The following is a 57,671-nucleotide window of genomic DNA, read 5'->3' as shown; positions in this document are numbered from 1 at the left end:
CAGCAAGCTGTTCGTGCGCACGGCGTTCGACGAGGACGCGTCTTGCCTCGTCGCCGGCCGGCGTCCGCGCGAATCGAAGGATAAGACGCTGTGGGCGGCGCATACGCTCGCGGCGGACGGATCGGCGATCGGGCCGGCCGAATACGAGACCGACCGGGCCGCGTTCGTCGGCCGCGGCAGCGGCTTGGCGGAGCCGCAGTCGATTCGGCGGCGGCTCGGCGGGAAGGCGGGCTCTGTGGCCGACCCGGCGTTCGTCATGCGGCGGCGCGTGCGCGTCGATGCGGGGAAGTCGGTGCAGCTGTTCGCCGTCACCGCGGTCGCGGACACCCGAGACGCCGCGACCGGCGTCGTCATGCGGCTCGCGAACGCGATCGAGGCGGAGCGCGCGTTCCAGATGGCATGGAACCGGACCCGCATCGAGCTGCGGAACTTGAACCTGTCGCATAAGGAAGCCGTTGGCTTCCAGAAGTTCGCCGGCCAAGTGCTGTATACGCCGCCGCTGCGCGGCGAGCGGGAAGCGCATATCGCGCGGAACGCGAAGGGGCAGTCGGGGCTGTGGGCGTACGGCGTCTCCGGCGACCGTCCGGTCGTCCTGACGACGATCGACAACCGGAGCCATCTGCCGTTCGTGCTGAAGCTGCTGACGGGGCACGAATATTTGCGCCGGCTCGGCCTGTCGTTCGATCTCGTGCTGCTGAACGAATCCGACGGCGGGTATTATCAGGACTTGCAGGACGCGCTGCAGCGCGCCGTCGAGCACGGCGTCGACCGGTTCGGCGCCGGCGCGGCAGGCATTCACGTCATCCCGGCGAACTCGATTCCCGACGAGGACCGCACGCTGCTGTTTTCCGTCGCGCGGGTCATTCTGAAGGCGGGCGGACCGAGCCTCGCCGCGCAGCTGCGGCTGCCGCGGCGGGACGAGCGCGGCGCTTGGCCGCCGAAGCTGGAGACGGTTGCCCTGCCGGAGGAGCGCTCCGTCGGGTCGCCGATCGACGCGAGGGAAGCGGAATGGCGGTTCGCCAACGGCTGGGGCGGCTTCTCGGCCGACGGCAAGTCGTACCGGCTGCTGCTGAAGAGCGGCAATCCCTTGCCGGCGCCGTGGATCAACGTCATCGCCAATCCGACCTTCGGCTTTCTCGTCTCCGAGCTCGGTACGGGTTATACGTGGTGGCGGAACAGCCGGGAGTGCAAGCTGACGCCGTGGTCGAACGATCCGGTGCTCGACCCGCCGACGGAGCTCGGGTATCTTCGGGACGAGGAGAGGGGAGACAGCTGGACCGTCGCGCCGGCCGGCGCCGAAGGGGAATCGTACGCCGTCGAGCACGGCCGCGGGTATACGCGGTTCGAGCACGCGCGTCATGGGGTGCGCCATGAGCTGACCCTGTTCGTGCCGCTCGAAGACCCGGTGAAGATCATGAAGCTTCGCGTCCGCAACGACGGCGCCGCGCCGCGCCGCCTGTCGCTGACGTATTACGCCGAGTGGGTGCTCGGCGTGCAGCGGCCGGCGAACGCGTCGTACATCGCGACGGCGTGGAACGCGGAGGCGCGCATCTTGACGGCGCGGAATACGTATCAGGAGACGTTCCGCGAGGCGACGGGGTTTTTGGGCATTTTCGGGAACGAAGACGATGTCTCGGAGCTCTCCTGGACGGGCGATCAACTCGAGTTTATCGGACGCAATCGGGACGCGTCGATGCCGGCGGCCATGGAACGCGAGCGGCTGTCCTGCCGAACGGGCGTGCATTACGCCTCTTGCGGGGCCGTCCGGCGGACCTTCGCGCTGGCGCCGGGCGAGGAGCGGGAGTTGTACGTCCTGCTCGGCTGCGGGGCGTCGGAGGAGGAAGCGGCGAACCTTGCGGCGAAGTACGCGGACGCCGCCGTCTGCGGACGGGCGTATGCCGAGGCGGAAGCGTTCTGGGAGCGGACGCTCGGCCAAACGCAAGTGTCTACGCCGTCCCCGGAAACCGACGTGATGATGAACGGCTGGCTGCTGTACCAGTCGCTCGCGTGCCGCATGTGGGCGCGGACCGCCTTCTACCAGGCGGGCGGGGCATACGGCTTCCGCGACCAGCTGCAGGATTCGCTCGCGATGCTGCATACGATGCCGGAGCTGACGCGCCGCCAAGTGCTCATTCACGCGGCGCATCAATACGAAGAGGGCGACGTGCAGCACTGGTGGCACGAGGAGACGGAGCGGGGCATCCGGACACTGTTTTCGGACGACCTGCTGTGGCTTCCGTACGTGACGTCCCGATACGTCGAGCATACGGGCGACGAGACGCTGTTCGAGGAGACGGCGCCGTACCTGACGAGCGATGCGCTCCGCGAGGGCGAGCATGAGCGCTACGAGGAGACGCGGCGCTCCGGCAACGTCGGCACCGTGTACGATCACTGCGTGCGCGCGATCGATAAGGCGCTGTCGCGCATCGGCGAGCATGGGCTGCCGCTCATCGGCGTCGGCGATTGGAACGACGGCATGAACCTCGTCGGCGACGAAGGCCGCGGCGAGAGCGTCTGGCTCGGCTGGTTTCTCTGCGACGTGCTGCGCCGGTTCGAGCCGATCGCCGAGGCGCGCGGGGAGCCCGACCGGGCCGCGGCGTATCGCGACGCCCGCGGCAAGTTCGCCGAGGCGCTGCACGCGCACGGCTGGGACGGGCAGTGGTACCGCCGGGCATTCACCGACGCGGGGACGTGGCTCGGCTCGATCGAGAACGCCGAGTGCCGCATCGACGCCATCGCGCAGTCGTGGTCGGTCATCTCCGGCGCCGCGCCGAAGGAGCGGGCGCTGCAGGCGATGGCGTCGTTCGACCGCGAGCTCGTCGATCGGGAGCTGTCCGTCGTGCGGCTGCTGACGCCGGCGTTCGACCGGACGGAGCCGAGCCCGGGATATATTCAAGGCTATCCGCCCGGCATCCGGGAGAACGGCGCCCAATACACGCACGGCGTTCTCTGGGGCATTATGGCGTGGGCGCAGCTCGGCCAAGGGGATAAGGCGTTCGAGCTGTTCCATATGCTTAACCCGATCAACCATACCCGCACCGAGCAGGAGGTGCGCCGATACGTCGGCGAGCCGTACGCCGTGGCGGCCGACGTCTACACCGCGGCTCCTCACGAGGGTCATGCCGGCTGGACGTGGTACACCGGCGCGGCGGGATGGATGTATCAGATCGGGCTGGAGTGGATCTTGGGCTTGCGCCGCAGAGCCGACCGGCTGTACATCGATCCGTGCCTGCCCTCCGATTGGCCGGGGTACTCGGCGACGTACCGGTTCGGCGGTACGCGGTACGCGATCGCCGTCCGCCGGCCGGACGCCTCTGGGGCGGCGCCCCGGCTGCGGATCGACGGCGCGGACGTCGATCGCGCGGACGCGGCGTACGTCGAGCTGCGGGACGACGGCGCGGAGCACTTGGTGGAAGTAACGATATAGCGGTGTGTGTTGGAGAGCCCCCGGCCGGCGACGGACGGGGGCTCTCTTCGCGTCTTGTCCGCACATGAGACAACTCCCTTCGGTAATACACTGTATGGAGCATATCGTGTGGAGGAGGAACGACGTTGGCTGCATGCGATCCATGGAAATACACGAACGTCACGGGGGAAGTGTTCCGGACGCTTCGATCGTTGGCACAGAAGGAAGGGTTCCATATCCCGAACGCGCCTTCCGGCGAATTTTCGATTCGCAAGGGCGGCATGAGCCTCAATTTTCACTATTCATGGAATCAGAATAACGGAGGATTGACAATCACCTGTTTGAAAAAGCCGTCGTTGATCGGCTGCCCGATGGTCAAGGGCATCGCCGATCAAATTTTGCGGCAGAGCGGAGGGCGTCCGGCTTGAAGCGTCGGACGACCGGTTCGGCGCGCTTCCTCCGAGCCGCCTCCGCCTCCGGACGGATTGACAACGGCCCGCCGCCCTTCCGATAATGAGGGGAGAAGGTCGGGAGGAGGAAGATCGATCGATGGATCTGTTGAAGAAGTTGAAGTCCGGCGCGTCCAAGGCGGCCGACGTCGCGCAGCAGACGGTCGAGATGACGAAGCTCGCCGCGCAAATTACGGTGCGCAAGCGCGAGATCGAGAAATATATGACGCTGATCGGTCAAGAAGTGTACGAAGCTCGCGCGGCCGGCGATCCGTCGCTCGCGGAGGCGCGGGTCGAGGAGTGGTGCAGCGCCGTCAGCGGCTTGAAGCAGGACATCGCTACGCTGGAGCGCCAGATGCGGTACGTCCGCAACGAGAAGACGTGCTCCTGCGGCAAGGCGGTGCCGGGCGACGCGAACTATTGCCCGGCCTGCGGCCGCCCGCAGGACCTCGACGCCTCCCAGGAGGTCATCAACATCGACGCGACCGGCGTCGCCGACAACCGCGAAGCGTAACGCGCGCAGCAGCCAGCCGCCCGGCCTCTTTGGCCGGACGGCTGGTTTTTTGTTGCGGCCGGCCGTAGAGGTAGCGCTGTAAGCGCAAAAATGCGCGTATCCGCAGGACTCGCCGGAGCGGTCACCCCTCCGGCGAGCCCGCAACAGAAAATAGCCTGTAGACTCCGTCCCCAACGAGCGCGCGTCTACAGGCTATGATTCAACTACCACTTGTAATACTTCTCCCATATTTTCTTAGAATCCGTGTGGCCGTCGTCGTTTCCCCAGCAATCTTCCCACCAGTCGTCCCACTTGTCGTCATCCCACCAGTCGTCGTCCTTGCCGCCGCCCCCGTGGTCCCGCCAGTCATCGTCCTTGCCGCCGCCCTTCCCGCCGCCACGGTCGTTGCCGCGATCCTTGTCCTTCCCGTCGTCGTTCTTGCCGCCGCCGCCGTTTCCGTTGTTTCCGCCGTGGCCATAGTCCTTCTTGAACAGGGAAAAGAGGTCATCGAAAAACGAGCCGAAGGTAAGAACTTTACTCGAGGGTAAGGGCTTGGAGTCGGTAGACGCAAGCGCGGCCGAAGGGGATAGAAGGCAACTGAGCAAGGCGATGAGACAGATCGTTTTTTTGACTACGCTCAAAATCACGCACCTCTCGTTCGTTATTAACTACAAATTCGTTCATTATTAAGAATAGTATGTTCTCGTAAGGAAGTAAATGATTTGTTTCCGAATGTTTTCCTGCCGAACCGACGCAGGTTCCCGGCCGCCGGGACGCCGTCCCCATGACGGCGGGACGCGGCGGTTGCTATGCTGAGAAAGCGTTCCGCCACAGTGGAACGCAACGAGAGGAGAGGACATTCGCGATGAATACGGAACAAGTGACGAAGGCGCTGGGGCTGCTCGCGCTGCTCGGCGGGGCGGCTAGAATCGGGATGGCGCCGAGCGCGGCGATTTGGGGCGTGGACAGCGGACCGGAGCTCGCGTTCGGGCTCGTCGCATGCTTGCTGATGGGGATCGGCATCTTCGGCGTGCATCTGCATCAGTCGCACCGAGCCGGAATCCTCGGCTTCGTCTCCGTCGTGCTGATCTCGATCAGCAGTACGTTGACGGCCGCGCTCGTCTGGACGACGATGCTCGGGGCGACGGCGGCGAACGGCTTCGACGTAGGCGCGATGCAAACCGTCAATTCGCTGACGGCGCTCGTCGGGATGATCGGCTTCGCCGCGGCGACGGCGCGGGCGCGCGTGTACCCGATCTGGACGCTCGCGCTCTACCTGGCGTTCCCGGCGCTGTCGTTCGTCCCGGTCGTCACGGATTGGTCGACGGTGCCGTGGGGACTCAGCTACGTCGGACTCGGGTATTACGCGTTAACCGGGAAGACGAAGAAGCAAGCGGGGCGTTTCCAAGCGGCGGCATGAGAAAATGGCGGGGGATCGCGTCCGAACCGGATACGATCCCTCGTTTTCTTGATATAATGGGTCGCAAAAGGTCCGCGAGAAGGCGGGGGGCAACACATGCAAAGATGGTGGTTGTACGGGCTTCGCTTCGCGTGGTGGGTCGTCCTCGGCATGGCGCTCGTCGTCTTCGTCTTGTCGCGCTGGGAAGGGTATTCCGCGCTTCAGACGCCGTGCGGGCCGGCGGAGGCGGAGCGCTGCGCGCATCCGCTCCTGCTGACGGAGGACGGGGCGCGCGACCTGGAGCGGTACGGATTGTCCGCGCCGTTCTACGGAGGGCTGCTCATTGCGTTCACGACGATCGCGAACATGTCGTATTTGCTGGTCGGCGCGGTCGTCTACCGGTACCGCCGCCGGGACCCGTACGGGATCGCCGTGTCGATGTTTCTGATCGTGGTCGGCACGATCTTCACTGCATACGAACCGGCGCTGGCGTCGGTGCCGGCGGCGCTGCTCTTTTTCCATATGCTCAATAACGTCGGCTCGTTCTACTTGCCCTTCCTATACGCCTTCCCGGACGGGACGTTCGCGCCGCGGTGGACGCTCGCGCCGAGCGCCGTCTGGGTCGCCGCGCAGGCTTATCGGTTCTTGGATCCGGAGACGTGGTCGCGGCTGAATTGGGATCCCGTCTTCATGACGCTGCTCGTGGCGGCGACCCATGGACCGCTGCTCTATGCCGTCGCCCGCCGGTACAAGCGCGCCGCGACCGCGGCGGAGCGGCGCCGGTGGACGTGGTTTCTGGCCGGGGTCGGCAGCTACGTCGGGTTCGGTCTGCTGACGGCGCTGCCGTACGTGCTGCAGGACGGACTGCTGCAGTTGGTCGTGCAGGTCGGCTTTTTCGCGGGGCTGTTGTTCTGGCCGTTCGCGTTCGGCGCCGGCGCGCTCGAACGCGCCGGCGAGCAGGAGCATGCGTCGCTGCAGAAGGCGGTGTTCGTGACGGTGCTCGGCTTCGTCGTCGTGCTGCTGTACGCCGTCGCCGTCGGCGCGTTCGGCGCGCTGCTGCGGGAGCGGGATCCGCTGACGTCGATGATCGCCACGGGCGTAGTCGCGGCGTCGTTCCATCCGCTCTATACGCGGCTGCGTCGAGGCGCGAACCGGCTCGTCTACGGCGAGCCGGAGAGTCCGTACGAGACGATGAGCCGGCTCGTGGAGCGGCTCGAGGGAGCGGCGTCGCGACCGTCCGCGATGTGGGCCGCCGTCGCGGAAGGCGTCGCGGCGTCGCTCCGGCTGCCGTACGCGGCGATCGCGCTGCGGCGTCCGACCGGGGAAGAGTACGAGCGGGCGGAATACGGAAGCCGCGGCCGCGAAGGGCTGCGGATCGAGGAGCTTCCGCTGACGTGGAACGGGGAGACGCTCGGCGCGTTGGAGCTCGGAGCGACCGGGCCGCGGCCGCGAATGACGCCGGAAACCGAAGCGCTGCTTCGCCATCTCGGGCGGCAGGCGAGCGCGGCCGCCTATACGGCGCGGCTGGCGGAGGAGGTGTCCGCGTCGCGGGAGCGGATCGTGACCGCGCGGGAGGAGGAGCGCCGCCGGCTCGGGCGGGATTTGCACGACGGGCTCGGCGCGGAGCTCGCCGGCGCGCTGCTGCGCATCGACGCGATCGCCGACCGGTTCGAAGGAGATCCCGACCTGCGGGATCGATTCGCGGACGCGCAGCGGGGCATCGCGGACGCGATCCGCGAGGTGCGGCGGCTCGCGTATTCGCTGCGGCCGCCGACGCTCGACGAATTCGGGCTGGCGTTCGCCGTGCGGGAGCTGGCGCTGCGCTGCGAGCAGCCGTCGCTGCGCGTCGAGGTCGAGGCGCCGGAGCTGCTGCCGCCGATGACGGCCGCCGCGGAGACGGCGGCGTACCGCATCGTGCAGGAGGCGCTCGCGAACGCGCTCCGGCACGCCGGCGCAGGCCGCGTGACGATCGCGCTTCGGTGGCGGGACGGCCTGGAATTGACGATCGAGGACGACGGGCGCGGCCTGGACGCCGCGCCGCGCGCCGCAGGGGTCGGCATCCGTTCGATGCGGGAGCGCGCGGAGGAGTTGGGCGGCGCGTTCGAGCTGACGGCGGGCCGCGGGGGCAGGGGGACGCGGGTGCGCGTCGTTTTGCCCGATCGGAAGGAGAGATACGGCGATGAGGAAAACGGAGAACGGCGCGATCGACCAAGGGAATGACAAGATCTCGATCCTGCTGGCGGACGACCATCCGGTATATCTGGAAGGATTGGCGATGATCGTGGGCGGGGTGCCCGACTTCGACATCGTCGGCGCGGCGAAGTCCGGCCGGGAGGCGGTCGAGCTCGCGGAGGCGCTGCAGCCGGACGTCGTCCTGATGGACGTGCATATGCCGGACGGGAACGGGATCGACTCGACGCGGGACATCATGAAGGCGAGCCCGCATATCGCGGTGCTCATGCTGACGATGCTGGAAGACGACGCGACCGTCTTCTCCGCGATGCGCGCGGGCGCCCGCGGATACTTGCTCAAGGGAGCTCGGGGGCGGGAGATCGTCCGGGCGATTTATGCCGCGGCGGACGGCGAATCGATTTTCGGCGCGGCGCTGGCGAGGCGGATGATGTATTATTTCGAGTCGTTCCGTCCGCCCGAGGCGGAGGCCGACGCGTTCCCGCAGCTGACGGCCCGCGAGAAGGAGGTGCTCGCCCTTATCGCGCAAGGACGCAGCAACGCCGAGATCGGCGGTCTGCTCGGCCTTGCGCCGAAGACGGTGCGCAATCACGTCTCCAACGTGTTGAACAAGCTGCAGGTGGCCGACCGGTCGCGGGCGATCGTCGTCGCGCGCGAGTCGGGCCTCGGCGGCGCGGGCAAAACGTAGAGCCGCGAAGCCCGGCGGGATGATATAATAGCGGAACTCAGCATTCGAAAGGGGAACGCCTGCCGTGCGCGGCATCTTGACGCTGCCTTGGATCATAATTCTATTGATGACGATGGCCGGACGCGCCGACGCGCCTTCGTCTCGTACGACGACGCCGGAGGCGGACGACGTCTACATCGTGCGGGTCGCGCCGCGCGCGACCGACGCCGTGTTGAACAACCCGTTCATGGGGCTCGTGCCCGGGGCGTCGTACGACGACTTCCCGGTGCCGCACAGCATGGTGTATAAGGTGCTTACGTGGCGCGAGCTGGAGCCGGAGAAGGGGGCGTTCGCCTTCGAGACGATCGAGCGGAGGTACGGCATGGACGCGTACGCGGCGCGGGAGATCCGGTTCGTGCTGCGCGTCGCGCTCGATTACGGCACGGACGAACGGCATATGGACATTCCGGACTGGTTGTACGAGGAGATCGATGGGGACGGGATCTGGTACGACGAAGACGTAGGCAAGGGCTTCAGTCCGAACTATGCGAACGCGACGTTACAGCGGTATCACGAACGGCTCATACAAGCGCTCGGAGACCGGTACGACGCCGACCCCAGAGTCGCTTTCGTCGCCTTGGGCAGCCTCGGCCATTGGGGCGAGTGGCATACGTACAGCGACGATGCGACACGCATCCCGTTCCCGCCGATGGCGGAATCGGACAGGTACGTAGCCCACTATCTAGAGGCGTTCCCGAACAAGAAGCTGCTGATGCGCCGACCTTACCCGATCGCCGAGCGGAACGGCATAGGCTTGTACAACGACGTGTTCGGTGGCGTGCGGCAGACGTACGACTTCATCGACTGGTTCGAAAACGGCTACGCCTCGGCGCTCGCCGACGCCTTCGTTCCCGCGACGCCGGATTTCTGGAAGCGGGGGCCGAGCGGCGGCGAATTCGGCAACGCCGGCATGGACGGCATGTACTTCGATCCGTCGCGCTTCGCGCAGTTGCTCGACATGGCGCGGCGCAGCCATCTCAGCTGGGTCGGGCCGAGCACCGACATCGAGGAGTTGGACGAAGCGGAGCGCCGCAATCTGGATCGATTCCTCAACACGATCGGATATCGGTTCGCGGTGCGCGCGGCGTCGTACCCGGTGGAATGGCGTCCCGGCGAGGACGTCACCGTCGGTCTCGAGGTGCGGAACCTCGGCGTCGCGCCGTTCTATTACGACTGGCCGCTCGAGCTGGCGCTCGTCGACGCCGCAGGCCGCATCGTCTTTCGCGAAGCGGCGGACGAGACGGATATTCGCGGCTGGATGCCGGGCGAGACCGTCTTCGAGGAGCGGCTGCGGCTGCCCGCTTCCTTGCCCGAAGGCGTCTATACGCTGACGATCGCGATCGTGGATCCGGCGACCGGCGCGCCCGGCGTCGACTGGGCGATGGAAGGCCGCCGGCCGGACGGCCGTTATGCGCTCGGTCCGGCGGCGGTGGCCGCGGCGGACGAGTAACGAGAGAGGACCGAACGAAACCATGGTGTTATTAGGAAGTATCGTGAACGCGGCGGCGATCGTCGCAGGCGGATTGATCGGCGCGCTGCTGCCGAATTTGAACGAACGGGTGCAGCGGACGGTCGTGCAGGGCATGGCGATCGCGTTATGCGTTCTAGGGATTTCGATGGCGATGAAGACGACGCATTACGTCTGGATGGTCGTCAGCCTCGTGGCCGGCGGCGTCATCGGCGAATGGCTGCAAATCGAACGCCGCTTCGAGCAGGTCGGCGCTTGGCTGGAGCGGCGCATGCCGTCCGGGGCCGGCGCGTCGCCGGTCGGGAAGGCGTTCGTCACGGCGTCGCTCGTCTATTGCATCGGGGCGATGGCGATCCTCGGGTCCATCGATAGCGGCGTTCGCCACAACCACGACGTTCTGTACGCGAAGTCGATCATGGACGGCTTTCTCTCGATCGTATTCGCGTCGGCGCTCGGTTTCGGGGTGTTGTTTTCGGCGGTACCTGTATTGTTGTACCAAGGCGGCATCGCGCTCGCGGCGATGGCGTTCGCAGGCTGGTTCGCGCCGGACGCGATCGAAGCGGTCACCGCGGAGGTGTCGGCCGTCGGCGGCGTGCTGATCGTCGGCATCGGCGTCAACCTGCTCGAGCTGACGAAGATCCGCGTCGCCAACCTGCTGCCGGCGGTCGTCTTCATGGGGGTCGCCATGGCGGTGCTGCGATCGCTCGGCGGAGGCGCATAAATCGGCCGCCGTCCATCCATATTAACGTTGGAAAATGTGGAAGGAGGCGGAGGCATGACTAAGCAATCGGAGAATGCGGAAGCGGAGGTTACCCCGAAGTTTCTGTTGGAAAACTTATTGTCGGCGGTCGACGAACAATCGATCGAATCCGTCGCCTACGTGGCCCGAACGAAGGACGGTCTCATTACGTCCGGGTGGACGGACATGCTGTACACGGAGGCGATCGGCCTGTTCGAGGTCGGCAAGCTGCAAGCCGTGAAGGAAATGTAATTGGAACACGAAGAAGGCCGTCTCCCGAATTCCCCGGGGACGGCCTTCCTTCATGTCAAGCGAACCTGCGTGGCGAAGTGAATCTCGACGGTCGCGGCGTCGATCCGCTCCATGGCGGCGGCCGCTTCGGGGAGGCTCATGACGACGGGGGCGAGGCGGTCGACGGCCGCTTGGTCGGCGTATCGGACCACTTCCGCCCACGTACCGCTCGACGCGTCCAGGAAGACGTCGCGCCCCAGGAAGCCTTCCAGATCGGCCGTCGCCGCCCCGAACGCGTCCAGCGTGCGCCGATAGTCGGCGTCGTCGATCCCAGGCTTCAAGCGGTACGCGATGACCTCGTACACCGGGGCGTCGCCGGCGCCGGCCGCCTTGCCGGAGACGGCGAGATCCGGCAGGCGGGACAGGCGAAGCATCGTCACGTCGACGAGCCGACACGCGAGCGGCTGCAGCGCTTCGACACGGCCGAAGTCGTCCATCGCGGCTTCAGCCGCATCGGGGGACGCCCAACGGACGAGATCGATCCATCGGTCGGACGATGCCGAGTACAGCAGTTCCCGCCCTTCGAAGCCGGCGCGGCCCGCGAGGAAGTCGTCGGCGGCGCGCAGCGCCTTGCGGAAGTCGGCGTCCGGCAGATCGGGGGCGGGGCGGCAGATGCAAAGCTCCAGCGTGGGGGAACGTAGGGATGTAGACATTCGAACATCAAGCTCCTTTTTTCGAATAGATGCAGTGGATTCAGACCTAAGCGTAAGGCATAATAGTGCCAACAACTGGCATGATTCGCGGACATACTTGAAAAAAAAGGAGGAGGTTCCCCGCATGCACAAGGCGCAACGGCTCATCCAGCTCATGATGCTGGTCAACGAGAAGAGGCGGTTCACGATTCGGGAGCTGGCGGACGAGCTCGGCGTCTCGCGCCGCACGATCATCCGCGACCTTGGGGAGCTCGGGGAGCTTGGCGTACCGCTGTACTCGGAGGTCGGGGCGGCCGGCGGCTACCGCGTCCTGCACGATAAGATGCTGCCGCCGATACATTTCACCGAACATGAGGCGGTGGCGATCTTCTTCGCGAGCCAAGCGTTGGAGCGATACTCGGCGCTGCCGTTCGAGCTCGAGACGTCGTCGGCGCTGCGGAAATTCTACGCGAAGCTGCCCGGCGACGTGCGCGCCAAGATCGACCGTCTGAAGCGCCGGTTGACGTTCTGGGTGCCGCCTCGGCGCGTCGCGGCCCCTCATCTGCGGACGCTGCTGGACGCGGCGCTCGAAGGGGCGGAGGCGGACATCGAATACGACGGCTCGTCCGGCCGCTTGCCGCGCCGCATCCGGCCGACGGGCGTCTATGCGATGAACGGGCTATGGTACGTGCAGGCGTATTGCTATCGTCGCGAGGCCGACCGCTTGTTCCGCGCCGATCGAGTGCTGTCCGCCTCGATCGTCCCGGACGGCGCCGGAGCCGGCGGCGAGCCCGAGGGACCGTTCCTGCCGTGGACGCCCCCGGCGGCGGACGACCCGGCGGCGCTGCCGCTCGAGGTCGAGCTGACGCGGGAGGGCGCGCGCCGCGCCGCCGCGGATCCGTGGCTGGCCGAGGGGCTCGAGACGCGTCCCGACGGGACGGGCGCGGTACGGACGACGATGCCCGCGTCGTACGTGCCGTGGGCGACGGCGTTCTTCCTCGGCTTCGGCGCGGACGCTCGCGTCGAGCGGCCGCCGGAGCTTCGGCGTGCGATATCTCACATCGCGGACGAAGTCCGACGCATGTATGTGTGATGTTCGTCACATCCTAAAGATTGGCACCCGGGGTACCATTGGAAAGCAGGGGAGGGGAAAACGATGGAAATGACGCCTCTGGCCGAGGTCGAGCGGCTGGCGCTGAAGAAATACAAAATCTTTAAACAGAGCTGGATTCGGTACTTGTCCCGCTCGGCGCTCGCGAGCATGTTCATCGGCTTCGGCGTCATCGTCGCGTTCCGGACGGGGAACTTTTTCTATATCGAGCATTCCCCCTTCACGTACCCGATGGCGGCGATCACGTTCGGCGCGGCGATCATTCTGATCGCGTACGGCGGCGGCGATCTGTTCACGGGGAACACGTTCTACTACACGTACGCCGCGCTGCGGAAGAAGCTGAGCTGGGGACAGGTCGCGAAGCTGTGGGGCAGCAGCTATCTGGGCAACGTGCTGGGCGCCGCCGTCTTCGCCTTGCTGATCTTCCTGACCGGTCTGTTCCGCGACCCGAACGTGCACGGCTTTCTCCTCAGCGTCGTGGAGAAGAAGATGCACGCGCCTTGGGACGAATTGTTTTTCCGCGCGGTGCTTTGCAACTGGCTCGTCTGCCTCGCCTTCTTCATTCCGATGTCGATGAAGGCCGACGGCGCGAAGATGTTCGCGATGATGCTGTTCGTCTTCTGCTTTTTCATCTCCGGCTACGAGCATAGCATCGCCAATATGTGCACGTTCGCCATCGCGCTCGTCCTCGACCACCCGTCGTCGATCTCCTTCGACGGCGTCATCTACAATTTGATTCCCGTCACGCTGGGCAATCTCATCGGCGGATCGATCTTTATGGCCACGATGTATTATTATGTCAATAAACCGTTCTTGAACGAAGAGGAAGGGGAACCCCATTGATGAAAAAAGGCGCGAAAATCGCCGTGATCGGCGTCGGCGCGGTCGGATCGACGACGGCCTACACGCTTCTCTTAAGAGAACGAGCGTCCGAGCTCGTATTAATCGACTATAACCATGCGAAGGCGGTCGGGGACGCGCTCGACATGAACCACGGCATGCCGTTCCTCGGCCGGGCGAAGGTGTGGGCCGGCACGTACGAGGATTGCCGCGACGCGGACATTATCGTCATTACGGCGGGCGCCGCGCAGAAGCCGGGCGAGACGCGCATCGATTTGCTGAAGCGCAATGTTGGCATTTTCGAAAGCATTATGGAAGAAGTCTTAAAGGTGAACGACCACGCCATTCTGCTGATCGCTTCGAACCCGGTCGACGTCATGAGCTACTTCTCGCAGAAGAAGTCCGGCTGGCCGGTGCACCGGGTCATCGGGTCCGGGACGCTGCTCGACAGCGCGCGGTTCCGCTACTTGATCGGCTCGGAGCTCGACATCGATCCGCGCAGCATTCATGCGCACATCATCGGCGAGCACGGCGATTCCGAGGTGCCGGTGTGGAGCCTCGCCAACGTCGCCGGCACGGAGGTGTCGTTAAGCGACGAAGCGAAAGAACGCGTCTTCGCGAACACGCGCGACGCCGCGTACCAGATCATCGAAGCGAAAGGCGCCACGTATTACGCGATCGCGCTCGCGATCGACCGGATTTGCGCCGCGATCGTGCGCAACGAAGGCGCGGTGCTGAACGTATCCACGCTGCTGAACGATTACCACGGCATCTCCGACGTCTACATGGGCGTGCCTTGCGTCGTCGACCGGTCGGGCGTCCGCTCGGTGCTGCCGCTCCATATCACCGAAGAAGAGAAGGCGCTGCTGCATAAGTCCGCCGACAAGCTGAAAGACATTATTCGGTCGATCTCCCTATAGCGAAAATGACACCGTGTCATGCGCGCATGACAACCGCCTCTCCTACAATGAATGGAGTTCCCATTCCATTCGCGAGGAGAGGCGGTTTTTTACGATGAAGACCCAATACGACGTGATCGTCGTCGGCGCCCGTGTCGCCGGATCGGCCCTGGCGTACGAGCTCTCGAAAGCCGGCTTCGAGGTGCTGCTGCTCGACCGGAGCACGTTCCCGAGCGACATCTTGTCAACGCATAACTTCTTCAATAACTCGATCGGCATGCTGCGGGAGATGGGCGTGCTCGACAAGCTGCTCGCCACCGGTACGCCGACGTATCGCCGCGCGAAGCTGCAGATCGGCGGCGCGGCGATCGACGGCGACTTCCCGGAGGCGAACGGCGAGACGTTCTGCATGTCCATTCGGCGAACGTACCTGGACCATATCTTGTTCGAGCACGCCGCCGCGCAGCCGGGCGTCCATGCGATGCAAGGCTTCCGCGTAACGGAGCTGCTGAAGGACGGCGACGCCGTTCGCGGGGTCGTCGGCGTGCGCCGCGACGGCGGCGTCGAACGGTTCGAGGCGCGGTTCGTCGTCGGCGCCGACGGCCGCCGGTCGGCCGTTCGCGACTTGGCGGGCAGCCGCTGCGACATTCGCGTGCCGACGGATTACGCCTCCTATGTCGGATACTTCTCCGGTTTTACGCAATCGGGCGAGCGGCACGTAGAGATGTATAAGACGGACGATACGATCGTCATCGCCTTCCCGACGAGCGATTCGCTGTACGTCATCGGCGTCATGTTCCCGTTGGCGCGCAAGGCGTGGATCGATCGGATGCGGGAGGCGCCGGAGGAAAGCTTCCGCGCCGCCGTCGACGCCGGGCTTCCCGCGACCGACTTCCCGGCGCGGCTGCGCGAAGCGGCGTTGGCGGAGCCGATCAAGGGGCTGCTCGGCTACGACAACGATTGGTACGCGGGGATGGGCGACGGGTGGGCGCTCGTCGGCGACGCCCTGATGTTCAAGGATCCGGCCGTCGGCCAAGGGCTGCATGACGCGTTATACGGCGCTCGGGCGCTCGCCGCGACGTTGTCGAGCGTCGACAAGGCCGAATGGGGCCCGCGCTGGGGCGAGATGGCGGCGCGTTACGAGGGGGCGATGAAATCGAAGCTGTCGGGGTTGTTTTATCTGGGATGCAAGTTTTCTCAGGTGGCGCCCGTCACGCCGGAGGACGAAATGGTCAACGGTTTGATCGGCTCCGACCCCCAAGCGACGCGAACGTTCTTGGGGTTATACAACTACATGTCCGGTCCCGAGGACGTCGAACGAGAGGTCGGGCGGCTGATGGCGGAACGGTCGATTTCTTGATTTTGGGGGCCGAATATGGTAATCTAATTCCATAACAGACTACCCAATAAACGTGATTCACATATCGCGATACGTCCTTCAATGCAGTTCCGAGCGGCGTTCCGGTATGTGATTTTTGTTTCTACGGAGACGAATCGCGTTCTTACAAGGAGGAGCCTATGTATTCGCGCAAACCGCAAGCCGTTGAGATCCCGGAGGAAATGACGGACGTCTGGACGTGCTCGAACGAGGGCTGCAATTGTTGGATGAGAGACAACTTCGCGTTCGACGCCGAGCCGGAATGCCCGTCGTGCCGCGTTCCTATGGCGCGCGGGACGAAGATGCTGCCCCAACTGTCGAATTACACGCTCGATAACAAATACGCGAAGAAAAGCGTCACGTGAATTTCGTTGCATGAAGCGGCGCCCCGAGGGGCGTCTTTTTTTCTGCCCTCGCGGCCTACGAGTCGATCGCTTCCCGCCATTGCTCGCCCCGGCCCGCCGTACCGAGAGGAAAATGGTCGGAGACAAAGGCTGCGGCAGGCGTTGGCGGGGAGATTGCTGCGTGGTGGTGCGAATTGTGCTGTACAGCGGTGCAAAAAATGCTGCACGGGAGTGCATTCAGGAAGTAACGAGTGTCTTACGGCAGGCGTTGGCGGGGAGATTGCTGCGTGGTGGTGCGAATTGTGCTGTACAGCGGTGCAAAGTTAGCTGCATGGCGGTGCATTCAGGAAGTAACGAGTGTCTTGCGTAGGCGTTGGCGGGGAGATTGCTGCGTGGTGGTGCGAAGTGTGCTGTACAGCGGTGCAAAAAATGCTGCACGGGAGTGCATTCAGGAAGTAACGAGTGTCGGGCGGCGCGGAATAGGTGGCGGCTTCGACGCTCCTCCGTTATAATGAACGATGCGCCGTCGAAGCGGCGCCGCGGTTCGAGACCATCCCGCGTAACCAAAACTAGGGAGGAATTAGGCATGTTTAATTTGTTATGGGGCGCGGCGTTCGCCGTCGTCAACTTCGCGTTATTTCTTGCCTGCTACCGGCTGTTCGGGCGCGGCGGACTGTACGCATGGGTCGGCGTCGCCACGGTGCTCGCCAACATTCAGGTCGTTAAGACGATCGAGATGGCGGGACTCGTCATGACGCTCGGCAACACGATTTACGCGACGATCTTCCTCGCGACCGACCTGCTGAACGAGAAGTACGGAGAGAAAGCCGCCAAGAAGGCGGTATTCGTGGGCTTCTTCGCCTTGATCGCGTCGACGATCATGATGCAGATGGCGCTCGTCTTCGAGCCGACGGACACCGACGTCGCGCAGGACTCGCTCGAGACGATCTTCGGCCTGCTCCCGCGGCTTGCGCTCGGCAGCTTGACGGCCTACTTCGTCAGCCAATGGGTCGACGTCAAAATCTTTACGTTATTGAAGAAGGCGTTCCCGAAGCCCGGTCAGCTTTGGATTCGGAATAACGGAAGCACGGCGCTCAGCCAGCTTCTGGATACGCTCCTCTTTTGCTCGATCGCCTTCCTCGGCGCGCCGGGCTTTCCGTTCGACGTCTGGGTGCAGGTCGCGCTGACGACGTACCTGATCAAGCTGGTCGTATCGGTCGCTTCGACGCCGATCATCTACTGGGCTCGCGGCATGCGAACGGCGGACGAATAATACGAATAATACGTTATAGTCACTTGCGATGCAGACGGCGGTACTCCCTGGGGGAGTGCCCCGTCTTTTTTTTGAACAACCGCTGGAAAAATTTCGCGTCCTGATACCCGACCCGTCCGGCGATGTCCTGCACCGGCCAGCGGGTGTCGGCGAGCCATTCGCAGGCGCGTTCGATGCGGCGGAGCTGCACGTAATCGGTGAACGACCGCCCGGTCGCGCCCCGGAACAGCCGGTGGAAGTGGCGGACGCTGACGTTCAGCCGCTCCGCCAGGGCGACGGCCGTCAGCGGCTCCGCGAACGACGCGTCCGCGACGCGAATCGCCTCTTGGATCGGGTCGTCGTCTCGTTCGCGCAGAAGCGCCGGCTTCGTCGCGTCCGGCTCGGAGTGCCGTTCGAGCTGCACCGCGAGCTCCGCGAAGAGCGCATACAACCGTGCGACGTACCCGACGCGGCGTTGGACGAACTCGAGATGCATCGCGCGCAGCAGCTCGCCGAATGCGCCGCTTCGGTCGCGGAGGTAGCGGGGGGCATTTTCCGAATCGTCGGTTGACGGAGTCAGCTGCAGCAGGCGCGAAGCGCGGGCGAGCGAGGCGAAGCCGGGCATCGACGCGAGCTCGGCGGCGACTTGCTCCTGTTTGTAGATACAGTTGTATACGACGAGCGGCTGTTCGGGCCGAAGGCTCTTCGGGCGGAACACGTGCGACACCCCGATCGGGAGCAGGAACAAGTCCCCCTTCGACACGGGCATCCGCTCCTCGTTCACGTAATGAAAGCCGGCCCCCTCGTCGATGTACGCGATCTCCATGAAGTCGTGCGCGTGAAATTCCAGCTCGAACGATTCCGCGACGCGGTTCAAGTAGAAGGGCAAAGACGTCTTGAAAAAGAGCGTTCCCGGCGTAATCGTCACGGGCTTCGACATGGCGCATTCCTCCTGATTCAATGTCATTATAGACCCCTGTTTATGGCGCAGACAACCCATAATCATGCGGATGGAACCGCTTAAAATAGGACTCATATGAAGCAATGATTCAAGGAGGAGCCTGTATGAGCGAGCAAGCGTGGAAGGCGGCGTGGATTTGGGGCGGCGGCGAGGAGAGCCCGCGGAACGAGTGGAGGTGCTTTCGGACGACGTTCGAGACGCCGGAGGAAGAACTGGCGGCCGCGGCGGAGCTGCGCATCAGCGCGGACTCTCGGTACGTCGCATACGTGAACGGCGTACGGGTCGGACGCGGTCCCGTCCGGTCTTGGCCGGAAGAGCAGTTCTACGACACTCATCGGATCGGCCATCTGCTGAAGCCCGGCGCGCGGAATACGATCGCGGTGCTGGTGCTTCACTTCGGCGTGACGAACTTTTATTACTTGCGGGGCAAAGGCGGACTGCTCGCCGAGGTGACGGCGAACGGGACGGCGCTCGCGGCGACGGACGCCTCGTGGCGGACGGAGAAGCTGGCCGGGCAGGATGCGTCGTCGCCGCGCATGTCGTGCCAGCAGGGCTTCGCCGAGGTGTACGACGCGAGGGCATGGGACGGCGAGTGGACGGAGCCGGGCTTCGAAGATGCGGCCTGGGCCGAGGCGCGCGTCGTCGCGGCGGTCGGCGAAGGCCCATGGAAGTCGCTCGTTCCGCGCGACATCCCGTTCCTGACGGAGGAGAAGCTGTACCCGTCCCGGATCGAGTCGCTGCAGCGCGTGAAGCCGCCGGCGTATACCGCCGCGATCGACTTGCGCAACGCGATGATGCCTAGCACGGTCGACCACGCGAATCCGGCGACGTTCGTCGGATACCTCGCGACGACGATCGCGCTGCCCGCGGCGGGGCGGGTGACGCTCGGCTTCCCGAGCGGAGCGCGGAAGGGCCGCGTCTGGGTCGACGGCCGTCTGGTAGAGGGCTGGACGGGCGAGCAGCCGGAGCGATACGCCGACGTCGACCTTGCGGCGGGGGAGCACTTCGTGCTCATCGACGTGACGTCCCAAGACCATGGAGGCTCGTTCCATCTCGCCGCCCATGCCGACGTCGCGTTCGACTTGCGCTGCCCGCTCGAAGGAAGCGACACCCCGTTCGCGCTCGTCGGCCCGTTCGACGAGGCGGTGCACATCGACACCGAAGCGCCGCGGACGGTCGATCTCGAAGAGCCCGGCTACGTCCGGGCGGCCGGCGCGTCATCGATGCGCGCGCTGGAGCCCGCCGGCGACCTGATCCGGCCGCTGCCTTCCGCGTACTACACCGAGCAGGACGTCTTCGGCGCGAACGTCTGGCGGCCGGTCGCGGAAGCGTACGCGATCCCGCAAGGGCTCGAGCGGGGGCTCCTTCCGACGCCGGAGCCGGCCGAGCTGCCTCGCTTCGGGGACGGCGATACGGAGCTGATCGTCGACTTCGGCAAGCAGCGCTCCGGCTTCCACGGCTTCGAGATCGAAGCGCCGGAGGGCGCCGTCATCGACTTCTACGGCTTGGAGTACTTAAAGGCCGACTACCGGCAGCACACGTACGGACTCGACAATACGTTCCGGTACATCAGCCGCGGGGGACGGCAGCGGTACGAATCGCCGGTGCGCCGGGGCTGCCGGTACGCGGCGATCACGGTGCGCGGCGCGGCCGGACCGGTGCGGCTGCACGAGGTATACGTCGTGCAGAGCACGTACCCGGTCGTCGACGCGGGCGCGTTCCAGTGCTCCGATCCGCTGCTGAACGACATCTGGGACATCAGCCGCCATACGACGCGGCTGTGCATGGAGGATACGTTCGTCGACTGCCCGGCGTACGAGCAGGTGTTTTGGGTCGGCGACAGCCGCAACGAAGCGCTCGTCAACTACTACGTCTTCGGCGCCCTCGATATCGTGAAGCGATGCCTTCGACTCGTGCCCGGCTCGAAGGACGAGTCCCCGTTGTACCTCGATCAAGTGCCGAGCGGTTGGAAGAGCGTCATCCCGAACTGGACGTTCTTCTGGGCGATCGCTTGCATGGAGTACGTCGAGCATTCGGGCGACCGCGCGTTCGCGGCGGAGATGTGGCCGCATGTTCGCTTCACGCTGGAGCATTACCTAGAGCATATCAACGACGAGGGCCTGCTGGAAATACGGGGGTGGAACCTGCTCGACTGGGCGCCGATCGATCAGCCGAGAGAGGGCGTCGTGACGCATCAGAATTTGTTCCTCGTACAGACGCTGCGCAAGGCGTCGTCGCTCGCCGCCGCGGCCGGGCGTCCGGCCGGCGAGGCCGACCCGTTCGTGCGGGCGGCGTCGTCGCTCGCCTCCGCCGTCAACGAGAAGCTCTGGGACGAGGAGCGAGGGGCGTATCTCGACTGCATCCATGCGGACGGCCGCCGCTCGACCGTCTACAGCATGCAGACGCAAGTCGTCGCGTTGCTGTGCGGCGTCGCCGAAGGCGAGCGGAAGGAGAGGCTCGAGCGGTATTTGGTCGAGCCGCCGGCCCGGTTCGTGCAGATCGGCAGTCCGTTCATGTCGTTCTTCTATTATGAAGCGCTGGAGGCGACCGGGCGCGAAGCGCTCATGCTCGAAGACATTCGCCGCAACTTCGGTCAGATGATCGATAACGGCGCGACCACCTGTTGGGAGATGTACCCGAACTTCGCGGAAAACCGCGCGAATCCGGACCAGCTGACGCGCAGCCACTGTCATGCGTGGTCCGCGGGCCCCGCTTACTTCCTGGGCCGGAGCGTGCTTGGGGTCAGACGAGAACAACTCGGTTGGAAAAAGGTTCGCATCGAGCCGACCCCATGCGGCCTGACATGGGCGCGCGGCGCCGTACCGCTGCCGAACGGGGGCGCCGTCGAAGTGCAATGGCGGATAGACGGGAACGAGATGACATTGCGCGTCTCGGCGCCGGAGGATATCGAGCTCGACGTGCGGCTGCCGGAAGGCGTGACGGGACGCGTGACGACCGTTGCGACGAAGCCGGTTCCGGAATAAAATCAGTTGCGATCCTACCCTTGCCGCGATGCGGCAAGGGTAGATACGCTGGAGGCGAGGAGTCGCGCAATGTCGGCTTTTTTGTGAACAGTGTTGACGAAACGGGGGGATTGCGCTTACCTTGGGAGTAGCATGAAATCGTTGCCAAGAAGGAGGGGGCGGAGCTGAAGTCGATTACGGTCAAAGAACTGGTGGATCGATTCTCTCTGGAGGTGCTGGCCGGCGGCGAGCAGCTGCACCGCGAGATCACCAAAACCCGGGTTCACCGGCCCGGCTTGGAATTCGTCGGGTACTTCGAGTATTTCCCGCAGGCCGAGGTGCAGCTGCTCGGGCGGCGCGAAATTACATACCTGCACCGATTGTCCGAGGACGAACGGAATCATCATATCGGCAATATCGTCAAGTATCATCCGCCTTGCTTCATCGTCAGCCGAAACCAAGAGGGACTGAAATATTTAATCAAATATTGCGAGGAAGAAAACATTCCGCTTCTCCGGACGCCGCTCGCGACGACGAAGTTCTTGGATTTGGTCAACGGCTACTTGTCGAAGACGCTTGCCGAGGAGATCGCCATTCACGGCGTCTGCGTGAACGTCTCGGGCATCGGGGTGCTGCTGCGCGGCAAGTCCGGCGTCGGCAAGAGCGAAACCGCGCATACGCTCATCCGGCGCGGCCATCGGCTCGTCGCGGACGACCTGGTCGTGCTCAAGCGGATCAACCCGGAGACGCTGCTCGGCACGCATAACGGGAAGACGAAGGAATTCCTCGCGCTGCGCAGCATCGGCCTGATCAACGTCTCGCGGCTGTACGGCCGCAGCGCCTTCCAGGACGAAACCCGCATCGTGCTCGACATCGAGCTGAAGAAGTGGGAGCAGGACGCGTTGAACAACGAACTGGAGCTGGAGCCGAAATTCACGGAGTATCTCGACGTGAAGATCCCGCATATCGAAATTCAGCTGCAGCCGGGACGCGACGTGGCGGGGCTGGTGGAGGCGGCCGCCAACAGCTGGTACTTGCGACAGCAGGGGTACAGCGCCGCGGAGGAGTTCATGAAGCGGCTCGAGAACGGGTAAACGGGCCAAGAAGCCGCTTACAAAACATGGTTGCAATTCGTTCGATGATATGATACATTGAAAATGTCAAACATGAGACCTTAATACACATTCTGTAAGGGGATCATTTTTGCTGCACTCGTCCCTTTTCGGAATGTGTTTTTTTCTTTCTGATAAGGAATGGAGTATTAAGGGTAAACCAATTTTGGAGGTACGTTACATGCAAACAGGTACAGTTAAGTGGTTCAACGCAGAGAAGGGCTACGGTTTCATCGAAGTTGAAGGCGGCAATGACGTATTCGTTCACTTCAGCGCAATCGTCGGCGACGGCTACAAGTCTTTGGACGAAGGCCAACGCGTTGAGTTCAACGTCGTTCAAGGCAACCGCGGTCCGCAAGCTGAGAACGTTGTAAAATTGTAATCATCAAAGACCGCTCCCAGCGAACGTTGGGGGCGGTTTTTTTTTGTGCCCGGAATGCTGTATGAAACTTGTCTGCCCTATTGTAAAATAAGGGAAACCCCTTTCCGGGGGATAGGCTTGGAGGCGAAGACTACATGATGGGAATCCGAAGCATTTCGCTGACAAGTACACTGACCGTCCCGGCGGGAGCGCATATCTTGTACTTCCACAGCGACCAGGAAAGTTACGTGAACAATGCGGCATCGTTCATTCGCAAAGGGATCGAGTTGGAGCAGGTCGTCATCTTCATCGAGACGGCCGCGAATTACGAAAAAATCCGTTCGCGGCTTGTTCGGGAATGGAACGAACGGCTGCTGAACGCGTACGTGCATCATATCGATCGGGACGAATTTTATCGAACGTACGAGGACTTCGAGTATGATCGCGTGCTCGATAATCTGGACGATATCGTAATGCCTCATTTCTTGCGGCACCAAGACGTTCGGTTGTGGGGACATGTGGATTGGAAGGACGGCCGCGATATCGTGGGGAAGCTGCACGAATACGAATGCAAGGCCGACTTGGCGCTCGACGAGCTCGGCTATTTGACGGTGTGCGCGTACGACGCGATGAAGGTGCCCGCCGCCATTCAGAACGAGCTGCTGAAATCCCATGAATATTTGATGACCGACGAATCGCTCGTCCATTCGAGCTTGTACCGCCACAAGCGCAATGCCGGCATGATCTTCCCGACGTTGTCCGCCCAGGTCGAGTTGGAGACGGAGATGGATTTGTACCGACAGAAGCTCGATTTCGTCCACGTGGTGTCCCATGAGGTCCGCAATCCGCTGACGGTGATCAAGGCGTACGCGAGGCTGGTGGGGGATCGCGCGACGGAGGCGCGCGACCGCGAGCGGCTGCAGGCGATCGTGGACTACGTCGATCTCATCGATAACGAAATATCGCATATTATTAACACGGAAGAGATGTTGTCCACGGAGACGTTGTGGCATCGGAGGCTCATCTCGCCCGCGCCGCTCGTTCGGGAGACGATCGGCATGATGGAGATCAAGGCGCGCACGCAGAACGTCGGCTTCGCCTCCGTCGTAGAGCTGACGGGGAACGAGACGATGCTGGCGAACGCGATCGGCTTTAAGCTGATCGTCTCCAACCTGGCGAGCAACGCGATCAAGTACAGCGACGAAGGCGGGAAGGTCGAATGCCTTGTTCGCCGCGACAAGGACCGCTTGGTGGTCTGCGTTCGCGACGAGGGCGTGGGGATGACGGAGGAGCAGGTGTCGAGACTGTTTCGCAAATACGAGAAGATGAACGACGAGCGCGGCGGACAAGGCATCGGCTTGTTCATGGTCAAGAAGCTCGCGGACCACTTCGAAGCGGAGATCGAGGTCGTCAGCGAACCGGGCGCGGGTACGACCGTTACCGCGTCGTTCCCGCTGCGGAGCTACTAATACGGGAAGGCGAGCCGGCGGCTCGCCTTTTTGCGCGTTGTAGACGAATTTATCCCCCTATGATACAAATGTGAACCTGCCGGGCTCCCGGGGACGGATTCTATAATGAAGATGCAACGCGAAGTTGCGATACGTTACGGGGAGGTCTGGAAGAGAATGACGAAACAGCTGAAATCAGTAAGCATTCTTGTTCTCGGCATTGCGTTGGCGCTTGCGGGATGCGCGGGAGGGAACGGAGCGGAACCGGCCGGGGAGACGCCGGCGGCGCCGGAACCGGCCGCGGAGCAACCGGCGGAGAAGCCGGCCGAAGAGCCGAAGGAGGAGACGGTCGAACCGTTCACGGTATCGCTCCGGCATATTCAGATCGGCGAAGCGCAGAAGTTCCGCAAGGCGATTCTCGACGACGTCGTCGCCGCGACCGAGGCGGAAATTCCGGGGCTGACGTTCGAGCTCGACGGCGTCGAGGACCAGGTCAACCGGTTCACGAAGCTGCCCGCGGAGATGGCGGCGGGCAATCCGCCGAAAATCTTCGACTTGTTCGGCGGGACGGGCGATGCGCTGAAATATGCGGCAGCGGGCCGTCTCCTCGATCTGACGCCGATTCTCGCGGAGCTCGGCATCGGGGATAAGTTCTTGAACCTGAGCCAATTTACGCTGGACGGCAAGGTGTACGGCCTGCCGATCGGCGGGAACACGGAAGGCTTCTACTATAACCAAGCGATGTTCGAGCAATACGGCATCGCGCCGCCGAAGACGTGGGAGGAGCTCGAAGCGGCCGCGGAGACGCTGAAGTCGAACGGCGTCACGCCGTTCGCGATGGGCTCGAAGGGCGCATGGGTGCCGCTTATGATGGTCAATACGATGATCGGCCGGTACGCGGGTCCGGAGTCCATCAACGGCTTCCTGTCCGGCTCGGCGAAGTGGAACTCGCCGGAGGTCGTGGCGGCGTTCGCGAAGTACAAGGAATGGGTGGATAAGGGGTATTTCACGAAGGGCGAGCTCGGTCTCGAGTACGCGGATATGTTGAACCAGTTCGTCACGGGCAAGGCGGGCATGATGTTCGACGGCAGCTGGCGCTCCTCCGTATTCAAGGATCCGGAGCAAGCGTTCGACCTGACGGGCAAAGTCGGGTACTTCAACATGCCGGCCGTGCCGAACGGCGTCGGCGACCAAAGCTTCGTGAACGGCAACTACGGCAACGGATACGGGTTCTCCGCCAATCTAAACGAGAACGAGCTGAAGGCGGTCAAGGCGTTCATCAAGAACCTGTACAACGACGAGATGCAGCTGCGCGGCTTGCTCGAGGACGGCGTATTGCCTTCGATGAAGCTGTCCGACGACGCGCTCTCCAAGGTCGAGGACCCGATCGTGAAAGAGGTCATGAATCTCATGAAGACGGCCGGCGGCGCGTTCTCGCACTTCGACTCCGTCGTTCAATCCGACGTCTATAAAGAATCCGAAGCGCAAATCCAGAAGCTGATCGCGGGCCAAGCGTCGCCGGAGCAAGTCGGCGAAGCGATGCAGAAGGTGCAGGATACGGCGAACGCCAGCCAGCAGTAAATAACGAGGAACGGTAACGGAGGCGCCGCCCGGACGGAAGAGACGGGCGGCGCCTTCGTATCCAGAGAGGGGAATCGCGCCAATGAAGGACACGATGCGGCATCCGGGCGTTTATGCGCTGTTCGTCGTTCCGACGTTATTTTTGTACGTGCTGTTCTTCGTCTATCCGATGATCACGTCGCTCGTCTACGGCTTCACGGATTGGAACGGGCTGAACGATCCGAGATACATCGGCTTCGGCAACTTCGCGGAGGCGTTCGGCGACGACGACTTCATCAATGCGATCTATAACAATATCGTCTTCATCTTGTTCGCGGCGTTCGTGCAGGTGCCGTTGATCGTCTTTTTCGCGATATTGATCAGCGGGGTCAAGAGGTTCCAAGGCTTCTACAAGACGACGGTATTCGTGCCTTCGATCTTGTCGACCTCGGTCATCGGCATTCTATGGGGCTTTATTTATCAACCCGAGGTCGGTCCGCTCAATCGGGCGCTCGGCTGGTTCGGCATCGAACCGATCTACTGGCTGGCCGATATGAAGTGGGCGATGTTCGCCGTGCTCGCGACGAACGCTTGGCAGTGGATGGGCTTCTTCATCGTGCTGGTGCTGGCGGCAATACTCGCCATTCCGAAGGAGCTGAACGAAGCGGCCGACATCGACGGCGCCTCCGGCTGGCATAAGGCGATTCACATTACGGTGCCCCTCATTAACCCGATCGTTTCGGTCGTAATCATGCTGTCGATCGCCGGCGCCATGAAGGTCGTCGATATCGTGCTCGTCATGACGAACGGCGGCCCGGTCGGCTCGACCGAGGTCATGGCGTCTTACATGGTGACGAAGGCGATCAATTACGGGGAGTACGGGTACGGCACGGCGCTGTCGATCGTCATCTTCGTCTTCGCGCTGCTGCTCACCGCGATCTATCAGCTGCTGGTCGTCAGACGACAGGAAAGGGTGGAATTGTAATGCCGACCGTATGGAAGCGTGCCCTTCCGCATGTCGTCTTGATGGGTTACGTGGTCGCCGTGTTGTTCCCGTTCGTCTTCGTCGTGTTCTCGTCGTTCAAGGACAACCTGCAGATCGCGGAGCGTCCGTTCGGTCTGCCGACCCGCTGGATGTTCGAGAACTACGTCGAAGCGTGGGTGAAGGCGAAGATCAACGTGTACTTCTTCAATAGCTTGTATTTATCGTTCGCCTCCTCCCTCTCGGGGGTGCTTCTGGCGGCGGCGACGGCGTTCGCGCTCGCGAGGATGAAGCTGGCGCGGACGAGTCGGTGGATTTATCAATTCGTCTTGATCGGCATGCTCATTCCGGGCAACGTATTGTTCATCGCACAGTACATTCTCGTGAAAGATTTAGGTATCCTGAACACGCATTGGTCGCTATACTTGCCTTATACGGCCGGCGCGCTGCCGATCAGCGTGCTGCTGATCGCGGCGTTCATGCGGTCGATCCCGAGCGAGCTGGAGGAAGCCGCGATCGTGGACGGCCTCGGCTCGATCCGATTGTTCGCGCAGATCATCTTGCCGGTGACCGTGCCGGCGCTCGTCACCGTGTTCATCGTCAACTTCCTCGGCGTCTGGAACGAATATTTGCTGGCGAACTTCTTCATCAGCAAGGATGCGCTGCGCACGCTGCCGACCGGCATGGTCGGCTTCCGAGACGCGTATCAGACGAATTACGCTTTGATCTGCACGGGCATCGTGTACAGCGTGCTGCCGGTGCTGGTGTTATATGGATTCTTGCAGGAGAAAATTATCGAGGGCATCACGGCGGGCAGCGTGAAGGGCTGACGCCGCCGGGAGAGAGGAGCGGGAGGAAGAACGTATGTCGCTGCGAGTGAAGCTGTTTACGGCGTTCTTCGCTTTCATCATCGTCCCGCTCGTCCTGCTCGGCATTCTGGCGTACTACTTCGTCGCCGACACGATCGAGAAGAAATATTCGCAGCAGGCGGAGATTACGCTTCGGGCGCTCAGCCAGAACATCGACTTCGTCTTCCGCGAGATGGATAAAGTGACGGACAGCACGATCGCGAGCACCGCGGTGCAGGACGCCCTGAGCAGCCCCGTCTATTCGTCCGAGGACGTGGACGCGATCAAGTATTTGGAGCTGAACGAGACGCAGCGGAACTTCCGGGAGCTGCTCGTGAACCACCCGTCCGTCAGCTACGCCTTCATGTACAACCTCGACAACGGAAGGATCGTGAGAATCTACTCCAAAGAGAGCTTCTCCGCGCTGCCGTTCGAGGAGTTCCGGCTGCAGCCGATCTACGACGCGGTCGTCGACCGGGGCGGCTTGCCGAAGTGGGTCGGCCCTTATGAGCATCCGCAGCTGACGGGGTACGAGCCCGTGTTCACCCAAATCCGCGTCGTCAAGGATATCGGCACGCTGCGGAACGAGGGCATGCTGCTCGTTCAAATTAAAAATTCCGCCATCGAAGGCGTATTCCGGTATTTCAGCTTTAACGAAGACGTATATGATACCCGGTATTACCTGGTCAACGCCGACGGCCTCGTGTTGTACGACAGCTCGGGCGCGCGGAACGGGAGCGCGCTGGCGGCGTTCGCCGACGACCGGCAAGGCGGCGGCGCGGCCGCGTATCGAAGCGACCGTCTCGACTTCGAGGGCGTCGACAGCGTCGTCTCCTCCATTCGGCTCAAAGACGAGGATTGGCGGCTGCTCTCGGTGACGCCCTGGACGTCGCTGTCGAGCGAAATTACGATGTACCTGCGCTGGATCGCAGGAATCATGGCGGTGTCGCTCGTATCGGCGCTGCTGTTCCTCGCCGTCTTCATCAATCGCATCGCGAAGACGATCGTGCGGATCGTCCGGTTCATGCGCTTCGTGGAGCGCGGCGATCTGGCGCTGCGCGTCGACGAGAAGGGCGACGACGAGCTGGCGCTCCTGTCCCGCGGACTCAACAGCCTGATCGCCCGCGTGAACGAGCTGCTCGGGCGCGTCAAGCGGGAGCAGGAACGCAAGACGAAGGCCGAGATGCGGGTGCTGCAGGCGCAAATCAAACCGCATTTCCTGTTTAATACGCTCGAATCGATCAATGCGCTCGCGGTCCAGAACGAAGGGCGCAAGGTCAGCCAGATGGTGCTTCGGCTCGCGAATATGCTGCGCATCAGCTTCCAGGACCGCGAAGAAATTCCGATTCGCCGGGAGATCGAGCATCTGAAAAGCTATTTGGACATTCAGCGGTATCGGTTCGCCGATCGGTTCGAATACGACATCGAAGCGCCGGAGGAGCTGATGGAGTTCCTGATCCAGAAGCTGACGCTCCAGCCGCTCGTCGAGAACTGCATCCAGCACGCGTTCGACGGGTTGGATCGCCCGGGCCGGATCCGCGTGACGATCGCCGAGGAGAACGACCGGATCGCCATTACGGTCGAGGACGACGGCGTCGGCATGGCGAACGAGACGTTGGCGCGCTTCGCTTACATGGCGGCGGAGGAAGCGGAGGCGGCCGCCGCATCGGCCGAAGAGTACGTCGTCAATCCGGAGCGGCGAGGCCTCGGCCTTCGCAGCGTCGCCGACCGGATTCGCATCCAATACGGGCGTAGATACGGGTTGTTCGTCTGCTCCGGCGTCGGGCAAGGCGCCGTCATTAAGTGTTATATTCCCAAATACGGGCCGGGCGAGGGGAGAGCATGAGACTCAAGGTAATGCTGGTGGACGACGAGCTGCCGATTTTGCAAAATTTGCGGATGGTGCTCCCGTGGGACGAGATGCGTCTCGACATCGTCGCGACGGCGCGGAACGGGGCGGAAGCGTTAGAAGCGTTGAAGACGCACCGGCCCGACATCGCGCTCTGCGACATTCGGATGCCCGTCATGGACGGGATGGCGTTCCTCGCGGAAGCGCGCGCGCTCCCCGAGGGGGCGGACTGCGACGTCTTGATGCTGACCGGTTATCAAGAGTTCGAATACGCGCGCGCGGCGCTGAAGCACGGCGCGAAGGACTACATTCTGAAGCCGATCGATTACGAGCTGCTCGAGCGAACCGTCCGGAACGTGGCGGACGACATTCGCGCCGAACGGGCCGAACAGCTGAAGCGGGAAAAGCAGTGGGGCCGCGTGGCGCATCTCGCGTACGAGAAGGCGTTATACGACGTCTTGATGGGCTTTCCGCCGGAAGGCGCGCTTCGCGTCTTGGCGGACGAGGACGGGTGGGCGGAGCATGCGTCGTACGTCGTTATGCTCGTCGACGTCGACCATTACTCCCGATTGTCGGTGCAATGGGACGAGAAAGAACGGAAGCTGTGGAACTTCGCGGTCGGGAACGTGCTGCAGGAGGCGCTGCAGCCGTTCGCGATCAAATACGTCTCGCTGCACGCCCGGGAAGGCGAGTGGTGCGTGCTCGTCGAGCGCGGCGTCGAAGCGTACGACGCGGCGGAGGCGAGCCGCTGGATGGAGGCGGCGCAGGCGGCCGTCATGGCGAACGTCAAGCTGAGCGTCAGCGTCGGCGTCTTCCCGCGCCCGGTGGCGGTCGCGGAGGTCGCCGAGACGTATAAGCGGCTGCAGCGGAGCTTCCTGCAGCATGCGGGCACGAGCCGGCTGCTCGCCGTCTCGGAGACGCTGGCCGAGCGGCCCGAGACGGAAGGCGCCTGGTGGACGACGCTCGATAGTCTCGTCTCCGGCGTGCGCCAGCAGGACCGCGCCCGGATCGATCAGGCGCTCGGCCGTCTGCAGCGGGCGGCGCTGCCGGAATCGGTGCTGCATTACGTCGTCATTCACCTGCTGCGAGAGATGCGGGAGATGGACGTCATGTCGCAGTCCGAGGAAGAGGCCGTATGGAAGAAGCTGCAACATACGGTGAGCTTGAAGGACATCATGGAATCGATCGTGCAGCTGGTCGATCATGCGATGGAGCGGGCGCTCAACAAGAAGTCGAGCGAGCTGCTCATGATGTCGGCGAAGGACTATATCGACCGGCGGTTGGCGTCCGATCTCGGCGTCGAAGAGGTCGCGGACCATCTCGGCATCAGCTGCAGCTACTTCAGCTTGCTGTTTAAGAACCATTTCGGCGAGACGTTCGTCGAATACGTCACCAAGCAGCGAATGGAGCTCGCCAAGTCGCTGCTGCTCATGACCGACAAGAGCGTCACGAAGATCGGCGCGTTAAGCGGCTATGCGGAGCGGCGGTATTTCACGAAAGTGTTTCAGCGGCATACCGGCATGACGCCGTCCGAATTCCGCGAGTCGAAGTCGTCCGGCAACGGGTGGCGGAACCACTTGTTTTGACGGTTCGGCGGGCGAGGCGGATGCGCTTCGCCTTTTTCGTTCGGCAGGTCGCAGGCGAGTTCCTCTCCCGAGGGCTCTTGTCCTCGGTTTCCCTTCGCTCAGCCCCGTTGCCCCTTATCGAGGCGATCTCGACGTAGAAAGACGTTTCGTCCGCGCGAATCCCGGCGTTTTTAAGCGCTGCGGGAGTCCCGTTTTCAAGAAAATGGTAGGTTGCGGCTGAGCCAAGGGAAGTCGAGGAGAAGGGGGCGCGGAGGGATAACTTGGCATGGCGGCTTGGCGGGCGGGCCCTTCTCCCGACGTTCAGTCTTGCTCGAGGATGAGCGTCAGTCCGCAGGACGGGCATTCGCGGGTGTCCTGGCGTACCGGCGTTTCGCAGGCGGGGCAAGCTTCGAGCGGAACGTCTTCCCAGACTTCGCTAGACTTCGGCGTCGGCGTCGGCGTCGGCGCGGGGGAAGCGGCAGGCTCGAGCATATACCGGTACCGTTCGATCGGCCGCCCGTCGTACTCGAACACCTTCAGCTCCTCCGCCGGCAGCCAATGCATCGCGCCTTCGGCGTCGCACACCGCGGCGAGTCCCGGCGTCGAAGCGCCGATCAGGAGAAACTTCCGGCTCGTCGGCAGATGAACGACAAGGATCGTCGTCATGGAAGGTCCCTCCTCCTTTTCCCTGTATTTTACTACGCCTACGTCTCTCTGTGGGAAATGTTTCATACGTATCGGTTTTCGGGTACACTGTTATGTATACTCTTAATCGAAGGAATCGAGGAATTTACGTGACGAATCGTTTTGAAGCGTTAGGCGTACGCAGCCTTATAGCGGAAGTATTGCAAAAGCAAGGCATCGTAACGCCGACCCCGGTGCAGGAGCAGGCGATTCCCGCGCTGCTGTCGGGTCACGACGCGATCGTGCAGGCGCAGACGGGGACAGGCAAGACGCTCGCCTTCGTGCTTCCGATCTTGGAAGTGATCGATCCGCGCCGGGCGTCGGTTCAAGCGCTGATCCTGACCCCGACGCGAGAGCTGGCGATCCAGATTACGGCGGAGGCGAAAAAGCTGGCGTCCGCGATGGGCGCGGGCGTATTGGCCGTCTACGGCGGTCAGGACGTCGCCGCGCAGGTGCATAAGCTCGGGGGCGACAGCCATATCGTCGTGGCGACGCCGGGCCGGCTGCTCGACCATCTGCGCCGGGAGACGCTGCATCTCGGCCATATCTCGATGCTGGTGCTCGACGAAGCGGACCAGATGCTGACGATGGGCTTCCTGAACGAGGTGGAAGACATTATTCGGCAGTGCGCCACGCAGCGGCAGACGATGCTGTTCTCGGCGACGATGCCGGGGCCGGTGAAGCAGCTGGCGGCGAATTACATGAAGAAGCCGGTCGACATCCGGATCAAGACGGCGCACGTGACGCTCGACGATATCCGGCAGATCGCGGTCGAGACGACGGACCGGGCGCGGCAAGCGACGTTGTTCCGGTTGATCGAGACGTATCGCCCGTACCTCGCGGTCGTCTTCTGCCGCACGAAAATTCGCGCGAAGAAGCTGAACGAAGCGCTCGTCGCGCATGGCTTCGAGTCCGACGAGCTGCACGGCGACCTGACGCAGGCGAAGCGGGAAGCGGTCATGAAGCGGTTCCGCGAAGCGAAGCTGCAGGTGCTCGTGGCGACGGACGTCGCCGCGCGGGGGCTGGACGTGGAGGGCGTGACGCACGTCTTCAACTACGACGTCCCGATCGACACGGAGACGTACATTCACCGCATCGGCCGCACGGGCCGGGCGGGGCAGTCCGGCGTCGCGGTCACGCTGCTCGCGGCGAAGGACCGGGGCTCGGTCGCTCGCATCGAGCAATCGATCGGGCAGCGGCTGGAGCGACGCCGCATGGAGGAATTCGGCGTCGGCGCGGAGGCGCTGTCGGGCTTCGACGTCGAGCTGGAGGACGACGAGGACGAGCGTCCGGGTCGATCCGAGAAGACGTACGGCTACACGGGCAGCCGTCCGGCGCGGACGGCCGGTCGGCCGGCGGGTCGGACCGCAGGAGGTCGACCGGCGGCGCGGGCCGGCGCGGGGCGTCCCGGCGATCGTCGCGGCAAGACGATCGTGAAGGCGGGGCCGGGCACGCGCGCGAAGGCGCCGGCGTCGCTGCGCGAAGGCGCGGCCGCCGGCGAAGCGGCGGGAGCGCCCGGGGCGAGACGGCCGGGGGCCGGAGCCGCGGGCGGCCGGAAGCCGTTCGGCAAGCGGGCCGAAGGCGGACCCGCCGGCGCGGGCGGCAAGAAGCCGTTCGGCAAGCCGAAGGGCAACCCGTTCGGGAAGCCGGACCGTCGCAGCGACTGGGGCCGCGGCGGCAAGGGGCCCGGCGGAGGTCCCGCGGGCAAGAAGCGGGCGGCCGGGCGCGGCAGATAAGCGAGGAACGCGGGACGAGAAGAAAGCCGCGCATCGGCGACCCTTCGCCGGAAGCCTAAGAAAAGCCCGCGATGCCTCATTCGGCATCGCGGGCTTCTTTGTGCCGCGTTAGCCGACCGCGATGCGGCTTGCAGCTCGCAGACCATGGTATACTGGATTTATTTCGCAAGGGAGCTGAGATGCATGCAAGAGCACGCGGAGCATTCGCGTTACCCGATCGGGACCTACGAGCGAAGAGAAGTCGTCGCGCCGGCCGAACGCGAGGCGTGGATCGAGGACATCGCCGCCCTGCCGGAACGGCTGCGCGAGGCGGTGCGGGGGTTGACGCCGGAGCGGCTCGATACGCCGTATCGCCCCGGCGGATGGACGGTCCGGCAGGTCGTCCATCACGTCGCGGACAGCCATATGAACAGCTTCGTGCGGCTGAAGCTCGCGCTGACCGAGGACGCGCCGACGATCAAGCCGTACCGCGAAGACTTGTGGGCGGAGCTGGACGATGCCCGAGCGATGGACGTCGAACCGTCGCTGCAGCTGTTGACGGCGCTTCACGCCCGGTGGACGACGCTGCTGCGGGGATTCGGCGAAGACGCCTGGGCGCGGACGTTCCTGCATCCCGAATCCGGCGCGACCGATCTGGCGAACCATGCAGGCTTATATGCATGGCACGGCAATCATCACGTCGCGCATATTACGAATTTGCGCCGCGCTCGGAATTGGTGAATCGAAGGTTGTAACGGAAATCATAGTCGCTCCTCGCCGGAAGCGTAAACTGGGAATATACACCCGGTTACGTTACAGGAGGGGCATCTTACATGGAATTCCGAACGCCGGAGCAAATCGCGGCCGTCACGATCGCGAAGGGCGCTAAGAAAGCGGCGATGCCGCTGCAGGAAAAACTGATTCTCGGCTTTCTGGCCGGCGCGTTCATCGCGCTCGGCTATTTGCTGTCGATCCGCGTCACGGCGGGACTCCCGTCGGAATGGAGCGCCCTGTCGACGTTGATCGGCGCCTCGGTGTTCCCGATCGGGCTCATCCTGACGCTGCTCGGCGGAGGCGAACTGCTGACCGGCAACATGATGGCGCTGCCCGTCGCGGCGCTCGCTCGGCGCATCCGGCCGTCGCAGGTCGGTTGGAATTGGCTCGCGATCACGGCCGGCAATTTCCTCGGGGCGATATTCGTCGCCTACGTCTTCGGCCATGTCGTCGGGTTGACGGAGACGGGCGTCTTCCTCGAGAAGACGGCCGACGTCGCAGCGCATAAGCTCGAGGCGTCGTTCTTCGCGGCGTTCGCGTCGGGCATCGGCTGCAACTGGCTCGTCGCGCTCGCCGTCTGGCTCTCGTACGGCGCGCGCTCCGACGGCGCCAAGCTGTTCGTCATCTGGTTTCCGACGATGGCGTTCGTCGCGATCGGCTTCCAGCACGTCGTCGCGAATATGTTCGTCATCCCCGCGGCGATTTTCGCCGGGACAGCGACGTGGGCGGATTTCGCCGCGAACTTCGTCCCCGTCTTCCTCGGCAATGCGGCGGGCGGCGCGCTGTTCGTCGCGACGGCGTATTGGCACGCTTACATGCATGCGGGGCGCGGAGCGGCCGTCTTTGACACCGAACCCCAACCTATGGAAAAATAAAGGCGGGAGGTGGACCGCATGAAGCCGGGCCGCATTCGCCATATGGCGATTTTTACGTTGAAGCATGCCGAGGACGCCCCGGAGACGGCGCGGTTTCTTGAGGACGGACGCGTCATCTTGAGCGCGATCCCGTCGGTGGAGAACTTCGAAGTGCTGCTTCAGGTCAGTCCGAAAACGTCGTTCCGCTTCGGCTTCTCGATGGAGTTCGCCGATCGGGCCGGGTACGACGCATACAATGCGCACCCCGCGCATACGGATTTCGTAGAGCGTCGGTGGAAGGTCGAGGTCGAGTCGTTCCAGGAGATCGACTTCGTCGACGTCGGAGGGGCCAGTTCTTTAGAAACATAAAAGTGTATAAATCTAAGGGGTCATCAGGCGATGACTCTTTTTGTTTTCATTCGCTGCATCAAGGCTTGGCGGAGAAGTGTATATATTGTAATATCGTAATGTAAATAAGGAAAATACAATAGATGAGAGGTGAATGAGCATGCCGCAAAGGACGACGAAACCCCACATCCTTCTGATTACCGCGGACGAACTGCGCAAGGATGCGTTGAGCTGCTACGGCAACGAAGCCGTTCAGACGAAGCATCTGGATCGGCTGGCTTCCCGGTCGATTCAATTCGATGCCGCATACACGGTCAGCCCTTGGTGCCTTCCGGCCCGCTGCGCGCTGCTGACGGGGCGGTATCCGCACAACAGCGGCGCGTACAGCAATTTTCGAAAATGCGAGCTGAACGCCGGTATCCCGAACTTATTCCAGACGTTGCGAGGAGCCGGCTACAAGACGTCGGTGCACGGCAAATGTCACTTCACTCCGGTGCCTTACGGGGAAACCCGGGCCGACCTCACGCTTCCGTACGAGGAGTTCCGGGAGTATTATTTATCGCTGGGCATCGACCATCTGGATCTTCAAGACGATAAGCAAGTGTCGGTATGGTTCTATGACGATTATGCGAAGGAGCTGGAGCGGGAAGGTTATTTAGCGGCGTATCGCAGCCGTGTGTGGGACCGCGATCTGCAGAAGGTGTTTCCGTTCCCCGGCCCCGCGGATTGGCATCCGGACAGCTGGGTCGGTAGGAAGACGGCGGAGATGCTGGAGAGCCACGATCCGGACGAGCCGCTGTTTTGCTGGGCGTCGTTCAGCGGGCCGCATTATCCGTTCGATCCGCCCGAGGCGTACTTCGACCGGGTCGATATGACGAAGGACAAGCCGAGGACGCGGCTGGAGGGCGAATTCGACGACGAGCGAAGAATTCATCATCGGAGCTATCACGGCGACGGGCGAGGCATCGCCGACGGCAGCGGCCCCGCCGCGGGATATGCGCAGAAAAATTACTCGGAGGATTACTGGTTCCGATTGCGCAAGAGCTATTATGCGAACGTCGCGTTGATCGACGACGAGATCGGCCGCATCGTCGACGCGGCGGTTCGCCGGTTCGGCGATAATCTCTTGGTCGTCTTTACGGCGGATCACGGGGAGATGCTCGGCAATCACGACATATGGGGCAAGGGGGATTGCGGCTACGAGGACGTGCTTAATATCCCGATGCTCGTGCAATATCCCGGCGAACGGGAGCATCTGCGTACGGATGCGAAGGTGATGCTCACCGATATTTTGGCGACCTGCGCGAAAGCCGCCGGCGCGGAGCCGGTCGAGACGGACGGACGGGACTTTAAGGCATCGATCGCGGAAGGCGGTTACCGCTATGTGTATGCCGAGGGCGAAGGCTTCTTCAGCGTCAGCGACGGTCGGATGAAATATGTCCATATCGAAAAGGACGGCCGAACCCATTACGAGCTGTTCGATTTGGAAAAAGACCCGGACGAATTCCACGACGTGTCGGACGACCCGGACTACGCGCCGGCATTGGCGGAGCTTCGTAAGGCGGAGGCATCGTTGTATATGAAGGCGTTGCTCGCGTGACGGACGACCGCACGAAACGAATATCTCCCGCGCAGCTTCAGGAAACCGCCAAGGCGCTGTCCGGCGATTTGCGCTTGCGCATCCTAGAAGCGCTTTCGGACGGGCCCAAGAGCATCTCGCAGCTGATGGCGCTGCTCGGGGCCGCCCAACCGACGGTTTCGATCAACGTGCAGCAGCTGGAGCAGGCCGGGCTGCTCGAATCGGTGCCGAACGCCAACCGGGAAAAAATATGCGCGCGCCCTTACGACCACCTGCACTTGGAGCTGCCGCGCGCGCCGGGAGACAGCTTGCACGAACGAGAACAAATCGTTATGCCGATCGGTATGTACACCCTCTTTCAGGTGAACGCCCCTTGCGGCATGGCGGGCAAAGACGGCTTAATCGGCGCGGCCGACGACCCGCGCTCCTTCTACTTGCCGGAACGCTGCGACGCGTCACTGCTCTGGTTCAGCGAGGACGGCTTCGTCGAATATCGGTTTCCGGATACGACGCCCCCCGAGCAGCAGGTGAAGGAGCTGACGATCGCCGCCGAGCTGTGCTCCGAAGCGAGAGGCTTCAACGAAGATTGGCCTTCGGACATTACGCTGACCTTGAACGGGGTGAAGACGGCGGTCGTTACGCCCAAGGGCGATTACGGCATGGAACGAGGCAAGCTGACGCCTCCTTGGTGGGTGTACGGAACCCAATTCGGCGAACGCTTCGAGTGGAAGACGACGCCCCGCGGCACGTGGGTGAACGGCGTCAAAGCTTCCGACGTGACGATCGGGGAGCTGGGCCTCGGGGACGGACGGCCGATCGTAGTAAAGCTTTCCGTCGAACCGGAAGCCGAGCATCGCCGCGGGCTCAATTTGTTCGGGAGCGGCTTCGGAAACTACGGCGAGGGCATCAAGCTGACGTTCGTCCGAGAGAAGCGTCCCGGCATTCCGCATCGCGCATGAATAAAGACTGCCTCCGCGGTTGAAATCAACCGAACGAGGCGGTCTTTTCTTTTTCGCATAAGCGGCATGAATCGCAAATTGACCGGATTCGGTAGATCGGCCTACAATCTCGCTAAACCCATGAAGGAGGGCGCGACATGCTTCATCAGGCATATAAGAATCCGCTGAACATTCAACAGATCGGAGATCCGTTCGTGCTGAAAGCTTCGGACGGCCGTTATTATTGCTACCCGACCTCCGCGGTCCAAGACGGCTTTAAAGCTTGGTCCTCCGACGATTTGATCGAATGGAAGGCGGAAGGCTTCGTCTACGAGAAGGCGAAGAACGAGAAGGCTTGGGGGTATCGGCAATTTTGGGCGCCGGAGGTGGTCGAGCGCGACGGCAAGTTCTACATGTACTACACGGCGCGCTGGAAGGAGAAGGACAGCTTGCGCATCGGCATCGCCGTTGCGGATGCGCCGACCGGACCGTTCCGCGACGTATCGGATCGGCCGATGTTCGACGACGGCATTGCCGCGATCGACGCTCATGTGTTTACGGACGAGGACGGAAGGCGGTATTTGTATTATTCGCGGGACTGCTCCGAGAACGTCGTAGACGGGCGCAAGGAAAGCCATATTTACGCGTTCGAGCTCGGCTCCGATATGATGACGCCGAAGCACGAAGGCGTGTTGCTGATCCGGCCGGATCAGCCGTGGGAGTTCAAGTCCGGGGAAGACGTCCGATGGAACGAGGGGCCGTTCGTTCTGAAGCATGCCGGAGCGTACTACTTGATGTATTCCGCCAACTGCTTCGCCGCCCGGGACTACTCCGACGGGTACGCGGTAAGCGACAGCCCGTTAGGACCCTACAAGAAATTTTCGAAAAATCCGATCCTCGCCGCCGACGGGACGAAGGTGTCCGGACCGGGGCATCACTGCGTGACGGTTTCCCCGGACGGAAGCGAGTTGTTTATCGTTTACCATACGCACACGGACCCGGAAGCGGGCGGAGGCGATCGGCAGGTGTGCATGGATCGGATGATCTTCGCCGAAGACGGCTCCGTCGTCGTGTTCGGCCCGACGCTCTCGAAGCAGCCGGCGCCGTCGCGAAACCGCGGGGATTAACGATTCCAGCCGGTTTGCATACGCCGCACAGCCCGATAAATATCGCAAATTGACCGAAGTTTTACCGCCGACATACAATCGGTTCAAATCCAAAGACGAAGGAGGGGAACGCAGTGGAGCTTGCGAAGCGGCAATCGACCGCGACCCGAAATTCATTCCTCGGCAGATTGCGCAAAGACGTGTTCACGAATAAATACGTGTATCTGATGGCTTTGCCGGTCATTGCATACTATGTGATTTTCCATTATGTGCCGATCGGCGGACTCGTCATCGCTTTCCAAAATTTTAACGCCTTCAAGGGCATATTCGGCAGCGAATGGGTCGGGTGGATGCACTATACCGATTTCTGGAACAGCCCATACGCGTTTCGGGTCGTACGAAACACGCTCTTGATCAACATTTATCAAATTTTATTCGCGTTTCCCGCTCCGATCCTGTTGGCGTTGCTTCTGAACGAGGTCAGAGGCCGGATGTTTACGCGCACCATTCAGACCGTGAGCTATATGCCTCACTTTATATCTCTGGTCGTCATCTGCGGCATTATCGTCGATTTTTCGCAAAGCGAAGGCGTGATCAACGACATCATCGCGTTCTTCGGCGGCGAGCGGTCGAATTTGCTTATGCAGAGCGACTTGTTCCGGACGATCTTCGTCTCGAGCGGCATCTGGCAGGAGATGGGCTGGGGAAGCATCATCTATTTGGCGGCGCTGTCGACGGTCGATCCGCATCTGTACGAAGCTTCGTCCATCGACGGGGCGGGGAGATGGCGGCAGCTGCTCCATATTACGATTCCGGCGCTCATTCCGACCATCACCATCCTGCTCATCATGCGAGTGGGCCATATCATGAGCGAAGGTTTCGAGAAGATCATTTTGCTGTACAATCCATTAACCTACGAAACCGCGGACGTCATTTCGTCTTATGTGTACCGTCGAGGCATTCAGGAAGCCAATTACAGCTTCGGCGCCGCGGTGGGGCTGTTCAATTCGACGATTAACTTCATCATATTGATCGCCGTCAACAACTTCAGCCGCAAGTACTTGAAAGAAAGCTTATGGTAGACCGCCGAGGGGGTGACTAGAATTGTTGAATCGCAAAGGATCGCTCGGCGAGGCCGCCTTCGATACATTCAATTACGTGCTGCTCACCGTTATAGGCATTGTCTGTTTATATCCGATGCTTCACGTACTGTTCGCTTCGTTCAGCGAACCGGCTCTTCTTTCCAGGCATTCCGGCCTTCTGTTTCGGCCGCTCGGATTTTCTCTGGTCGGATACGAGGTCGTCCTGCAAAATCCGAATATTTGGACCGGCTACCTGAACACGTTGTTTTATGTGACCGTCGGCACCGTCCTGAACGTACTGATGACGGCGTTGGGCGCCTACGCGCTGTCCCGCAAAAACCTGATGCTCAAGAAGCCGCTCGCGATCATGACCGTATTCACGATGTACTTCGGAGGCGGTCTCATCCCTAATTTCTTGCTTGTGAAAAATATCGGCTTATACGATACGAGATTGGCGCTGATCATCCCGGGACTCATCGCGACCTACAATATGATCGTCATGCGAGCCGGCTTCGCCGCCGTGCCGGACGGGCTGGAAGAATCGGCGAAGATCGACGGAGCCAACGACTTTACGATCCTGTTCCGCATTATTTTGCCCGTCGCGAAGGCGACGGTCGCGGTCATCGTGCTCTTCTACGCGGTCGGACATTGGAACGCTTGGTTTAACGCCGTCTTATACTTGCAGGATCGGGGGCTGTATCCGCTTCAGCTGCTGCTTAGGGAAATATTGATCGCCAATTCCGCCAGCGGCAATACGGTGGAATCCGTCGCGATGAACGAGGACGACAGATCGCTTGTGTACGTACTCATCAAGTATTGCACGATTATCGTGGCGACCGTCCCGATCCTGTTCATTTATCCTTTCTGTCAAAAGTACTTCGTCAAGGGGGTGATGCTCGGTTCGATGAAGGGGTAACGCATCGGCTTGGCATAGACACAAGGGGACGATAAGCATTTTCAAATCATGGGGAGAGGTGAAGACGGCCATGTTTCAATGGAAGACTTCGATTCGGAAAATGTTCGGATACGGCATGACGGCGGTGCTGCTTGCCGGTATAACGGCAGGCTGCGCGGGAGGAGACGCGGGCGGCGAGGATGCGCCGGAGCCGTCCGCTCCGGCAGGGTCGGAAACGCCGGCGGCTTCGGAGACGCCTGCGGCTGCCGAAGCGCCGAAGACCGGGTACCCGATCGCGACGGATGAACCGATCACGCTCAAAGTATGGGTGTCGATGCACCCGCTCGCCACTCAATTTATCCGAAGCTACAACGAGAACGAGGTATATCAGGAATTAGAGAAGCGGACCGGCGTCAAAATCGAATTCATCCACCCGGCGCAAGGACAAGAGAAAGAGTCGTTCAACCTGATGATCGCCTCGGGAGAGCTTCCCGATATTATTATCGGGGCCGGGGCGGACCGATATGTCGGAGGAGAGGACAAGGGCGTTCGGGACGGCGTATTCGCCGATTTGACGCCGTATATGGAAACTTACGCTCCGGACTACTTTCAGCTGGTCAACTCGGATCCGGAAATATTGCGCGAGACGACGAACGACGAAGGGAAGTTTTCGGCGTTCTATATGATCAAGCCGGTCAGCGATCCGCCATGGAGAAGAATCGTGATCGACGAGGAGACGCTGAAGTCGGCCGGTGCGGACATCCCGCGGACGATCGCGGACTACGAGAAGTTTTTCCAGACGGTGAAGGAGCAGAAGGGGATCGCGCCTTATATTCTGTTGGATACCGGGCTCGAAGAGCAGTTTATCGGTCCGTTCGGCGTGCTCAACGGGTTCTATCTCAAAGACGGCAAGACCGTCGCCTTCGGTCAAGCCGAGCCTGCGTTTAAAGAATACTTAACGCTGATGAATAAATGGTACAATGAAGGTTACATCAATAAAGATTTCGCGGGGTTAAAGCTGCCGCAAGCGCAAGCGTTGCTCGACAGCGGAAGCGCGGCGATGATGGTCGAAGCCGTCGTAGGAACGTACAATCGCGGCGTTCAGATGAATAAGAAGTACGTATCCGCGCCGTATCCGAGAGTGAACGCCGACGACAAAGTGCATTATATGCCGGCGGAGTGGCCGCAGGCGGGGCAAGGGCAGGAGACGGTCGTTACGTCCACGTCGAAGCATATCGAGGAAGCCGTGCGTTGGTTGAATTATGCGTACACGGAAGAAGGCTCGACCCTGTTTAACTACGGGATCGAAGGCAAGACCTATCATCTGGTGGACGGAAAACCGCAGTACACCGACTATATTTTGAATAACCCGAAGTTCGGGACCGACCCCGCGAATCATATTTTGCGGGCGCATTTCGCGCCGAAGCTGTCCGCTACGGACGTGGACGCGAATCCGAACCTGGCGAAATCGCCGGAATCGAAAGCGATCCGTCAGCAATGGGCGGACGACCCGAACGTAGACAGCGCGATGCGGCTGCCGCCGATTCGTCTGACGGCGGAAGAAACCGATCGCCGGGCGAAAATCTTGACGGAAATCAACACGTACAGCAACGAGATGGTGCTCAAGTTCATCCTCGGCGCGGAGCCGCTCAGCAAGTTCGACGATTACTTGAATCAGATGAAGCAGCTCGGCGTCGAAGAAGCCGTACAGATTACGCAAGCCGCATACGATCGATATGTAAGTAAATAAAGATGTTGCCGAACACACGTCAGGGGACGCACGCCCCCTGGCGTGATTTTGCCGATACGCCGAAGCCGGAACTCGCCGGATCGGCGTACGATGTTTACCGAACGGGGGATGGCGAGTATGAGAAAAAGAACAAACAGTTTGTTCTACAAGCTATTCCTATCCTATATCGTCATATTCGCTATACCGCTGATCATTCTGATCGGCGTATTCTATTTCGTGAACGTCGTCAGCTATCAGAGAGAGATCGCCGATTCGAATTTGGCGAAGCTGACGCAGGTTCGGGATCAGATCGATCTGGAGCTGAAGTCGATTCGGGAAATCATCTATCATATTTCCGCGGAATCCGACATTTATTCGACGACCGACTCGGCGAAGCGGGAAGGACTGCTCGTTCCGCAGATGGCGGCGTATGTAGAGCATTATCCGTTCATCAACGATCTTATGTTTTACTACCGCGGGGACACCAAAATATATTTGAACTCGGGCCGATACGCGTACGATTATTTCGAGTACGAACTCAAGAAAGATTTCGATTGGACGAAAGCCAGCTTCTTCCGCGAATTGAATGCGGTAAGCGCTCCCAAGGCGAAGCGGATCGAGAACAAATCGTCGATCGATCCTTCCGGCGAAAGCAAGATCGCCTTCTTGTATCCGGTACCTTATTTGAATAAGTTCCCGCAAGCGACCATATTGGCGACGATGAGCGAATCCGAATTTTTGTCCAAGTTCTCGAATATCCTCGGCGATATTCCGGGATATCTCGCCATTTACGATAATTATTACAGTCCGTTGGTGTCGTTCAATCATATGGACGAGAGCGCGCAGTTGAATACGTTGGACGAGGATCTGCAGTCCGTCAAAGGAACCGGCGTATTTTCCGTGCGTTCCGGTCATATCGATTTCGTCGTCACGCGCATGTTCTCCGAGGAATCGAACTGGAGCTACGTCATCGCGATGCCGGAGCATGTTTTCTACGAGCGCGCGTATCGGATGAGATCCGCCATTATCGGGATCAGCTTGTTCCTGCTCGTCGTCGGCGTCGTCGGCGCGTTCCTGCTGTCGTCCAGAAGCTATAAGCCGATTCGGGCGCTGCTCGCCTATTTCACGAAGCCGGAATACCGGCCCGACGACGATACGCAAGGCAAGAACGAGCTGGAGATCATCCGGTACACGTTCGACAATACGCTGCAGAAGCATCAGGAAGTGCTCGTGCGGATGAACGCCCAACGCCCGTTCATCAAGGACCAATGCTTGTTGACGCTGTTGAAAGGGAGAACGGCCGATCCGAACGAGCGCGACTACTTGATCGCCTGCTCCAATGTAATGATGGACGGGGAAGCCTTCTTCTGCATGGCGATTTCCAGCCAACAGCCTCACGCGGCGGGAGCCGACCTGGGTCGTCTCGTCGTGCTATTGGAGACGATGACGTTCGTCGGCGGATGGGGATACGGGGTGGAGCTTGCCAACGAGCCGTATATCGTCATGATTTTCGTGCTGAAGGATATGCCGGAAGACGGCGTTCGAAAGCGGCTCGACATCGCGAACAGCGTATCCGCGCTCGCGGAGGAGGAGCTCGGCGTCGGACTCGCGATCGGCATCGGAAAGCTGTATCCCGACCTCGACCATATCGGTTCGTCGCATCTGGAAGCTTCCGCCGCGTTGTTCGACAACCAACTCAACGCCAAGCGATCGATCCACTTGTACGAGGACTTGGACGGATCGGGGCAGCTGCAGGCGCAATGGCATCCGATGAAGGAGCTGGCGCTGTATATTCAAAGCTTGAAGCAAGGCGACGAGGCGGTCGCGTTGGAAACGGTGAAGCTGCTCATCGAACAGATGACGTCCCGAACGACATCGTTCTTATTCGTCAGATGCTTATGCTTCGACGTCGTGAACCATATTATGAAGACGCTGCAGTCGATGAACGGGCATAGCCTGCTGTCGGATATTCGCGAGCTGCTGCAATTTAATTCGCTCCAGGAATTCCAGTCGAGTCTGGAGGATTTTACGAGACGGTTTTGCAAGCAAGTGAAAGAATATAAAGATAAGATGCGGATCGAGCAGAAAAACAGCATCATCTCGTATATCCAAACGAATTTCAAGGACAGTCAGCTCTCTCTCGAGCGTATCGCGGAGCGGTTCGGGCTTTCGACGACGTATCTCAGCAGATTTATTAAAGAGGAGACCGGCGTCACCTTCATCGATTTTTTGTCGAATCTGCGGATGAACGAAGCGAAGCTGCAGCTGCAGAAGACGGATAAACTGATTCAAGACATCGTCATGGACGTCGGCTATTTGAACGTGCCCAGCTTCGTCCGCAAATTCAAGGCGGCGGAGGGCGTAACGCCCGGCCAATATCGCGACTTGGTCGGGAACTCGTAATCGCGGGCGAAACGCACGATGCGCATAGTCCTGAAAAAATCGCAAATTGCATGCGTCATCTCGCCGGAATACAATTCGGTCATATCCTCGAACAAGGGGGGAGAAACTTTTTTTGAAAGCACTTACAGCATAAAGGAGGGTGAGCTCGATTGGATGCAAAGCGGCCGAATATATTATGGATCATGCTGGATCACGTCACGTTCCGGCATTACAAGCTGACGAAGGGCGCGAAGCCGACCCTTGCCGCGTACGAACGGTTGGCGAGCGAAGGGGCGGAATTCACGTTATGCCGTTCGGTGCATCCGCTCTGTTTGCCGGCGCGAGCGTCCATGATGACCGGCGTCTATACGCATAAGCATCGGAAGCTGAAGAACGAGAAGGCGAAAGAGGAGACGGCGTACCCGCTTTACTTCGAGATGCTCGCGGAGCAAGGCTATCGGGTCGGTTACTTCGGCAAAAATCACAGCGGTTACGATTTGGAATCCAAGGGAGTGGAGGGCTTCTACCCTCGGGGCTACGGCAATCCGTATATGACCGAAGCGTACAAGCAATATTTGAACCGGAAAGGGCTGCAGGCGCCGATCTTCCGTCAAGAGTGGGGCATCAATCAGACGCGCTTCCCGAACGGGGATTACGATGTAACGGCGGTGGACAATTTCAATACATATTCCGCCGGCTTTCTCGCGACACCCGGACCGGTGCACGAGTCGGATTTTCTGCTGTCTTCGGCGGAGGATTGGCTGCTCGGCGCAGGCGGCGGGACGGGCGCGTCCGGGCAACCGTTCGCGTTACGAATCGATATTTGGGGTCCGCATCAAGCGTACCAGGTTCCGCTGGAGGCGAAAGATACGATCGATCCGCGCCGCATCGAGGAATACCCCAGCTTCGCCGACGAGATGAAGGATCGGCCGGCCTTCGTCCGAGAGTACCGGGAGAGTCTTCGTCAGAAGTACAAGCTCCAGTCTTGGGAAGATTGGCAGCCGGTGCTGCAGCGGGCTTACGAGCATTACGACTACATCGAGAAATCCGTAAATAAGTTTCTGGATCGGCTGGAGGCGCTCGGTCTTGCCGAAAACACCTACGTCATCTATACCGCCGATCACGGGGATGCGCTCGGCAGCCATGGAGGCATGGTGGATAAAGCGGGAGATTTGATGGAAGAGCTGATGCATATTCCGTTGGTCATCCGGGGGCCGGGGATCGGCGCGGGCACCGCTTCGGACGCGCTCGTCAGCAATTTGGACTTGGTGCCGACGGTGCTGGAGCTCGCAGGCTTGGAAGCGCCCGAGTATATGGACGGGATGAGCCTGGCGCCTCGGCTGACCGGCGGCAGCTCCGCATGGCGGGAGGATTTCATGGCGGAGCATTACGGGCACTTCGACGTCAACGCCGTGCAGAGAGCGCTTTACTATCGGCAATATAAATACGTGGTCACCGACGGAGCCGATCATGAGCTTTACGATCTGAGGGCGGATCCGTTCGAGATGAACAACTTGCGCGACGATCCCGATTTCGAGCCGGTGTTGTCCGAGATGAGAAGAAGATTGTTCGACAACATGCAGCGCTTCCGCGATACGGGCGAAGAGATGCAGCCGCTGCTGCAAGCCATCGTCGGCGCCGAGAGCGGATCCTTGAATTCATCGAAACCATGAAGGGATGAGAGATGAATGGCAATGAAGCGAAGAACGATGGCGATCGTCTACTCTATATTGATCGCGGCTTTGGCCGTCGCGTCCGCAAGCCCCGCGCTCGCGGCGAACGCGACGCCGACGTACTCGAACCCGCTGAAGCCGGAGCGCGGAGCGGACCCTTGGGTATATAAGCATACGGACGGCTATTATTACTACATGACGACGGCAGGCGGAGTCAGCATCTGGAAGTCGAAGACGCTGTCCGGGTTGACTTCGGGAGAAAAAACCGAGGTGTGGACGCTGCCCTCCGCCGGACCGAACAGCCGAGAGATGTGGGCGCCCGAACTGCACTACCTCGAGGGGAAATGGTATATCTACTATACCGCTACCGACAGAAGGCCGAACGGCACGGGGGATCCGCTGAAGCGCAGAACGTTCGTCTTGGAAAACGATTCTCCCGACCCGACGAAAGGGACGTGGATCGATCGCGGCCAAGTGTTCGACCCCGATAACGATTATTGGGCCATCGACGGCACCGTGCTGGAGCATAACGGCGAGCTGTATTTCGCATGGTCGGGTAAGCCTTACGATTACGCCGGCGGCGAGCAGCGGATTTATATCGCGACCTTAAGCGATCCCGTGACGATGAGCTCGAATCGGGTAGAGCTTTCGCGGCCGACGTACGACTGGGAGACGGGAGGCACCCCGATCAACGAGGCGCCGCAATTTTTGAAGCGGGACGGGAACATTTTCTTAGTATTCTCTGCAAGCCATTGCTCATCCGACGAATATAAGCTCGGATTTCTATCCGCTCCGGAGGATGCGGACTTGCTGAATCCGGAAGCATGGACGAAGCACCCGACGCCGCTCTTCCAGCAATCTCCGGAGAACGGCGCTTACGGCACGGGACATAACAGCTTCACGACGTCGCCGGACGGCACGGAGAATTATATGGTATATCACGCGAATCCGGAGTCCGGCCAAGGCTGCGGTCAATTCCGCCAAACAAGGCTCCAGAAGGTGGAATGGAATCCGGACGGCACGCCGAATGCGGGGGTTCCGACGGCCGATTCGGTCGATCTGCCCTTGCCTTCCGGGGAGCCGGTAAAGTGGTTCCTTGAAGCGGAGGCTGCGGCGGTTTCGAACGGCGCGGAGGTTAGCAAGACCGCATTGCACTACACGGGAACGGGATATGCGGTCGCGAACGGCGCCGGGGAGACGATCGAATGGACTGTAGAGCTCGACAAGCACAGGAATTATATTTTGGACTTCCGGTACTCTAATCTGGCTTCGACTACGGAGCAGCTGGAGCTTCGAGTGGACGGCGAGCTCGTCCTAGGCGGACTTGCGCTTCCGCAAACGGCTACGAGGCTATGGGCGGACTACAAGCTTGCAAGCCGGGAGGTCAGGCTGAAGAAAGGCGTTCATACGATCTCCGTCACCGCAACGAGCGGGACGCCGATCTATATCGACAGCCTGACGATTTACCAGATCCCGCCTTCGGAGCTCGGCGACGATCATTAAATAAAGTATTACCCATCACATACGATTTTAGGGGGCTGTCTCGAAAAAACGAGCCGGCCCCCTTGCGTTTGGCGAGCGTAAGGGCGGGTCAGCGCCGCTTCGCGATCGTGAAGTTGTCTTCGAGCAGCAGCCAGTTTTGCGGGAAAGGCAGCCCCAGCTTCCAGTAGCTGATGCCGCGCAGGCCGAGCTCCTTGATCAGATCGAACTTCGCTTGGATGGAGCGCGCGTCCTCGAACCATACCTCGTGCTCGCGGCCTTGGGCGTCCCAGTAATTGAAGTGAGGCGCCTGCGCGGTGTAGTCGTATTCGATCGACGCATTCATGCGGCGCGCCAGATCGATGGCTGCCTGGGGGCTGAGCGCCTTGGCGTATTCGCCGCCGGGGACGAACGGCAGCGTCCAATCGTAGCCGTACAGGTTTTGCCCCATCATGATTTTGTTCCCAGGCATCTCCGTCAGCGCATACTCCAGCACGCGGCGTACCGGACCGATCGGCGACACCGCCATCGGCGGACCGCCGCTGTACCCCCATTCGTACGTCATAATGACGACGAAGTCGGCGTAACGTCCGTGCGCGGCGTAATCGTGCGCCTCGTACCAAGCGCCCTGCTGCGTTGCGCTCGTCTTCGGCGCGAGCGCCGTCGACATAAGGAATCCCTCGGCATGAAGCCGCTCCGACGCCCTCGCCAGGAAGCGATTGTACGCCTCGCGATCCTCCGGCCGAAGAAACTCCAAGTCGAAATGAATGTCCTGGAACCCGTTCGCGCGGGCGGTCCTAACGATGTTATCGAGCAGCGCCGTCTGCACCGTCTGGTCGTTCATGATGATGCGCCCGAGCTCCGCGCTGAACTGGTCGTTCTCAAGGTTCGTGACGACCATCATCAGCGTGACGCGCTGCGCCGCGGCGATGCCGGCGAAGTCGTCCAGCGGCGGGGCGACCAGCGAGCCGTCCCGCTGAATGCGGAAGCTGAACGGCGCGAGGTACGTCAGATGCGGCGCCGCTTCGCGGGCGGACGCGGTCAAGGCCGGGGCGACCGTCTCCCCGCGCGGTTCGACGTAAGCGTTGGATTCGACGCTGCGCTTCGCCCGCGGCGGAATGTAGAGACGGAGTCCGACCGGCAGCGTCTGCGAAGGCGACAGCTGGTTCACGGACGCGAGCGTCGCGATCGGCACGCCGTAGCGGCGCGACACCGAATACAAGCTTTCGCCCGGCTGGAGCCAGTGATAAGAGCCGACGATCGGAATGACGACGGCTTGGCCGACGACCAGGGATCGGTCGACCTGCAGCTCGTTCGCGTCGGCTATCGTTTGAACCGGGACGCCGTACGCTTGAGACAAGCCGTAGAGCGACTGTCCCGGTTGAATGACGTGAATTTGCATAATGCGATAAATCCTCCCGTGACGTGACTTTTTTGCCATCATATTCGGGAGCGGAGAGATAGGTGTTCGCGGAGAGAAGAAAAAAGAAGCCGCAAGGACCCCGCGCGCGCTCCTCGACCGGAGAGTGGGGAAAGCGCGGCAGGACGACGTTATTTTCATGAAAATGCTTGTTGCGAAAAACGCCGTTCCGTGGGATTCTTCAGTAAGAACATAATTTTCGTACTTCGTGTACAGATAGAAGGAACCTCACGTGAAGCCTGCCTTCCAGACGCAATCGCAGCCTCGCTTCGGCCTGCGGCTCGACCCGGACGCATCGAACAATTTCCGCTGGGACTTCGGCGCGGCCGTCCTCTTCAGCGCGTTCAACGTCGTCTTCAACCAGTTCTACCTTCCGATGGCCATTCAACAAGGAGCGAGCAACGTCCAAGTCGGACTGCTGTCGGCGGCGCCGGCGATCGGCTTGCTGCTGTCCCCGCTGTGGGCGGGCTGGATCGAGCGGATGAATCCGAAGCCGTTCGTCATCTGGCCGAACCTGATCGGCCGCGCGCTCATCCTGCTTCCGGCATTCTTCGGGGCGCCCTGGGTGTACGTCGCCACCGCGCTCGCGTTCCATATGCTGATGGGCATTCAAGCGCCGGCCTATGCGGCCTTGATGACTCGCATCTATCCGGCGCAGCAGCGCGGGCGGCTCATGGGGTACGTTCGCGTGGCGATGGGCGCGATGATGATCCCGATCGCGTATTTCATCGGGTTGTGGACGGATATCGGAGGTCCTTCGGGTCCGCTCGTCTTGGCGTCGCTCACCGGCATCGTCTCCATCTCGTTGTTCTTCGGCGTCCGTACGTCGAATCCGGCGCCGACCCGTTCGCCCGCCGCGAAGCGCGCGTCGCTCAAGGAGCAGTGGACCGTCGTTAGGGAAAACCGGCCGTTGGCCGTATTTATGGTCGCGACGACGTTTTCCGGCTTCGGCAATATTCTCGTGCAGCCCTTGTACCAAATCACGCAGGTCGAACTGCTCCAACTAACGAACGTAGAGATCGGATACGCCCGGATGGCTTATTATGTATGCCTCATCGGCGCGCTGCTCGCCGTCGGCTGGGCGGTCGACCGGTACCCGCCCGAACGTACGCTCACCTACGGCATCGCGGCGTTCGGCGTCGCCCCGCTCTTGTACGGCTTGTTCGGCAATTACCCGGCGGTGCTCGTCGCGAGCGGCGTGCAAGGCATCGGCGACGCGATTTGGGACATCGGCATTCTGGCGTACGTGTTCCGCATCGCGCCCGGAAGGGAGGCGGTCGTGTTCGGGCTCCATCTGCTCTTGTTCGGCATCCGCGGCTCGATCGGACCGATTCTCAGCACGGCGCTCGTCGACGTCGTTCCGATCTCCTCGCTGCTGCTGTTCGCCGCCGCCTGCAGCTTTATCGGCACGGCTCTATTCTGGAACGATACCCGCAAACGGCTGCAGGCCGCATAACAGCCGTATAAATTGGACGACCCCCGTTCCGAAGCGGAACGGGGGTCTGTTTATGTGTCGCGCAACCGCGTATGTCGATTCCGAAATTCAATACTTCACGAAAACAACGATAGCCCTGCCTCTCGATCGTCCTTGCGGTTCCAAGACCGCGCCAGTATGGATTCGTGTTCCTTCCAGCAGCCGTTAGATAAAAAGGAAGTGAAAACGAGGATTGGGTCAGATCCACACAGAGGAATGTTCATAAGGGGTTACACTTTACACTTACAATATTTAATATTACCACAAGCGAATGCCATTATACAAGGAAAACTTTTTCAGCTTTCGAAAGTCGCTACAAGCCTTCGCGCTTCCTCGAGCTCTTTCCCCGCCGTCGCGTCGCCGCCCATCCGCTCCAGCAAAGTAAGCATGCCTTCCAGCACGACGCGGCGGGGCTTCGGCTTCGCCGCTTCCTCCTTCATGACGTCGGCCGCTTGTCTGGCCGTCGTCGCGTCTTCGTCGGCGTCGACTTCCGCGCCGATGCGAGCGACCAACGCATCGATCGCGCGAGACAGCTGCCGGGAGGCGTCTGCGCCTTCCCGGATGTCGAGGGTCGGCAGAACGGTCTTCATGAAGGCCGTCGTAAGCATCGGCGGCTCCTGCGACCGAATGACGCCCCGCGCGGCATCGTCCACGCGGGCGACGATCGCCTCCCCGAGCCCGCGGACGGGCAGAGCCGCCCCGTTGACGAGGATGAAGCTCATATATTCGCGAACGAGCGACGTCAGCAGCGCGGCCAGGTCGAACGCGTACGGCTCGATCCGCGGACCGTAGACGGCGATGACTTGGTCCCGGAACCAGACGAGGAACTTGCCCCTCATGTCGAGCAGCACCGACCTCACCTCGGCGTTCACGTCGATCTGGCCTCGCGTAAACAAAGCGATCATATTCGAGTGCGAGCCTGCGTCCTGGAAGTGATTCATCACTTGTTGGACGAGCCCTTCTTTCGGAGCGTGGAGGTACCGATTCGCGGTGTCGACGGTTTGGTTGAACAATCGGTCATAATACTCGGAGACGACCGACAGCAGCAGCTCTTCCTTCGACTTGAAATAAAAATAAATGCCGCCCTTGGCGATGCCGGCCTCGTCGGCGATGTCTTGGATGGTCGTCTGGTGATACCCTCTTTGGGCGAATAAGGTGACGGCGCTGTTTAGGATGAGGGTCTTCTTATCCATATATCGCACCTCCTCGAGAATTGGTTGACCAAGCAGTCATACGAAAATATAGTCAAATCCGTGCGACCTATCGGTGGTTGCGTGATCTGCATATCTCCTATTGTACCATAAGGTTTGACTTTCGGGTCGAGGAGAATCGGGGGGGAGAGAACGATGGAGCGCCAGCATTAATAGTGTTAAAATAAACATTATACTTGAAGGAGGACGAGCCGAATGTTGAAAGAGTTCAAAGAGTTCGCGATGAAGGGGAACGTCGTCGACTTAGCCGTCGGCGTCATCATCGGGGGCGCCTTCGGCAAGATCGTGACTTCGCTCGTGAACGACATCGTCATGCCTCCGATCGGTTTGCTGCTCGGCGGCGCGCGATACAACGACTTGTTCTTGGCCTTGGACGGCGGCAAGTACGCGACGCTGGAGGAAGCCAAAGCCGTCGGCGCGCCGACGCTGAATTACGGGTTGTTCTTGAACACCGTCTTGGATTTCTTGATCGTCGCGTTCACGATCTTCATCGTCGTACGTCAGATCAACAAGATGCGCAAGCGTCGGGATTCGGCCGTACCGGCCCCGGAGCCGAGCGAGAAGACATGTCCCGAATGCTTGTCCGTCGTGCCGATTCTCGCGAAGCGGTGCAAGCATTGCACGAGCGAATTGAAGGCATAGAGGTTCCTGCGGAAAATGAAAGAAGGCACGTCGGCGCGAATGCGCGCGGCGTGCCTTCTTGGCGTTCGTTCGGAGTTCGGATTGCGGAGCCCGATTAGAACGACATCAAGATGATCACAAGCAAAATGTACAAAACGAGAATCGCCGCCGTCGAAGTTCCCCAGCCTGCAACTACTTCCGTCATAGGAGTCACCTCCCCGCCTCAACGCTCTACCATAACATATGCGATCCGCGCTCGCGCTCTTGGGCGGACGTCCACGGACGGCGCCCATTCCGTCGGCGAAGTCGGATTCTTGACTTTTGTCACCCCGATGTTCTGACAGTCGCTACTAAGCGCCGGACCCGTCGATCGGTAAGATGAAGGTAACGAAATCGACGGAGAAGAGGGTGCGAGCAAGTGGCAAGCGAACGGATGGAAGAGACGATATCGTTCCGAGGGCTCGAGAAGAAGTTCGGAGAGAAGCATGCGGTGAAGCCGCTCACGGCGGAGTGGAGGCGCGGGGAAGTGACCGCGCTGCTCGGGCCGAACGGCGCGGGCAAGTCGACGCTCGTGTCGATGCTGCTCGGGCTGCGGCGTCCGACGGCGGGATCGGTGAGCGCCTTCGGCATGGAGCCGGGCTCGCGGCCGTTCCGCGAGCGCGTCGGCGCGCTGCTTCAGGAAGCGAAGCCCGCCGACGGGCTGCGCGTCCGGGAGACGCTGGAGCTGTTCCGCGCGCTGTATCCGCGGCCGCTGACGCTCGCGCGGCTGCTGTCGATCGCAGGGCTGGAACGGGAGGCGTCCCGGACGGCGACGTCGCTCTCCGGCGGTCAGCGCCGCCGTCTCGCGTTCGCGCTCAGCATGGCCGGAGACCCCGATCTGCTCGTCCTGGACGAGCCGACGGTCGGCATGGACATCGAATCGAGGGATCGGTTCTGGGACACGATCCGGGCGCTGTCGGCGTCGGGCAAGACGGTGCTGCTCACGACGCATCATCTGGAGGAAGCGGATGCCGTCGCAGACCGCGTCGTCGTGATCGCGGACGGACAGGTGCTCGCGGACGGCGCGCCCGCGACGCTCAAGACGTCGGCGTCGCTGCGGTCGGTCGTGTTCGACGCGCCGGAGGGCGCGCAGGCGGCCGACTGGTCGTCGCTGCCGGGCGTGGAGCGCGTGGAACGGCAGGGCGGCCGAGTGCGGTTGTACGCGTCGGATACGGACGCCGTGCTGCTGGCGCTCGTCCGGGGAGGGCGCGGAGAACGGAATATCGAGGTGCGGGAGCCGAGCTTGGAAGAAGCGTTTCGCGCTTTGACGGCGAAGGGGGGAGAAGGGGCATGAGGCTGCGGCTGGAACGAACGATGTTTTTGGCGGTATGGAAGGCGGAATGCTTACGGCTGCTGCGCAGCCCCTTCTTCCTGTTGTTTTCCCTGGCGATGCCGATGGGCTTCTATTTCTTGTTCGCCGGTCTCAACGGCCCGGACACGACCATCGGGGGCACGACCTGGGGGGCGTACTCGCTGATGTCTATGACGGCGTTCAGCTTGATCGGCACGGCGGTGAGCCAGTTCGGCATTCGTCTCGCGTACGAGCGCCGGGACGGCTGGATGCGGCTGATGCGGATGACGCCGCTGCCTACGGGCGTCTACGTCGCGGGGAAGATCGCGTCGACGCTGATCGTCAATCTGGCGGTCGTGGCGATCCTGTTTCCGGCGGCGGCGTTCGCGTACGGCCTGACGCTGACGGCGTCGCAGTGGGCGTTGTGCGCGGCGTGGCTCTGGCTCGGCAGCGCGCCGTTCCTAGCGATGGGAGCCTTGCTCGGCGCGCTGAAAAACGCGGACGCGGCGATCGGCGTCGGCAACGCGCTGCTCATGGGTATGGCCATATTCGGGGGACTCTGGATGCCGATGGAGTCGTTGCCGTCGTGGATGCAGACAGTCGGCGCGCTGCTGCCGGCGCATCATTACGCGTCCGGCGCGTGGAGCGTGCTGGCGGGCGGTCTACCGGGCGCGAAGGAATGGCTCGTTCTGCTCGGATACGGCGCCGGATTTATGGTATTATCGGCTTATGTTTATAGAAGACAGGAAGCGATGTAAGTGACGAAATCCGAGGAACGCAGCGCGTATGGAGGCAAGTGGAACTATTTATTCCTGCTGAATTTCGCTTTCCCGGCCGTCTTTCTGCTGCAGGAGCCGCCGCGCGCGGCCGCGTTCGGCGGCGCCTTGACGGCCGTCGTCCTGGCGCTGTATCTCGGCGTGCTGCGGCGTAACGCGCGGGAATTCGCGTATGCGCTCGGCATGCTGGGCGGCATCGCCGCGTTGGCGTTCGCGCTGAATCCGATGTATTTATACCTAGCGTTCCTGTGCGCGGATACGTTCAGCCGGGAGCCGCTCCGCCGGCTCGTCCCGACGGCGGCCGCCTTCGCGGTCTTGGTCGTCGCCGTCGCCGCGACGGCCGGTTGGTTCGCGACGCCGACGCTGCTCGTCGCGTTGCTGCCGCCGGCGTTCGGCGTCTGCGTGCTGCCGTTCCTTATTCGCGCCTCCTCGCGCTACCGCGACATGGCGATCCGGCTCGAGGCGGCGCAGTCGCAGCTCGAGCGGCTCGCGTCGGACGCGGAGCGTCGCCGCATCGCCGGGGAGCTGCACGATACGCTCGGCCATACGCTCACCTTCATCGCCTTGAAGGCCGAGCTCGCCGCGAAGCTCGCGGCGAAGGACGCGCGCCGCGCCGCCGCGGAGATGGAAGAGGTGCGCGGCACGGCGCGGACCGCGCTGAAGCAGATGCGCGAGCTCGTCTCCGGCATGCGGTACGTGCGGCTCGCCGACGAAGCCGAGCACGCGAAGTCGCTGTTCGCGGCGGCCGGCATCGAACTGACGCTCGAAGGCGACTTCGCCGCTCCGCCCGCGCCTTCGCTGCATGAGACGATCCTTGCGATGGGGCTGCGGGAGGCGGCGACGAACGTCGTCCGCCACAGCGCCGCGACCGCTTGCCGCATCGCGTTGATCGCGGACGAGGGCCGCCTCAGGCTGACGGTCGCCGACGACGGCGTCGGCTTCGGCTCCGGCGTCGGCTCCGGCGTCGGCCTCGGCAAGGCCGCGGACGGCTTGTCGGCGTCCGCCGGGACGGGCTGGGTCGCTATGAAGGAGCGGCTGCAGCTGATCGAAGGAACGGTCGTCGCCGAACGTTCCGCGTCCGGCGGCGCCGCGGTTACGTTCGAGGTGCCGATCGTCGTTCGAGGCGCCGGGAAGGAGGAGACGGGGACATGATTCGGGTCGTGTTGGCGGAAGACCAACGGATGCTTCGCGGCGCATTGGCCGCCTTATTGAATATGGAAGACGATTTGTCGATCGTCGGGGAAGGCGAAGACGGCAAGAAGGCGCTATCGCTCGTCCGCGAACTTCGGCCGGACGTCTGCGTCCTGGACGTGGAGATGCCGCTGCTCAGCGGGCTCGAGGTCGCCGAAGCGATCCGGGACGAAGGGCTGCCGTGTCGCGTGCTCATGTTGACGACGTTCGCCCGTCCGGGGTATTTGCAGCGCGCGCTCGCCGCGGGCGTCGCCGGCTACGTGCTTAAGGACGGTTCTAGCGGGGAGCTGGCGGACGCCATCCGGAAGGTGCATGGAGGCGGCCGGGCGCTCAGCCCCGAGCTGACGTTCGCCGCGTGGGAGGCGCCGAATCCGCTCACCCCGCGGGAGCGGGACATTTTGCTGCTCGCCGAACAAGGCTTGTCCTCGTCGGCGATCGCGAAGCGTCTGTTTCTGTCGCATGGGACGGTGCGCAACTACATGTCGGAACTGATCGGCAAGCTGGGCGTCGACAATCGCGTCGAAGCGGCGGCGAAAGCGCGAAAACAGGGATGGATTTGAGAAAAGGGAAGAAATGAAGAGAATGTTGCGGTTTTGTCATGAAAAATTCATGCAATTTTAAGCTTCATCGTGTATCATTATCTTCATAGCGTTGTGAACTGGGAGATGATGGAATGCGCACATTTATAGAAGTCCAAGAGAGGATCGTACCGGTGTATTCCGACGAGGTGCAGGGCACGAAGAAAATCAAGCTTCTCTCCCACGCCCTGAAAGCCAAGTCCGTGAACGGCCGCAAAGCGATCAAGCAATCGCTCGATTCCTTAATCAGCATCGAAATCGTCGATTCCGACGCGATCTTGCATACGTTCGACGAACAAGATTCGATCGCGTTATCGTTATATTGATCCAATAACCGCATGATCCGCATCACTTAAGGCTTCCCGTTGTCGAGACAGGGGAGTTTTTTTGCGTTGCTCGGCCTCTTAAGGGGGAGAAGAGGAAAAGCCGTCGCCGGTCTATGAACTGTGACCCCATTGGCGGACAGTTTAAAGAAAGCCCTCGGCGGCTAAGCCGCCAAAAGATGACTCCTGTATTCATTGGGGGTCATCTTTTTTAATGACCATTGGTAGCGCCCCGTATTGTA

51 protein-coding genes (1 of these 51 running past the window's edge) are annotated in these 57,671 nt (G+C 61.6%); 44 read left to right on the top strand and 7 right to left on the bottom strand.

The window, feature by feature from the left end; genetic code table 11:
• The 3 genes from FE782_RS29570 to FE782_RS29560 all read left to right on the top strand — a co-directional run.
• Positions 1 to 3,427: the 3' end of a glycoside hydrolase family 94 protein gene (locus FE782_RS29570; protein ID WP_138197954.1), read on the top strand. 4,811 nt of this gene lie to the left of the window's left edge; 3,427 of the gene's 8,238 nt are visible here — the last part of the coding sequence; its start codon lies beyond the left edge, outside the window; its stop codon occupies positions 3,425 to 3,427.
• 125 nt (positions 3,428 to 3,552) lie between these two features.
• Positions 3,553 to 3,834 carry a hypothetical protein gene (locus FE782_RS29565; RefSeq protein ID WP_138197953.1) on the top strand — a complete coding sequence of 94 codons (282 nt, stop codon included), beginning with the start codon at positions 3,553 to 3,555 and terminating at the stop codon, positions 3,832 to 3,834.
• A gap of 121 nt (positions 3,835 to 3,955) precedes the next feature.
• Positions 3,956 to 4,369 (top strand): zinc ribbon domain-containing protein, encoded by a 414-nt coding sequence (locus FE782_RS29560; RefSeq protein WP_138197952.1) that lies wholly within the window; start codon positions 3,956 to 3,958, stop codon positions 4,367 to 4,369.
• Positions 4,370 to 4,572: 203 nt separating this feature from the next.
• Here the strand turns inward: FE782_RS29560 and FE782_RS32675 are convergent, their stop codons facing one another.
• The gene (locus FE782_RS32675) at positions 4,573 to 4,989 is read right to left on the bottom strand and encodes a hypothetical protein (RefSeq protein WP_202914638.1); all 417 of its coding nucleotides are present in this window, start codon (positions 4,987 to 4,989) and stop codon (positions 4,573 to 4,575) included.
• Between the two features lie 224 nt (positions 4,990 to 5,213).
• Between FE782_RS32675 and FE782_RS29550 the strand changes: the two genes are divergently transcribed.
• From FE782_RS29550 to FE782_RS29525, 6 genes are all read left to right on the top strand, one after another.
• Positions 5,214 to 5,768, top strand: a complete 555-nt coding sequence (locus FE782_RS29550; RefSeq protein ID WP_138197951.1) for a hypothetical protein — start codon at positions 5,214 to 5,216, stop codon at positions 5,766 to 5,768.
• A 96-nt stretch (positions 5,769 to 5,864) separates the two neighbouring features.
• Positions 5,865 to 7,967 carry a sensor histidine kinase gene (locus tag FE782_RS29545; RefSeq protein WP_138197950.1) on the top strand — a complete coding sequence of 701 codons (2,103 nt, stop codon included), beginning with the start codon at positions 5,865 to 5,867 and terminating at the stop codon, positions 7,965 to 7,967.
• A complete protein-coding gene (locus FE782_RS29540; RefSeq protein ID WP_138197949.1) occupies positions 7,927 to 8,625 on the top strand; it encodes a response regulator in 699 nt (232 codons plus the stop codon). Before FE782_RS29545 ends, FE782_RS29540 begins: the two co-directional genes overlap by 41 nt.
• Before the next feature lie 64 nt (positions 8,626 to 8,689).
• Positions 8,690 to 10,114 carry a DUF4832 domain-containing protein gene (locus FE782_RS29535; protein WP_138197948.1) on the top strand — a complete coding sequence of 475 codons (1,425 nt, stop codon included), beginning with the start codon at positions 8,690 to 8,692 and terminating at the stop codon, positions 10,112 to 10,114.
• A gap of 22 nt (positions 10,115 to 10,136) precedes the next feature.
• Positions 10,137 to 10,853 (top strand): DUF554 domain-containing protein, encoded by a 717-nt coding sequence (locus FE782_RS29530; RefSeq protein WP_202914637.1) that lies wholly within the window; start codon positions 10,137 to 10,139, stop codon positions 10,851 to 10,853.
• Positions 10,854 to 10,907: 54 nt separating this feature from the next.
• The gene (locus tag FE782_RS29525) at positions 10,908 to 11,123 is read left to right on the top strand and encodes a hypothetical protein (protein ID WP_138197946.1); all 216 of its coding nucleotides are present in this window, start codon (positions 10,908 to 10,910) and stop codon (positions 11,121 to 11,123) included.
• 50 nt (positions 11,124 to 11,173) lie between these two features.
• Here the strand turns inward: FE782_RS29525 and FE782_RS29520 are convergent, their stop codons facing one another.
• The gene (locus FE782_RS29520; RefSeq protein WP_138197945.1) at positions 11,174 to 11,815 is read right to left on the bottom strand and encodes a hypothetical protein; all 642 of its coding nucleotides are present in this window, start codon (positions 11,813 to 11,815) and stop codon (positions 11,174 to 11,176) included.
• A gap of 124 nt (positions 11,816 to 11,939) precedes the next feature.
• On the opposite strand from FE782_RS29520, the gene FE782_RS29515 reads away from it, so the two are divergent.
• The 6 genes from FE782_RS29515 (at position 11,940) to FE782_RS29490 (ending at position 17,639) form a co-directional block, all read left to right on the top strand.
• Positions 11,940 to 12,887 (top strand): helix-turn-helix transcriptional regulator, encoded by a 948-nt coding sequence (locus tag FE782_RS29515; protein WP_138197944.1) that lies wholly within the window; start codon positions 11,940 to 11,942, stop codon positions 12,885 to 12,887.
• Between the two features lie 63 nt (positions 12,888 to 12,950).
• Entirely contained in the window at positions 12,951 to 13,748 is a 798-nt protein-coding gene (locus FE782_RS29510) for a formate/nitrite transporter family protein (RefSeq protein WP_138197943.1), read from the top strand.
• Positions 13,748 to 14,665, top strand: a complete 918-nt coding sequence (locus FE782_RS29505) for an L-lactate dehydrogenase (RefSeq protein ID WP_138197942.1) — start codon at positions 13,748 to 13,750, stop codon at positions 14,663 to 14,665. Before FE782_RS29510 ends, FE782_RS29505 begins: the two co-directional genes overlap by 1 nt.
• 94 nt (positions 14,666 to 14,759) lie before the next feature.
• The gene (locus tag FE782_RS29500; protein WP_138197941.1) at positions 14,760 to 16,004 is read left to right on the top strand and encodes an NAD(P)/FAD-dependent oxidoreductase; all 1,245 of its coding nucleotides are present in this window, start codon (positions 14,760 to 14,762) and stop codon (positions 16,002 to 16,004) included.
• Positions 16,005 to 16,162: 158 nt separating this feature from the next.
• Positions 16,163 to 16,387 carry a cold-shock protein gene (locus FE782_RS29495; protein ID WP_138197940.1) on the top strand — a complete coding sequence of 75 codons (225 nt, stop codon included), beginning with the start codon at positions 16,163 to 16,165 and terminating at the stop codon, positions 16,385 to 16,387.
• Between the two features lie 565 nt (positions 16,388 to 16,952).
• A complete protein-coding gene (locus tag FE782_RS29490) occupies positions 16,953 to 17,639 on the top strand; it encodes a queuosine precursor transporter (RefSeq protein ID WP_138197939.1) in 687 nt (228 codons plus the stop codon).
• A gap of 19 nt (positions 17,640 to 17,658) precedes the next feature.
• On the opposite strand, the gene FE782_RS29485 is transcribed toward FE782_RS29490, so the two are convergent.
• Positions 17,659 to 18,558, bottom strand: a complete 900-nt coding sequence (locus tag FE782_RS29485) for an AraC family transcriptional regulator (protein WP_158299611.1) — start codon at positions 18,556 to 18,558, stop codon at positions 17,659 to 17,661.
• 125 nt (positions 18,559 to 18,683) lie between these two features.
• On the opposite strand from FE782_RS29485, the gene FE782_RS29480 reads away from it, so the two are divergent.
• From FE782_RS29480 to FE782_RS29440, 9 genes are all read left to right on the top strand, one after another.
• Positions 18,684 to 21,563 carry a family 78 glycoside hydrolase catalytic domain gene (locus FE782_RS29480; protein ID WP_138197937.1) on the top strand — a complete coding sequence of 960 codons (2,880 nt, stop codon included), beginning with the start codon at positions 18,684 to 18,686 and terminating at the stop codon, positions 21,561 to 21,563.
• 164 nt (positions 21,564 to 21,727) lie between these two features.
• A complete protein-coding gene (gene hprK, locus FE782_RS29475) occupies positions 21,728 to 22,636 on the top strand; it encodes an HPr(Ser) kinase/phosphatase (RefSeq protein WP_138197936.1) in 909 nt (302 codons plus the stop codon).
• Positions 22,637 to 22,835: 199 nt separating this feature from the next.
• Positions 22,836 to 23,036, top strand: coding sequence for a cold-shock protein (locus FE782_RS29470; protein ID WP_138197935.1), 201 nt, complete (start codon positions 22,836 to 22,838; stop codon positions 23,034 to 23,036).
• 134 nt (positions 23,037 to 23,170) lie between these two features.
• Positions 23,171 to 24,484 carry an ATP-binding protein gene (locus FE782_RS29465; RefSeq protein ID WP_138197934.1) on the top strand — a complete coding sequence of 438 codons (1,314 nt, stop codon included), beginning with the start codon at positions 23,171 to 23,173 and terminating at the stop codon, positions 24,482 to 24,484.
• 156 nt (positions 24,485 to 24,640) lie between these two features.
• Positions 24,641 to 26,044, top strand: a complete 1,404-nt coding sequence (locus tag FE782_RS29460) for an extracellular solute-binding protein (RefSeq protein WP_138197933.1) — start codon at positions 24,641 to 24,643, stop codon at positions 26,042 to 26,044.
• A gap of 82 nt (positions 26,045 to 26,126) precedes the next feature.
• Positions 26,127 to 27,008 (top strand): carbohydrate ABC transporter permease, encoded by an 882-nt coding sequence (locus FE782_RS29455; protein WP_138197932.1) that lies wholly within the window; start codon positions 26,127 to 26,129, stop codon positions 27,006 to 27,008.
• Positions 27,008 to 27,835 (top strand): carbohydrate ABC transporter permease, encoded by an 828-nt coding sequence (locus FE782_RS29450; RefSeq protein WP_138197931.1) that lies wholly within the window; start codon positions 27,008 to 27,010, stop codon positions 27,833 to 27,835. Before FE782_RS29455 ends, FE782_RS29450 begins: the two co-directional genes overlap by 1 nt.
• Positions 27,836 to 27,869: 34 nt before the next feature.
• Positions 27,870 to 29,699 (top strand): cache domain-containing sensor histidine kinase, encoded by a 1,830-nt coding sequence (locus FE782_RS29445; RefSeq protein ID WP_138197930.1) that lies wholly within the window; start codon positions 27,870 to 27,872, stop codon positions 29,697 to 29,699.
• Positions 29,696 to 31,288: a response regulator transcription factor gene (locus tag FE782_RS29440; RefSeq protein ID WP_138197929.1), complete on the top strand. Its 1,593-nt coding sequence runs from the start codon at positions 29,696 to 29,698 to the stop codon at positions 31,286 to 31,288. Before FE782_RS29445 ends, FE782_RS29440 begins: the two co-directional genes overlap by 4 nt.
• A gap of 300 nt (positions 31,289 to 31,588) precedes the next feature.
• Here FE782_RS29440 and FE782_RS29435 read toward each other — a convergent pair whose 3' ends face one another.
• Positions 31,589 to 31,933: a zinc ribbon domain-containing protein gene (locus FE782_RS29435; RefSeq protein WP_138197928.1), complete on the bottom strand. Its 345-nt coding sequence runs from the start codon at positions 31,931 to 31,933 to the stop codon at positions 31,589 to 31,591.
• A gap of 128 nt (positions 31,934 to 32,061) precedes the next feature.
• Between FE782_RS29435 and FE782_RS29430 the strand changes: the two genes are divergently transcribed.
• The 13 genes from FE782_RS29430 (at position 32,062) to FE782_RS29370 (ending at position 48,529) form a co-directional block, all read left to right on the top strand.
• Positions 32,062 to 33,687 (top strand): DEAD/DEAH box helicase, encoded by a 1,626-nt coding sequence (locus FE782_RS29430; protein ID WP_238392714.1) that lies wholly within the window; start codon positions 32,062 to 32,064, stop codon positions 33,685 to 33,687.
• 183 nt (positions 33,688 to 33,870) lie between these two features.
• The gene (locus FE782_RS29425) at positions 33,871 to 34,407 is read left to right on the top strand and encodes a YfiT family bacillithiol transferase (RefSeq protein ID WP_138197926.1); all 537 of its coding nucleotides are present in this window, start codon (positions 33,871 to 33,873) and stop codon (positions 34,405 to 34,407) included.
• Positions 34,408 to 34,499: 92 nt separating this feature from the next.
• Positions 34,500 to 35,315, top strand: a complete 816-nt coding sequence (locus FE782_RS29420) for a formate/nitrite transporter family protein (RefSeq protein ID WP_138197925.1) — start codon at positions 34,500 to 34,502, stop codon at positions 35,313 to 35,315.
• A gap of 18 nt (positions 35,316 to 35,333) precedes the next feature.
• Positions 35,334 to 35,663 carry a Dabb family protein gene (locus tag FE782_RS29415; RefSeq protein WP_138197924.1) on the top strand — a complete coding sequence of 110 codons (330 nt, stop codon included), beginning with the start codon at positions 35,334 to 35,336 and terminating at the stop codon, positions 35,661 to 35,663.
• A 139-nt stretch (positions 35,664 to 35,802) separates the two neighbouring features.
• Positions 35,803 to 37,242: a sulfatase-like hydrolase/transferase gene (locus FE782_RS29410; RefSeq protein ID WP_202914636.1), complete on the top strand. Its 1,440-nt coding sequence runs from the start codon at positions 35,803 to 35,805 to the stop codon at positions 37,240 to 37,242.
• Positions 37,239 to 38,180 (top strand): ArsR/SmtB family transcription factor, encoded by a 942-nt coding sequence (locus FE782_RS29405; protein ID WP_138197922.1) that lies wholly within the window; start codon positions 37,239 to 37,241, stop codon positions 38,178 to 38,180. The genes FE782_RS29410 and FE782_RS29405 overlap by 4 nt, the downstream gene beginning before the upstream one ends.
• A gap of 137 nt (positions 38,181 to 38,317) precedes the next feature.
• Positions 38,318 to 39,286 carry a glycoside hydrolase family 43 protein gene (locus tag FE782_RS29400; RefSeq protein ID WP_138197921.1) on the top strand — a complete coding sequence of 323 codons (969 nt, stop codon included), beginning with the start codon at positions 38,318 to 38,320 and terminating at the stop codon, positions 39,284 to 39,286.
• Between the two features lie 113 nt (positions 39,287 to 39,399).
• Positions 39,400 to 40,347, top strand: a complete 948-nt coding sequence (locus FE782_RS29395; protein ID WP_238392713.1) for an ABC transporter permease — start codon at positions 39,400 to 39,402, stop codon at positions 40,345 to 40,347.
• Between the two features lie 22 nt (positions 40,348 to 40,369).
• On the top strand, positions 40,370 to 41,263 hold the full coding sequence (locus tag FE782_RS29390; protein WP_238392712.1) for a carbohydrate ABC transporter permease: 894 nt from the start codon (positions 40,370 to 40,372) through the stop codon (positions 41,261 to 41,263).
• A gap of 70 nt (positions 41,264 to 41,333) precedes the next feature.
• Entirely contained in the window at positions 41,334 to 42,992 is a 1,659-nt protein-coding gene (locus tag FE782_RS29385) for an extracellular solute-binding protein (RefSeq protein ID WP_138197920.1), read from the top strand.
• A 117-nt stretch (positions 42,993 to 43,109) separates the two neighbouring features.
• The gene (locus FE782_RS29380; protein ID WP_158299610.1) at positions 43,110 to 45,374 is read left to right on the top strand and encodes a helix-turn-helix domain-containing protein; all 2,265 of its coding nucleotides are present in this window, start codon (positions 43,110 to 43,112) and stop codon (positions 45,372 to 45,374) included.
• Positions 45,375 to 45,523: 149 nt separating this feature from the next.
• Positions 45,524 to 47,026: a sulfatase-like hydrolase/transferase gene (locus FE782_RS29375; protein WP_138197918.1), complete on the top strand. Its 1,503-nt coding sequence runs from the start codon at positions 45,524 to 45,526 to the stop codon at positions 47,024 to 47,026.
• Positions 47,027 to 47,041: 15 nt separating this feature from the next.
• A complete protein-coding gene (locus FE782_RS29370) occupies positions 47,042 to 48,529 on the top strand; it encodes a family 43 glycosylhydrolase (RefSeq protein ID WP_138197917.1) in 1,488 nt (495 codons plus the stop codon).
• An 88-nt stretch (positions 48,530 to 48,617) separates the two neighbouring features.
• Here FE782_RS29370 and FE782_RS29365 read toward each other — a convergent pair whose 3' ends face one another.
• Complete coding sequence (locus FE782_RS29365) at positions 48,618 to 49,907, bottom strand: glycoside hydrolase family 18 protein (RefSeq protein WP_138197916.1); 1,290 nt, start codon at positions 49,905 to 49,907, stop codon at positions 48,618 to 48,620.
• 250 nt (positions 49,908 to 50,157) lie between these two features.
• Here FE782_RS29365 and FE782_RS29360 point away from each other — a divergent pair, with 250 nt between their 5' ends.
• Entirely contained in the window at positions 50,158 to 51,381 is a 1,224-nt protein-coding gene (locus FE782_RS29360; RefSeq protein WP_138197915.1) for an MFS transporter, read from the top strand.
• 314 nt (positions 51,382 to 51,695) lie between these two features.
• Here FE782_RS29360 and FE782_RS29355 read toward each other — a convergent pair whose 3' ends face one another.
• Positions 51,696 to 52,592, bottom strand: coding sequence for a TetR/AcrR family transcriptional regulator (locus tag FE782_RS29355; protein ID WP_138197914.1), 897 nt, complete (start codon positions 52,590 to 52,592; stop codon positions 51,696 to 51,698).
• Between the two features lie 213 nt (positions 52,593 to 52,805).
• Between FE782_RS29355 and mscL the strand changes: the two genes are divergently transcribed.
• The gene (gene mscL, locus FE782_RS29350; protein WP_138197913.1) at positions 52,806 to 53,252 is read left to right on the top strand and encodes a large-conductance mechanosensitive channel protein MscL; all 447 of its coding nucleotides are present in this window, start codon (positions 52,806 to 52,808) and stop codon (positions 53,250 to 53,252) included.
• A 94-nt stretch (positions 53,253 to 53,346) separates the two neighbouring features.
• On the opposite strand, the gene FE782_RS32670 is transcribed toward mscL, so the two are convergent.
• Positions 53,347 to 53,436, bottom strand: coding sequence for a sporulation protein YjcZ (locus tag FE782_RS32670; protein WP_202914635.1), 90 nt, complete (start codon positions 53,434 to 53,436; stop codon positions 53,347 to 53,349).
• A 213-nt stretch (positions 53,437 to 53,649) separates the two neighbouring features.
• On the opposite strand from FE782_RS32670, the gene FE782_RS29345 reads away from it, so the two are divergent.
• The 5 genes from FE782_RS29345 to FE782_RS29325 all read left to right on the top strand — a co-directional run bounded on the left by FE782_RS29345 (position 53,650) and on the right by FE782_RS29325 (position 57,432).
• Positions 53,650 to 54,564: an ABC transporter ATP-binding protein gene (locus FE782_RS29345; RefSeq protein ID WP_238392711.1), complete on the top strand. Its 915-nt coding sequence runs from the start codon at positions 53,650 to 53,652 to the stop codon at positions 54,562 to 54,564.
• Positions 54,561 to 55,319, top strand: coding sequence for an ABC transporter permease (locus tag FE782_RS29340; RefSeq protein WP_238392710.1), 759 nt, complete (start codon positions 54,561 to 54,563; stop codon positions 55,317 to 55,319). The genes FE782_RS29345 and FE782_RS29340 overlap by 4 nt, the downstream gene beginning before the upstream one ends.
• Positions 55,320 to 56,489: a sensor histidine kinase gene (locus FE782_RS29335; RefSeq protein WP_138197912.1), complete on the top strand. Its 1,170-nt coding sequence runs from the start codon at positions 55,320 to 55,322 to the stop codon at positions 56,487 to 56,489.
• Positions 56,486 to 57,088, top strand: coding sequence for a response regulator transcription factor (locus tag FE782_RS29330; protein ID WP_138197911.1), 603 nt, complete (start codon positions 56,486 to 56,488; stop codon positions 57,086 to 57,088). The genes FE782_RS29335 and FE782_RS29330 overlap by 4 nt, the downstream gene beginning before the upstream one ends.
• A 113-nt stretch (positions 57,089 to 57,201) precedes the next feature.
• Complete coding sequence (locus FE782_RS29325) at positions 57,202 to 57,432, top strand: hypothetical protein (RefSeq protein WP_138197910.1); 231 nt, start codon at positions 57,202 to 57,204, stop codon at positions 57,430 to 57,432.
• The last annotated feature ends 239 nt before the right edge of the window (positions 57,433 to 57,671 follow it).

Source organism: Paenibacillus antri (assembly GCF_005765165.1).
Classification (GTDB): Bacteria; Bacillota; Bacilli; order Paenibacillales; family YIM-B00363; genus Paenibacillus_AE; species Paenibacillus_AE antri.
Note: the sequence above shows the minus strand (reverse complement) of the source record. Positions and strands in the feature narration are given on the sequence as shown.

Bases quoted from the DNA above. Each gene is read 5' to 3' on its own strand.
- FE782_RS29560 (WP_138197952.1), top strand. From the start codon at position 3,956: ATGGATCTGTTGAAGAAGTTGAAGTCCGGCGCGTCCAAGGCGGCCGAC.
- FE782_RS29550 (WP_138197951.1), top strand. From the start codon at position 5,214: ATGAATACGGAACAAGTGACGAAGGCGCTGGGGCTGCTCGCGCTGCTC.
- FE782_RS29545 (WP_138197950.1), top strand. From the start codon at position 5,865: ATGCAAAGATGGTGGTTGTACGGGCTTCGCTTCGCGTGGTGGGTCGTC.
- FE782_RS29540 (WP_138197949.1), top strand. From the start codon at position 7,927: ATGAGGAAAACGGAGAACGGCGCGATCGACCAAGGGAATGACAAGATC.
- FE782_RS29530 (WP_202914637.1), top strand. From the start codon at position 10,137: ATGGTGTTATTAGGAAGTATCGTGAACGCGGCGGCGATCGTCGCAGGC.
- FE782_RS29525 (WP_138197946.1), top strand. From the start codon at position 10,908: ATGACTAAGCAATCGGAGAATGCGGAAGCGGAGGTTACCCCGAAGTTT.
- FE782_RS29520 (WP_138197945.1), bottom strand. From the start codon at position 11,815: ATGTCTACATCCCTACGTTCCCCCACGCTGGAGCTTTGCATCTGCCGC.
- FE782_RS29515 (WP_138197944.1), top strand. From the start codon at position 11,940: ATGCACAAGGCGCAACGGCTCATCCAGCTCATGATGCTGGTCAACGAG.
- FE782_RS29510 (WP_138197943.1), top strand. From the start codon at position 12,951: ATGGAAATGACGCCTCTGGCCGAGGTCGAGCGGCTGGCGCTGAAGAAA.
- FE782_RS29505 (WP_138197942.1), top strand. From the start codon at position 13,748: ATGAAAAAAGGCGCGAAAATCGCCGTGATCGGCGTCGGCGCGGTCGGA.
- FE782_RS29500 (WP_138197941.1), top strand. From the start codon at position 14,760: ATGAAGACCCAATACGACGTGATCGTCGTCGGCGCCCGTGTCGCCGGA.
- FE782_RS29495 (WP_138197940.1), top strand. From the start codon at position 16,163: ATGTATTCGCGCAAACCGCAAGCCGTTGAGATCCCGGAGGAAATGACG.
- FE782_RS29490 (WP_138197939.1), top strand. From the start codon at position 16,953: ATGTTTAATTTGTTATGGGGCGCGGCGTTCGCCGTCGTCAACTTCGCG.
- FE782_RS29485 (WP_158299611.1), bottom strand. From the start codon at position 18,558: ATGTCGAAGCCCGTGACGATTACGCCGGGAACGCTCTTTTTCAAGACG.
- FE782_RS29480 (WP_138197937.1), top strand. From the start codon at position 18,684: ATGAGCGAGCAAGCGTGGAAGGCGGCGTGGATTTGGGGCGGCGGCGAG.
- FE782_RS29470 (WP_138197935.1), top strand. From the start codon at position 22,836: ATGCAAACAGGTACAGTTAAGTGGTTCAACGCAGAGAAGGGCTACGGT.
- FE782_RS29465 (WP_138197934.1), top strand. From the start codon at position 23,171: ATGATGGGAATCCGAAGCATTTCGCTGACAAGTACACTGACCGTCCCG.
- FE782_RS29460 (WP_138197933.1), top strand. From the start codon at position 24,641: ATGACGAAACAGCTGAAATCAGTAAGCATTCTTGTTCTCGGCATTGCG.
- FE782_RS29455 (WP_138197932.1), top strand. From the start codon at position 26,127: ATGAAGGACACGATGCGGCATCCGGGCGTTTATGCGCTGTTCGTCGTT.
- FE782_RS29450 (WP_138197931.1), top strand. From the start codon at position 27,008: ATGCCGACCGTATGGAAGCGTGCCCTTCCGCATGTCGTCTTGATGGGT.
- FE782_RS29445 (WP_138197930.1), top strand. From the start codon at position 27,870: ATGTCGCTGCGAGTGAAGCTGTTTACGGCGTTCTTCGCTTTCATCATC.
- FE782_RS29440 (WP_138197929.1), top strand. From the start codon at position 29,696: ATGAGACTCAAGGTAATGCTGGTGGACGACGAGCTGCCGATTTTGCAA.
- FE782_RS29435 (WP_138197928.1), bottom strand. From the start codon at position 31,933: ATGACGACGATCCTTGTCGTTCATCTGCCGACGAGCCGGAAGTTTCTC.
- FE782_RS29425 (WP_138197926.1), top strand. From the start codon at position 33,871: ATGCAAGAGCACGCGGAGCATTCGCGTTACCCGATCGGGACCTACGAG.
- FE782_RS29420 (WP_138197925.1), top strand. From the start codon at position 34,500: ATGGAATTCCGAACGCCGGAGCAAATCGCGGCCGTCACGATCGCGAAG.
- FE782_RS29415 (WP_138197924.1), top strand. From the start codon at position 35,334: ATGAAGCCGGGCCGCATTCGCCATATGGCGATTTTTACGTTGAAGCAT.
- FE782_RS29410 (WP_202914636.1), top strand. From the start codon at position 35,803: ATGCCGCAAAGGACGACGAAACCCCACATCCTTCTGATTACCGCGGAC.
- FE782_RS29400 (WP_138197921.1), top strand. From the start codon at position 38,318: ATGCTTCATCAGGCATATAAGAATCCGCTGAACATTCAACAGATCGGA.
- FE782_RS29385 (WP_138197920.1), top strand. From the start codon at position 41,334: ATGTTTCAATGGAAGACTTCGATTCGGAAAATGTTCGGATACGGCATG.
- FE782_RS29380 (WP_158299610.1), top strand. From the start codon at position 43,110: ATGAGAAAAAGAACAAACAGTTTGTTCTACAAGCTATTCCTATCCTAT.
- FE782_RS29370 (WP_138197917.1), top strand. From the start codon at position 47,042: ATGGCAATGAAGCGAAGAACGATGGCGATCGTCTACTCTATATTGATC.
- FE782_RS29365 (WP_138197916.1), bottom strand. From the start codon at position 49,907: ATGCAAATTCACGTCATTCAACCGGGACAGTCGCTCTACGGCTTGTCT.
- FE782_RS29355 (WP_138197914.1), bottom strand. From the start codon at position 52,592: ATGGATAAGAAGACCCTCATCCTAAACAGCGCCGTCACCTTATTCGCC.
- mscL (WP_138197913.1), top strand. From the start codon at position 52,806: ATGTTGAAAGAGTTCAAAGAGTTCGCGATGAAGGGGAACGTCGTCGAC.
- FE782_RS32670 (WP_202914635.1), bottom strand. From the start codon at position 53,436: ATGACGGAAGTAGTTGCAGGCTGGGGAACTTCGACGGCGGCGATTCTC.
- FE782_RS29340 (WP_238392710.1), top strand. From the start codon at position 54,561: ATGAGGCTGCGGCTGGAACGAACGATGTTTTTGGCGGTATGGAAGGCG.
- FE782_RS29330 (WP_138197911.1), top strand. From the start codon at position 56,486: ATGATTCGGGTCGTGTTGGCGGAAGACCAACGGATGCTTCGCGGCGCA.
- FE782_RS29325 (WP_138197910.1), top strand. From the start codon at position 57,202: ATGCGCACATTTATAGAAGTCCAAGAGAGGATCGTACCGGTGTATTCC.